The sequence below is a fragment of the Mucilaginibacter kameinonensis genome, assembly GCF_003675385.1.
In the GTDB taxonomy this organism is placed as follows: Bacteria; Bacteroidota; Bacteroidia; order Sphingobacteriales; family Sphingobacteriaceae; genus Mucilaginibacter; species Mucilaginibacter kameinonensis.
This window is the reverse complement of the sequence record NZ_RCWZ01000001.1, coordinates 288,358-344,434: the sequence shown is the minus strand read 5'-3', so window position 1 is coordinate 344,434 and position 56,077 is coordinate 288,358. Positions and strand designations below refer to the sequence as shown.

Here is a 56,077-nt window from a genome sequence, read left to right as displayed (position 1 = left end):
GTTATTCGCGAACACGCCATGAAAGGCGGCTTCCCGGTAACCAGTATTGCGGAGGTTAAAGCCGTTATCGACCCTACAACAAGTACCGTTACAGTTTAATATCACATAAAAAGAAAAGGCCTGTAATTGATTACAGGCCTTTTCTTTTTGCGTTTTGTATGGATCAATTTCCAACAGAACCTTGTGATCTGGTTTGAAACAGTGGATCGGGTTTAAAATATGTACCGCCATTAAAGCTGATCACATAATCAGAATTAAAATGGGTGCTTTTTTTATAATAATCGGTACTGATGATCTGTGCGCCGGATTTTTGTGCCGCTTCAAATGAACTCATGTCATTAGCACGGGCTTCCTGCGTATCAGAATCGGCACGGGTACGGATGATGTAGCCTTTCTTCACCAATTTTTGAATAGCTATCAGGTCTTTTTTAGCATCATTCATAATATGGATGGCTGCTTCCGGAGTTCCGGGCAACGCGTCGGCAAATAATACACGGCCTTTTAATGAAGGGTGACCGGCTATGTAAGTCGCTCTTTTTTCGCCTTTTTCGTCAAGGATAAAGATGAATTTGCCCTTGGCTGCTTTTAGTGTTGGCCAGTTATTGTGCAGTACCGCGGCTTCAAGGGTTTTGTATGAGCCGCGCACATCATCAGGAGTAATTAAATACTGTTTGCCAAGGTAGGTCAAAATTTCTTTGTCTAAATCGGCAAAGGTTTGAGCGGTAAATTTTTCAGGAACAGTAAATCCGGGTTTATCCGGCGCCTCGTCCTTGGCATTCATGGTAATGTAGATGGGGTTATGGTTTGGATGCTCATCGCTCCATTTTTTCAACTCCTGCAGGCAAAGCTTAAAAGTAGCGCAATTGCTGCGGAAGTCGATATCCTCAATATGAAAAACCTTAAAGCCTGGCTCCTTCATTACGCCTTGGGTATCAAATGCCGGTTGGCCCGGTACCCAGTCTAATCCTTTTGGATGAGCGTATTTGCCGCCTTTAGGATCGGCATAAACATCAATCTCCAAAGCGTTCAAACCTAAGTTAAGTTGATCGCTAAGACTGATGTGCTCATAATCTATCTTGCTCATGCCAACCGAATCGCGCTGCTGCAAAAAACGGAACAGCTTTGGGTTTATAGCCTGTTTGTAGCTATTGTGCGATCCTATCACCTGGAAGTGGTTCATTTTCTGATCGTCGGGGTTGTTCAATAACGCTGATGCTGAAAGAACAATGCCTGCGATTAATCCGCCTGTAAATTTCATTTTGATAGAAATATTATTGGTTTAACGAAATAAAGCGCAAAAGGATTCCCTTTTGCGCTTTATAAAAAATGTTAATGATTAATAACCCGGGTTTTGTTTCAGGTTAGGGTTAGTTTTTAATTCGGTTGAAGGAATTGGGTATAACCTGCGGGTTGGGTCGGTGTTCATTTTCAGATCATCGGTTTTGCCACCCATAACCGGCAGCGGATATTCTTTCTCGAATAAACCGTAACGGATCAGGTCATTACGACGCCATGCTTCCCATGAAAGCTCACGTGCACGCTCGTCCAATAAACCATCCAGGTCAATTGAGGTAGCAGCCTGTGCGTGGGCACGGGTACGCAGTTTGTTTACCAAAGTAAGCGGAGTTTGCGCATCACCGTTGATGGTAGTAGGAGCGGCACCACGTAAAATAGCTTCGGCTTTCATCAGGTAAATATCAGCCAAACGGAATACAGGTACGTCGTTACTGTTTAAACGGGTTGCCTGGATAATGTTAACATCCGGGTAGTATTTAATTGAACGTACACCTTCTGATTGTGCGTTAAGTACATCGTTACCTAAGTCCATTGGTTTTAAACCGGTAAGTATAAGATCGGGTTTAATGTTGATCTGTGTGTTAGCCGGAACGCCTGCGGTGCCGGTAGGATAGTAAACAGGCTGACTGGTAAAGCCGCCGTTGCCATCTGGGTAATATTGCGGACCTGCTAACCATGTTTTGGTACGGTCATCGCCAGGAATGTTAAAACGGTTATAGAATTCAGGCGTAGTACTCATAGCGATACTTAAACCTACGTTAAATCCGTAAGCCTGTGCCAGGTAATAAAAGAAACCAAAACGGGTGAACTGGTTACCCGGAATCTGCTGGTCATAAGGAACCGCGAAGATAGTTTCATTGATTTGCGGACCGTTTGTCGGCAAAAATATATCACGGAACTTAGCGTCAAGGAAATAGTTGGTGTTAGTCTGCACGCTATCGCACATGGCAACGGTTTCCTGGTAACGGTTAGTACCGATATAAACACCAGAGTTAAGGTACATTTTTGCAAGCAGGGCAAACACCATACCTTTAGTTGGGCGACCGTATTGACCTACGTTTGTTGCCGCGTTGCTGCTTTTAGCTGGCAATAAAGGTAAAACGGTTTTAAGCTCGCTTTCGATAAACTCGTACACTTTAGCACGTGGCTGATTGGCTGGTTGTGTAGTTACCGGGAAATCGGTAATGATTGGCACGTTGCCATACAAATCCATCATGAAATAAAGGTACAGGGCGCGCATGGCTTTAACTTCGGCAACAGACGAAGCTTTTTTAGCCGCTGATGATGACGACGCGTTAATAACGCTGATGATACGGTTACAGGTATTGATACCACCGAAACCCCATTGCCATACGCTGATAACGTTTGGATGGTCAAAGGTCCAGCTGTGGTAGTGTAACTGGCGGTACTGGCCACCATCGTCAAAGTTACCATCGCGGGCAGGTAGGATAGCCTCATCTGTAGACATATCCTGCATACGCCAGTAAGGTACGGCATAGCTTGACGAAAGGTTTGAGTAAATAGTACCCAGCAATGCGGTATAATCGGCATCGGTAACCGGGAAGTTTGATGTTACGTATTGTGACTCAACAGGTACATCTAATTTTGTACATGAATATGTGCCGATCATGGTAGCGAAAGCGGCACATGCTAAAAATATCTTTTTCATCTTTTGTCTTTCTGAGGTTTATTAGAATTGTGCAGTTATACCTAAGCTGAACGTGCGTGTTTTAGGATAGTAATCGCGGTTATCGATACCCGGGGTTAAGCCGCCGATGTTAACTTCGGGATCAACACCACGGTATTTGGTAATGATGAAAATGTTATTGCCCGAAGCATAAAAACGCAGGCTTTTGATAGCCTGGATATGCGGTTTAATGGTGTAACCTAAAGTAGCGTTATCCAAACGCAGGTATGAGCCGCTTTCAAGGAAACGATCAGAGATCAGGTAAGCGTTGATATCCTTAAATGATTCGCCTAAGGTAAACCTCGGGATATTCTGCAGTTTTGAATCGGCAGGGTTGTTCAATGAAGCAAGGGTTGCATTCAATACCTTGTTACCATAAACACCACGAACCAGGAAGTTTAAGTCGAAACCTTTGTAGAAGAAACTGTTGCTCCAGCCGTAGATCAGCTTAGGCTGCGCGTCGTATTTAATAAACTGATCAGTAGTAAGCGGCTGTGTAGCTGTTGTTGAGCCATCTGCTTTTTCATAGGTACTTACACCGTTACCGTTTTTGCCCAGGTAATGCCATAAGTCAAACGTACCGATAGCATAGCCTGGCTGAATGATCTGACTGTAGTTACCTGACTGGCCTTTACCACCTAACTGTGCCGTTTGGATAAAGTTAAGGCCGAACTGGCTGTTTGATAAGCTTTCAACTACGTTTTTGTTATGCGAAACGTTGAATGAAGTGCGCCATGTAAAGGCTTGTGATTTTACCGGTACAGCGTTTAAAACAACCTCGATACCGCTGTTTTTAATTTTACCTACGTTAGCAGTGTAAAAAGGATAGAAGTAAAGTGTGGTTGATACTGGGTAGGTATAGATCAGGTCAGATGTTTTCTTGATATAATAATCTACCGAACCGGTTAAACGGTTGTTGAACAAACCAAAATCCAAACCGATGTTGGTAGTAGCAGTACTTTCCCATTTCAGGTCAGGGTTATCGTTACGTACCGGGCCAATAGGGTTTACAATGTTACCATTGCTCAGGAATTTACCACCACCCGGAGGCACACCATAAATTAAACGTGCAGTAAAGGCATCAAAACCTAAGCTGTTACCAGATACACCGTAACCGGCCCTTAATTTCAGGTCGCTGATTACAGGAATTGATTTCATGAAATCTTCGTTGATGATTTTCCAGCCGGCAGAAGCTGCAGGGAAGTAACCGTGACGTTGGTTGATACCAAATGCTGATGAACCGTCTTCCCTTAATGAAGCTTGTAACAGGTATTTATCTGAAAACTCATACTGGGCACGAGCGTAGAACGATACGAACCTCAATGTTGAGATATAGGCAGGGTTAAATACTATCTGTGATAACTGGGTTGGGTTTGAAAGCGCCAGGTAGTTGTAAGTTAAGGCATCGTTTGAAAAGCCTTGTGTTTGTACGCCAAAACCGTCGTTATTACGATCCTGCTGGTAAGAGTAACCACCTAATAATTTCAGTGAGTGTTTACCAAATACGCGATCATAATTAAAGTAAGCCTCAACAACGTTGCTGGTGTTGGTGTAAGCGCTACGTACAGCTACACCACCGGCATTAACATAAATACCAGATTGGCTGGTAGAGTAGGTGTTAACGTTATTTTGCTCTTTTTGGGTTGATCCGGATACGGTGAACTTTAAGCCTTTCAAGATGTCGAGAGATGCAAAACCATTGATCAGGGTTTTGTTATTCTCCGTCCTGGTAAAGTTGTTATTGATCAATGACAACGGGTTTAAAGGTCCACTACCTGTACGGCTGTAGTTTTCTTTATAGGTGCCATCTGCGTTATACGGGCCAACCGTTGGCAGGTAAAATAAGATACCTGATAATACCTGGCTTTGGAAAATGTCGTTGTTTTTGGTAGCACTGTTAGTAAGGGTGATACCTAACTTTAAACGATCATTAAAAAAGCGCTGGTTGATATAGCCTTTGTAGATAGTACGCTCAAGGCTGGTATTGTTCAGGATACCATTGTTTTTCATGTAGTTTACGCTTGCGCCGTACTCTGAGTTAGTGCCCGCGCCACCATATGAAAGGTTATGGTTTTGAGAGTAACCGGTTCTTTCGGCCAGTTTTTGCCAGTTGGTATTTGAACCGTCATCATCGGCCGCGCTTAATTTAGGCACGCCATTGTCAGTTAAATATTTACGCAGTTCATCGCCTGTAAGCACGTCGATGTTTTTTGATACGTTTTCAACAGCAGCGTAAGCACTGTAAGTTAAACGGGTTTGGCCGGCTTTAGCCCTGCGGGTGGTAACAATGATTACACCGTTAGCCGCACGTGAACCGTAAATAGCAGTTGAAGAAGCGTCTTTCAGAACGTCGATGCTTTCGATATCGGCAGGAGCTAAAAGGTCAATAGAAGCGCCCGGTACACCGTCAATTACATAAAATGGCTGTTGAGCAGCACCTTCACGTAATGTTGATGGCCCCCTTAATATAGTAGCCGGTTGTTTGTTAGGGTCGCCGCTTTTGGTGATGTTCAAACCTGCAACCTTACCTTGTAATAACTCGGCAGGAGTGGTTAATACACCGGCGTTAAAATCTTCGGCTTTAACAGAAGTGATAGCGCCTGTTACGTCTTTACGGCTTGCGGTACCGTAACCAATAACCACAACATCTTTAAGTTGTTTAGTATCGGTTACCATGGTAACGTTAACAACTTTTTTGTCTCCAACGATAACTTCTTTTGGTAATGAACCTAAGAAAGTAAATTTGATCACGTCTTCAGGTCCGCTTACTGTAACCTGATAAATACCGTTAGCTGTGGTTGAAGTGGCTTTACCTGTACTTTTAACCGTTACCACTACCCCTGGTAACGGTAAGTTTGTTTCGTCGGTAACGGTACCTCTGATGGTACGTTGCTGCGCGAAAGCCATTGATGTGGCCATGAACATCAGCATAAAAAGACAAATCGTTTTACTCGACCTGTGGCATAGCCTTAAGATAGATCTGTAATGTTTTTCCATAGTTTTTAATTAATGATAAACCCCTTTTAATAGTTGCCCAAGTTGAGAATATGAGGGCGATAAATTGCTGCAAAGCAACGGTTGTTTTATTATCGGGAAATAAATACCGGGTTAACTTATCTATTAATTAAAATTGATGTTGATTTTTTAAAATGTGTTGTTTGGGGTTGATTTTCAGCTTTTTGCTATCCGTACGCAAATCAGCTCTGTTAACAAAGGGTTAACAGGTTTTAAACTTTAGCGTTTTGTAAAATGCCTGTTGTCAGGCAACCCGGAAAATTCAAAGTGAATTTCAGGCTTTTTTCAATCGATGGAATATGTGGTATACGGAAGGGAGTGAGATGGAAATTACCGGTAAGCCAGCGAGATCATGGTATAGTCTGCGTTGGTTTGGATAGTGAACATGAATTCGTCGTTTTGGAATATCTTGCTGCCTGGTTTAGTATAAATGATATCCCTGAATTCGTGATTTTCGAGATAATCCTGGAATGAATGGTCATGCAATACGGGGCACATGTACAGGAGTTGTTCCAGTCTGATAGCAATGGCTGTTTTTCGTTTTTTGTTTTCCCACCTGTCCTTTTCCTGATTAAATGTCCAGCCCGCATTGATCTTATTGAGCTCGGTAGTATAAACACCGGGCCCGTCTTTCATAAGCTGGATCATATCGGCCGGGTTTATTTCTCTTTCTGCAGTGCCTGATGATTTACGCCATGGGTGAAAAAACAGTAATGATACCAGTGCGGTAGCAATCAGCAAGCTGGCCCACAGGTAGTTGCGGTTGCTTTTACGTTCAAAGATTATTGGATATTCGTCGGGAAACAATTCGTTTTTGACTACAGACAGCGTGTATTTTGCTTCGGCCCGCGCAACACCCTCTCCAACCAGCAAGGCTTCAATTTCATGGTCCGCGTTGCCATCGGCAATCATCCATTTTATCTGATCAATAATTTGTTGTTTTTCCATAGGTGATGAGGTTAGGTTTGTTTTGGAAATTCAAGATACATTTTTTGTGAAAACAACGCAATAGGAAATAAAATTGCGAACGATATCGCTCCTATAATAGGAGGCACCTACGGAGCCAATATCCGATAGGTGTTTGCTATAAACATGATACTCCTACGGAGTTAAAAATTGTGATTAGTCACCCCGTAGGGGTACCCTGTAAAAAAAAATACAAACAGCGGATATTGGCTCCGTAGGCGCCCCCTCTCAAAATGGAAGATTCGGAAAAAAAGACAGCTTTCTTAAAGCACAGTTTATAACTATTATTGTGCACTTTAATCAACGCGTTAAAACGTTTGATAAAACCCAATGAAACGTATCCTCCCGGTAATTGTACTGTCTCAATTTTTTTGCACCTCATTATGGTTTGCAGGTAACGCGGTTATGGGCGATATCGCCAAACAATTACAGCTGGAACCATCTTATCTGGCGTATTTAACAAGCGCCGTTCAATTGGGCTTTATCACCGGAACCTTGGTTTTTGCTATCCTGAGCATTGCCGACAGGTTTTCGCCTGTGCGGGTATTTTTTACCTGTGCGCTTATTGCAGCGGCTGTTAACGCCCTGGCCTGCTTGCCGGGAACGGATGCCACGATCATTTTGGTGTTGAGATATACAACAGGCTTTTTCCTGGCCGGGATTTACCCTGTGGGAATGAAGATCGCCTCCGATCATTATCCGCAGGGATTAGGTAAAGCTTTGGGTTTTTTGGTGGGTGCTTTGGTATTAGGCACGTCGTTTCCGCATTTGCTTAAAAGCCTGATGGCAGCACTGCCCTGGCGTTACGTAATATTATCAACTTCAATATTGGCTGCCTTAGGCGGTTGTGCCATGGTATTGCTTGTGCCCGATGGCCCCGCAAGAAAACCGGGCGCTGCACTGAACCCGGCCACCTTTTTGAAAAATTTTGGCAACAGGCAATTCAGGTCTGCTGCTTTTGGATATTTCGGGCACATGTGGGAGCTTTATGCGTTTTGGGCTTTTGTGCCGGTTATGCTAAGCGCTTATAATAGCCGTTACTCAGATGCTAATTTAAACGTTCCGCTCTTATCCTTTCTTATTATTGGCGTTGGGGCGTTTGCCTGTGTGGGCAGCGGGATCATTTCAGGCTATATCGGCGTAAAGAAAGTAGCCACGATGGCATTGACAATTTCCGGTGTATGTTGTTTAGTATCGCCGCTGTTTTTGTTTGCCGGTTCAGCGTGGATATTGATTGTGTTTTTATTGGTTTGGAGCATGGCTGTTATTGCCGATTCTCCATTATTTTCAACCCTAATTGCACAAAATGCCGGTCAGCAATTAAAAGGTACCGCGCTCACTATTGTTAATTGCATTGGCTTTGCTATTACCATTGTAAGTATTCAACTTATCACCGCTTTACGGACGGTTGAAAACGCGCGATATATTTATATGCTGCTGGCTATAGGCCCGTTACTGGGTTTACTGGCATTGTTGAAACGTTCCCAATAGCTAACCGGCATTATTATGCCAATGTTATTAAATAATATTGATGTAGGGTATTTGTGAATAATTGGTAGCTTTATAGTGATTTATAAACCTTATGACATGAAAAAATCTTACACCTTATTAGTATTTATATTATTTATTGGCATTTCTATCTGTAAAGCGCAAGATTACCAACCAGGCTATGTAATAATGAATGATGGCACACGTGTGGGTGGTGTAATAGCCCTTAACGAAGCCGAGCCCTGGTATAATCAGCGCTATATCCGGGTTAAAGATTCAGTCGCTTTTGCTAAAGATCCAAATGTAAAGCCAAAGCGGATCAAGGCCGATGATATGAAGTTTTATGTGGTTGGTACCCGTTTGTTTGATAAAGTGCATTATGTTGACCTGCAAAACCTTCAACTTAAAAGTATGGGCACTAACGACCATATGATGGAACGGCTGGCTGTTGGCCGGATCACCGCACATCGTTTTTATGAATATCCCGCTGATGTTGCCGTTTATGTAGCCAGCGAAGAAGAGATAGAAAGAAGAGAGAAAGAGAAAAAGGATGCTTTGATCCGCGGGTATTTTATTTTGGCTCAGAAGGATAATGATAAACTGCGAAATGCTTTTGATTATGACCTTCAGAAATATTTTGAAGATACGCCGGAGGTGCTGGAGAAATACAAAAGTGGAAGCTACGGAAATCAGCCCGTTAAAAAAGGATTGGCTGCCCGTATGGTAGCAATGGCCAAAAAGACCGCTTTTAAACAGGAGGAAGCAGATGGTATAGTAGCCGCGTTTAATGACTACAATTCGAAAAACGCAACTAAATAGATTGCATTATAAAAAAGAAAGAAGCCCGGGTAAATTTACCCGGGCTTCTTTCTTTTATGCGTTATCGAATTATCTGAATTTAATATTAACGCTACCGCCGGATGCCTCGGCTTTAACCGGGATGCCGCCGCCGTTGTATTTGCCGTTAACCCGTTCTTTTTCCCATTGGCCGTTAAATTTGGCAACCGATGATGGAGATACACCTTCGCCCCTGAGGTCAAGATCATAGCCCTGGTTTTGAGGAAGCTCGATATCGACATTGCCCGCGCTTGATTGCAGTTTAAGGTATTTACCAACTTTAAGCATTTGCGCGTACAATCCGCCACCGCTTGTTTCAGCGCTAACACTGGCCGCCATACGTTTAAGATCAATGCTGCCGCCTGATGTGCTGGTGATCAATTCGCCGGTGATGTTATTGCCGTTAACGCCGCCACCGCTGGTTTCGGCATTGATGGTGCCTTTAAGGTTTTCTAAAGTGATGCCGCCGCCGCTGGTTTCAAGCCTGATTTTTCCGTTACAGTTTTTTGCCTCGATGCCGCCACCGCTGGTTTCTAATGAGATATCATCGCCCGAGTTGGAAACATGGATGCCGCCGCCCGAGGTATTACCGCGAATGATGCCATTGAGCCTGTCTATCTGCAAACCACCGCCGCTGGTGCTAAATTTCTCGTTGCCTTTCAAATTGTCCAGGCCAATACCGCCGCCACTGGTTTCCAGATCGGTTGAGCATTGCTGTGGCACATAAATGCGGAACGAGATGCTCAATGAGCTTCTCCAGTTAAAAAAGCTTTGGCGTTTGCTTTTGGCTATGGCCTTAACTTCATGCCCGGTTACCGAAATATCAAGGGTGTAATCTTTATCCAGGCGTTTTTTGATCTCTTCTTTTGAAAGTTCGTTGCCATTATTGCCTTTAATATAAACTTCAACACGCGGTGTCTGCCCGGCTTGTCCGCTAACTACAATGCCACCGGCCGATGTGCGTACTACTGCACTGTTAATGGCATCGTTGGCTAATGACCTGGTGAGGTATAATGAACGGCTATCGCCATCCTGCGCGGCCGCAACAGCGGTTTGGCCGGCAAGCAGAAGAAGTAAAATATAATTTTTCATAAAAGGGGTTTTAATAGTGATACAACTATGACCACGTATTACCCCTATACGTTACAGGTGTTTTAAGTTTTATTTAATTATATGCCAATTGCAAGTTTTTATATGGCCCTTTTCAACGACAAAGCGGTAATTGTAAACTCAACCCAGCAAGTCCCATAAATTACCAAAGGGGTCTTTAAAAACGGCAACTGTGCCATATGATTCAGCCTTGGGTTCACGTACAAACTCTATGTTTCTGTTCCGCATTGCATGGTAGTCGCGCCAGAAATCATCGGTTCTTAAAAAAAGAAATACGCGGCCGCCTGTTTGCCGGCCTACTCTCTGTTGTTGTTCTTCTCCTACAGCCTTTGCTAATAGCAAACTGCATTCTGATGAACCCTTCGGCCTTACTAAAACCCATCTTTTATTTTCATTGATCAGCGTATCTTCAATTAAGTCGAAATTCAATTTCTCCGTGTAAAATTGAATTGCTTCATCGTAGTTGCTGACAACTACCGTGATATGTGCTATAAATTGTTTCATGAATCAGATTATGGCCGCCATTTAAACGACATACTATCGATGGCGCGCATAGTGCATAAAATGCCGTTTAAGTGATCATGCTCGTGTTGCATTAGTTCGGACAGGGCATCGGTCATTACCCATTGTTGCTGCTGCCAGTTTTCGTCAAGATAGTTTACTGTGATGGTTTTATGCCGTTTAACTTTAACCAGCAGGTTTGGAAAACTCATACAATCGTCCCAAAGTTCAAAAAGTTCGTCGCTGGCGTCCTGTATTTCGGGGTTGATGAAAATAACTGGTTTGTCGATATTCATGTAAACAAGCCGCTTCATGATACCCAACTGCGGCGCTGCAATAGCCCGCCCGAAGTTGTATTTCTCTCTGATCTCCTGCATTACGTTATGCATATCGGCTATCCAGCCATTTAACAATGGGAGTTCGTTTTGCATTACCGGATCACAAACCTGGTAAAGGCGTTCATCGCCCAGCAGCAAAATATCATTCAGTTTTTTCATGCTATAGTAAAAGTAAATTTTTTATGGCCGGTAATGTTGCAACAACATATAATTGACTTAATTTTACTTAAACCAATTGTACCTGCTATTTCTGCAATGGCGAAACTAAAATAAGCGGAAGCCGTATAAACGAGAAAGTTAAGCGTTAACTTCCTTGTCCAAATTTGAGTTTTTGTAGTTATTTTATATATCATGCAGCCTAAAGAAATTTTAAAAGAACACGTAAGCAAAACCATTACTTTAACCGACGAACAGTTCGATTATTTCTTTTCGCATTTCACCTACAAAACCTTTAAAAAAGGCCAGACTATGATAGGTGAGGGTGATAAGGTAGACTGTGAGTATTTTGTACTTTCAGGCTATCTGAAATCGTTTTTTATTAACGATGATATGAAAATGTTTATCCTGCAGTTTGCCATGCCAACCTGGTGGGCTTCGGACTACAACGCCCTTTACAGTGGTGAGCGCGCTACAGTTAACGTAGACTGTATTACTGATGCCGAAGTGCTCTGCCTCACCAGCAAGGACCGTGAAAAACTTTGCAGGGAAATTCATGAAGGGGAGCACTTCTTTCGCTGGCGTACCAATAAAGGTTACGTGGCCACGCAAAAAAGGCTTTTATCGTTCATGAATAACGATGCCAAACACCGTTATGAAGAGTTGCTGGCACAATATCCAACATTGTATAATATAGTTCCAAAACAACTAATAGCCTCTTACTTAGGTGTTTCAAGGGAGACGCTGAGCCGTTTATACCATTCATGAAATGTGATGTAGATCACATAAATAAGGCGGCGTTTCAATTGTGATGTAGGTCACACAGTTTCCAGGCTATTTGCCCCCAACTTTGTATTGTCATTAAAGACAAAACAAAATGGAAACTCAAAAATTTGAAATCATCAGCGCAAAAAGTAACATCGACTGGGTTGGTCGGAAGGTTACAGGCGCACACAATGGTACCATCGCTATAAAAGAAGGCTCTTTAAATTTTGCCGATGGACAATTAGCCGACGGTAAATTCACTATCGACACCACTTCTATCAAGATACTTGACGTAACTGATCCGGCTACCAACGCCCAGTTTGCAGGTCACCTCGCTTCTGACGACTTCTTCAATTCTGACAATTACCCTGAAGCTCAGTTTGTAATTACAGCTATCAGCAAAGAAAGCAATGATACTTATCGTATCACCGGCAACCTGACTATAAAAGGAATTACTCATCCCGTAAGTTTTGATGCGCAGGTTACCACCACCGCTGATACTGTAAGCGCAACCGGTAAGGTTGTAGTTGATCGTACCAAATACGGCATGCGGTTCCGTTCCGGAAACTTTTTTAAAGACCTGGGCGATACCCTGATCTATAATGATTTTGATCTGAATGTAAACATAACCGCTAAAGCTGTTTAATCAACAGCTTTAGCTTAAAAACTAAAGCCATGCCATACGTAAAAATTGAACTGACCCGCGAAGGTGTTACCCGCGAGCAGAAACAGACCTTAATAAAAGGTGTAACCGATTTAATTACCAATACCCTGAACAAAGATCCGCACTTAACCCATGTGGTGATTAGCGAAGTTGAACTGGATGATTGGGGTTATGCCGGCGAACAGGTATCAGTATTAAGAGAAAAAGGCATTACTGCCGATAAAAAGTAAGACAATGAAAAAGCAAACCATAATAGTTACCGGTGCATCATCTGGTATAGGTAAAGAAATAGCCCGTTATTTTTTAGAAAAGGGCGATAATGTAGTTATTAACTCAACAACTGCCGATAAGCTGGAAGCAGTTTACCAGGAACTTGGCGCAGGTGATAACCTTGCCGCAGTTGCCGGAAACGTAAGCGATAAGGCAACAGGCGAAAAGCTGGCCCAAACAGCTATTGATAAATTTGGAAGTGTAGATGTTTTAGTGAACAACGCCGGTATCTTTGAAACCAGGCCATTCCTTGAGGTTGACGAAGCATACCTTGACCGTTTTTTAGATACCAATCTTAAAGGCACCTATTTTACCACCCAGGCCGTGATCCCGCAAATGATTAAACAGCACGATGGGGTAGTGATCAATATTGGCACGCCATTGGTTAACCACGCGCTTAGTGGGGTTCCTATTACAGCGCAAATGGCTTCAAAAGGAGCGGTACATGCGCTTACCATACAACTGGCTGGTGAGTTTGGTAAAGATAACATCAGGGTAAATACCATTGCTCCTGGTACTATCCGTACCCCAATGCACGGCGATAATGCCGATCAAACTGCAGGACTACACTTGCTGAACCGCGTTGGCGAAGTGGAAGACATAGCTCAAATGGCTTACTCGGTTGCTAAAAGCAATTTTATTACCGGCGCTATTATCAATGTTGATGGCGGCACAGCAGCTGGCCGTAATTTAAATTAAGTGTAAAAATTTATAGTAACCGCATTATGCCTTGCTTAATGGCTGGCATAATGCTTTAATTTATCATCAAAATGGAAACTAACAATCAAGCTAAAGCAGCTATTGAACAGGCGCTTGAAAATTATTACTTCAAAGGGATTTATGAAGGTAATTTGGATTTGTTAAACCAGGTAATGAATGCCGGTACCTTGCTTTTTGGCGATGTAAAAGGCGAGCCTTACGCTAAAACATTGGATGTTTACCTCGATGGCGTAAAAAATAGGGTGAGTCCTAAAGATTCGGGCAAACCATTTGAAGGGAAAATTATTTCTGTTAAGGCAGTAAATTCAATCGCGGTTGCCGAAGTACAGGTAAAAATGTACGATTTCAACTACCATGAGTTTCTATCGTTCCATAAACTTAACGGTAAATGGCTCATCGTAAATAAAATGATCAGCGATACTAATTAATCTCTTTGGTCTAAAGTTGTAAGTTCCAAGTAAAAAGGGAAAATCAGACTCATGACTTGCGACTTAGTACTATCGACTTAACAAAATAATATTAAAGCCATGTGGTATAACACAAAAGCAACAGAAATACTGGGTATTGATTACCCGATTATGCAGGGGCCTTTTGGCGGTAATTTATCCTCGGTCGAGTTGGTATCAACCGTATCAAACGCGGGAGGGTTAGGTGGCTACGGGGCTTATACTCTTAGCGGACCTGAAATTGTTGAGATAGACAAGCAGATCAGGGCGGCAACCAACAAGCCATACAATATCAATATATGGGTTTCGGAAACGGATGCGCCAAATGGCGAAGCTACCGATGAGCAGTTTGAACATGCGGCACAGCTGTTTAAACCTTATTTTGATGAAGCCGGAATCCCATTACCTAACAAACCGGCGCCTTTTAAACTACGGTTTGAAAACCAACTACAGGCTATCCTCGACCTGCGCCCCAAAGTATTCAGCTTTATGTTTGGCACACTACCTGCCGATGTGATGGAACAATGCCGCAGGCTGGGCATAGTTACAGTAGGCGCGGCTACTACCTTAGATGAAGCTATTGCATTGGAGGCAAGTGGTGTAGATATGATCATAGCTTCGGGCTTTGAAGCGGGTGGTCACAGGCCATCATTCCTTGCACAGGCAGAAGCGTCAACTACCGGTACTTTTGTGTTGCTTCAGTTGATAAAGGAAAAAGTTAAAACGCCTGTTATTGCCGCCGGAGGCATAGCCAACGGCAGGGGAGTAGCAGGAGCCCTGACACTGGGTGCTGATGCAGTGCAAATAGGTACAGCCTTTTTAGCCTGCGATGAATCGGGTGCGCTTCCTGTTCACCGTCAAATGCTTTTTTCTGACGCGGCAAAATATACTACACTGTCACGGGCGTTTACAGGCAGGCTTGGCCGCGGTATCACCAGCCGGGTAGCTAAAGATCTGATAGGTAAGGAAGCAGGTTTTTTACCTTTCCCATTGCAAACAACCTTTATGGCACCGCTACGCAAAGCAGCACTTGAACAGCAAAAGTTAGATATGGTTTTGTTTTGGGGCGGACAGATAGCTCCAATATTAAAACATACCAAAGCCGCAGAGCTGATGCAATCCATCATAACAGATACAACCAAAATTATGAACCCATGAAAAACGAAGTTAATGTAACCTACATTGGTGGTCCGACCGTTATTTTAGAAATTGGCGGGCTACGGCTCATGACCGACCCCACACTTGACCCGGCCGGCGAGCAATTCATGATCAATGATAAACCCGCATATCACAAAACAGAAGGCCCGGTGACTACTGATATTGGTAAGATAGATGTGGTTTTGCTAAGCCACGACCAGCACGGCGATAATTTAGATAATGCAGGCAGGGAGTTGCTGAAACAGGTATCTAAAACATTAACCACAAAAATTGGGGCAGAAAGATTAGGTGGTAATACCATTGGCCTGGCCCCATGGGAAAGTCTCTCTTTAAACGATGACGTAGTGATTACCGGAACGCCTGCAAGGCATGGCCCCGCAGGAAGTGAAAAGCTAACCGGAGATGTAACGGGTTTTATTGTAACTGTTGCCGGGCTCCAGATCTATTTTACAGGCGACACCGTTTTTTATGATGGCATAAAAGAAGTAGCGGAGAAATTTAAGCCTCGATATGTGTTCATTTTTGCGGGAGCGGCCAAACCGCGTGGGCCATTTAATGTAACCATGGGTACTAATGACGCTATTGACACCGCGTTTGCTTTTCCTGACGCCACCATTATACCGGTGCACTTTGAGGGCTGGTCGCATTATACCGAAACGGGAGAAATGCTGCAGCAATCATTCAACGCGCTTGGCATTGGCGGGCAGCTTAAAATTCTTGCGCCTGGCAAAAAAACAAGTTTATAAATAATTACCTGCGTGAGTTTATGGGCTGCTAAAAAATGCGGACTGAATGGCTCATGCCTAAAACGTTTCAACCATGAACTCAACAAAAGTATGGTATGTAACCGGGGCGTCCCAGGGATTGGGACGTACCTTGGTGAAAAAATTATTGGATAACGGCCACCGTGTAGCAGCCACATCACGCAATGCGCAAACCTTAAAACAAGCGGTTGGTTTAATAGATACAGACAGGTTTTTGCCATTGGCTGTTGATTTAAGCAACCCGGATTGTATTGAAGAGTCCATCCGTGAAACACTTAAAGCATTTGGGCAAATTGACGTACTGGTAAATAATGCCGGTTATGGCATGGCCGGTACGGTTGAAGAAATTGAAGGACAAAAGATCCGTGATATATTTAATGTAAACGTGCTGGCTGCTATTGATGTAACTAAAGCCGTGCTTCCTGTTATGCGGGGGCAAGGCTCCGGTTATGTTATCAATATTGGTTCGGTTGCCGGTTTTGTTGGCGCGCCGGGCTGGTCGGTTTACTCGGCTACCAAAGCAGCTATTGCCGCATTTTCGGAAGTGTTGGCGCTTGACGTTAAGGAGTTTGGGATTAAGGTAACTGTGGTTGAACCTTCGGGTTTCCGTACCGGGTTTCTGACTACAGGCTCATTGGCTTTTACAGAAAGTCATATAGAAGGATACCAGGCCGTTAAAAATGCCCAGCAACGTTACCTTGCCGCTGACGGGAAACAACCCGGTGACCCGGAAAAGGCATCAGAAATAATCATGAGTTTAATAGATATGGACGAACCTCCGCTGCATCTTTATCTTGGCGAGGATGCTTATAAACGTGCGTCTGAAAAGCTCGGAACAATGACCGCGGAATTGGAAAAATGGAAAGAGTTTACCATATCGGCCGATTTTAAGTCGTGATTTGGTTTAAACTTATGCCGGTTTAACCGGCTCAAGGCCATGCTTTTTCATAATGGTAAGTACCTTTTGCATATCCGGCGGGCCTCCGGCATTGATCACCTCTGCAATTTCACGAAAATAAGCCGGGCCGATAGATGCGGGAGAAAGGGTACAGAGCGCTCTTGCCGTAGTGTCATGAACATTATTAAAACCATGAATGGTGCCTCGCTTTATAAAACAATGGTCGCCGGGTTGTAGCTCCCGGGTTTCTGTACCAATTAATTGTGTAAGCGTGCCTTCCAGTATGTATAGGGTTTCATCTACTTCAACATGAAAATGGGGAGCCGGTACCTTTACTCCGGGCGGAACAACAAGCTCAAATTGTACAAGCGAGCCATCGGTATCATCGCCATCAAGTAAAAAATTGATTTCAAGGCTGCCAAAGCTGATGCGTTCTTTAAAATGAGGGAACATATGTGGTTGAGTTTACGGTTGGTTAACTAAAGCTATACAAATTGAGATGTAAATGCAAACCACAAACTCAATATTGGCAAGGTATTTAACCTGGAAGATATTGTTGAGGCTCACCGCCTGATGGATAGCAATACGGCTAATGGTAAGATTGTTGTATTGGCCTGAGCCTGCATCATTCATCCAAAGGATCATGCCACTTTGCGAAGCCGCTTACCGCGCTTTCCGCGTTTAGGTCTGAAATGATGCACCCTTGTATTGTTTCAATCTTTGGCTTTTCGGCGTAAACCGTCTTTATCCATTTATCGATGGTTTTATGGTTCTTGAAGCGTTCCGGATGACGGTAATAATATTCAATTGCCGTTAATCTTGATGTCGGATTGATGCTGTACATTAAAGTTACAATCTGATCGGGCGACAATCTTTTGATGATTTCGTTAAACATCGTCCGGTTTGAGGTAAGACTTATCGGCAGCCCCCCATAATGACCATACAAAGTACCGGATAAGGGCGACATATATTGCAGCATTTGAAGTGGAATGGCCTGGTTTTTATAAGCAGAATGTGCAATATCGCTTAGGGGAGCGAAAATGCGATCTTCACCGAATTTGTAATATAAACGGTCAGCAGAATCAACAGGCAGCGCTTTGCGAAGTAAGGAATCATATTTGTTTGCCAGCGTTTTTCTGTTGGGAAGTTGCGAGGAAAGGGCATAACTAACAACCTTGCCGTTATGTGTATAATATTCAAGGGTTACCGAAATATATCCAGCTGCCTTGCCCGTGTATATATACGTCCATCCGAAACCCAAAGTATCTTGCCGGGGACGACTATCTACCGGTGGGGCGAAGAAATCGACAATGGCCTGGGGATTACTTTTATCTAATGCGACAACCTGGTTAATTAATTTGATATCGTTATTAACCCAGTCGGTATGAAGTGTATCTTCCTCTATCCCTTCTACCCATTCTGTTTTGTAAGCAGCCATCCGCAAAAAATCAAACAGATAGGTGTATGGTTCAATTTTATGGGCATGTTTAACACTTGCAGGCAATTTAATTTGTACAGATGATTTAATGGCCGAGTCTATTACCATCAAATCCTCGGGGGTGAGGCTGCCGTTTTTTGCAATTACAAACTTCACATCGTCTACACGGCCGGCGGTATTAAACTGGAGCAGCAGTGTCATATCCGGGTTGCGGGCGAGCGCTATGGACCGCTGGCGCGAAATTGCTTTGATATATTTGCGTGCAAACTCCCCACGGTTAATAAAATCGCCATTGATATACGCCGCATCGTTTGTTAGTGTTTTGTTTTCTTCTCCCGAATGTAGAAACGCCTTGTTGGTGCTTATGCTGTAGGAGTTTTTAGATGCTGTGATATAAACGACTTTGCCTCTGACTATCAAAGAGTCTTTATCAAATGCCGATTGTGCAAAGCAGCGAGGGGTACCTGAAATAAATACTAAAAAGAAAAATAAGGTATAGGTAGCTTTAAGCGTCATTTTGTAGTCCCCGAAGTTATAAGTGCTTAAAATTAAAAAATAAGGCTGATAACTTACCGGGGATGGATGTTTAAACAATGTATTTATATATTAATACGCCCGCCTTATTCACTCCGTAAACTTTTCACCGGGTTTGCTTTTGCGGCCTTTATAGCCTGGAAGCTTATGGTAGCTAATGCAATAAATGTTGCAGCAAATCCGCCTGCGGCAAACAACCACCAGCTTATTTTGATGCGGTAAACATAATCCTGCAGCCATTGGTGCATGTAATACCAGGCTATAGGTGTGGCAATGGCAAAGGCAATAGCAATGAGTATGATAAACTCTTTTGAAAACAAATAAACGATACTGCCCGACGTAGCGCCTAATACTTTACGAATACCAACTTCTTTTATCCGCTGTACGGCCATAAACGATGCTAAGCCATACAAACCAAGGCAGCTCAAAAATATCGCTATAGCCGCGAAGATTTTATACAATTGGGCCAGTTGATTTTCCTGCTTGTAAAAGCCCGCGATTTTATCATCAAGGAATTTGTACTCATAAACAAAATCTGGAAATGTTTGCTCCCATACCTTCTTAATGGCTTCCAGTGTGGCCGACATGTTTGTAGTCGACAGCTTGATCCCGGCCTGGTTGTACATTACGTTGTCCGTAGTAATAAGCAGTGGTGCCAATTCCTGGCGGAAAGACCGGTCGTTAAAATCTTTCAGTACACCCACAACAGGGCATTTGATCAGGTCATCCCAGATGCTTATTTCTTTATTCAGGATATCTTCCGGTTTTTTTATCCCTAAGTTTTTCAACAATGATTCGTTGACTAAAAACTCCCTTGTCATGGTGGCGGGTTTCAGATTTCGTCCGGCTATCAGGTGTAATTTATAAGCAGGTACATAATCCTGATCGGCAAATTTGGTAATGGCTTTAAAGTCGGTTTCTTTTTGTGAACGATCATATTTAATGGCGCTCCAGGTATCGTTACCGTTTTCAATGGGTGTATTGGAACTGAAGGATACCGATCTTACTTCGTTTATGGACGTTAGCTGGTTCTTCAAGTATTCCATTTTGCTTAGGCGGAGACTATCAACCCGGAAAGGAACATTGATAATGGCATCTTTATCGAAGCCTAAGGGCTGGTCCATAAAGTAATTCATCTGCTTTACAATGATGAGCGTGCCGATAATGAGTGCCTGCGCTATAATGAACTGAAAAACGACCAATCCTCTTCTCAGCGAAATTCCATTTGCCGGGTCTGTTGAAAGCTTGCTTTTTAAAGCATTAACCGGGTTGAAACGCGATAAAACAATGGAAGGATAAAAACCAGCCAGCGCCGTTACGGTGGCTGTCACAATCAAAAGGAATACAACAATTGCCGGATTACTGAATATGTTGAACGACAGCGATAGTTCCAAAAGCGTGCCTACATAAGGCAATGCAAGTACGGTGATGATGATGGCAAACATTACAGCGCTTGCCACTATCAAAAATGTTTCGACGATGAACTGGAGTTGCAGTTGAGATTTATTACTTCCCAAAACTTTTCTGACACCAACCTCTTTTGCCCGGTTAACAGCCTGCGCGGTAGAGAGGTTAATAAAGTTTACACAGGCTATTAACAGGATGAAAGCCGCGATAAGCCACAACAGATTAAGCAGTTCATGACTAATAGTTTTGTTGCTGTAATTGCCTACCCGGGTATCATAATGTACCGCGTTTAATGCCTGTACGATATGGCTGTCTTTATTATCGGCAGATTTTACCTTTTGTGAAAACGCGCTTAGCTGCTGATTAAGATTGCCGGCAGAAAGATTTTGAGGTAATAAGATGTAGCAGCCAAAATCGGCTACAGTTCTGTTCCAATCGGTTGATTTTGCTAAATAGTCGCCTGTAAACCCTGTGCCGAAGCTAACCACGAGCTTTAATTGAAAATCAGAGTTGGCGGGGATGTTTGCCAGGATTCCTGAGACCTTTAACACATCCGTACCGTGCTCAAACATAAAGCCGCCCATTTCCAATTTAATGGTTTTACCCATTGCGGATTTCCAGTCGCCAAAATACTTTTCAGCAACCTCTTTGGTAAGCAATACGTTATCCGGATCTTTTAATGAAGCATACGAACCGGCAAGCAACGGAAAGTCGAAGATTTTAAAGAATGATGGATTGGTATAAAACAGTCCCCGTTGTTCCTTAAACATTTTTACCGTAGCCCCATTTTCGTCGGGGATGATCAACTGGTCGTTTTGACTTGCAAAAATTGGGGCTACCTGTTCTACTTGCGGGAAGGCGGTTTTTAATCCTAATGGAAAAGGGAAGGGGACGTCTTTGCCATAAGTAATATTGCCCGTTTCGGCATGATGGTATTCGGTTAAAACACGAAAAATGCGGTCTTTTTTGAGGTGGAAATTATCAAAGCTTGTTTGAAATTTTATAATGATAAAAATCACCATACAAACGGCAATACCCACAGCCAGACCGGTGATGTTAATGGCGGCATAGCTTTTATTCCGGGTTAAATTACGCCATGCGATTTTAAAATAATTCTTAAACATAAAGTTGCGGTTAAATTTGTCATGAACCCATTTAGTGGCGGATTCTTGATTTAAAATTACCGGCGCAACTTGTGCCCCACTTCCCAAATTATAAGATGGCAACTCTTTTTTAAGCCCGTTTTTATATTCCAGCGGGCTTTTACCTGTTATTTGCTTAAAAATGCGGTTAAAGGAACTTTGCGAATTAAACCCGGATTCATAGGCGATTCCCAACAAGGTGATATGATCATAAGCGGCATCCTGCATTTTACGGATGGCCGATTGTACCCGATATTCATTGATAAAATCATTGAAGCTTTTTTTAAGTACAGTATTGACGATCCGGGATAATTCATGAGTTGTTAAGCCAAGCTTTTCGGCAAGAGAACTCAGGCTAAGTTCCGGATCCTGGTAATACAGGTTTTCTTTAATCGCTCTTTTTAGCCAGATTCCTTTTTGCCTCAGTTCTTCCGGTAGTAATGGCTTTAAAACGGGTGCAGTAATTGGCAGGGCCGTAATCTCGGGTCTTAAAAAAGCCCTTGCGGCCATCCAGATGATCATCAGCATTAAAAGCAGGTAAAGTGGATAGTAAGCCTGAGCACCTAATTGCTGATTGTAATAAAAATAATCAACCGCTACAAAGGGGATCCACAGGAACCATAACACACCGAAACCCATCAGCAGATTATTTATCCACCGTAGTTCGTGCCGGTACCGGTCGCCTCCGTTAAATTTTTGCTGTTGATAGAAATTTTCGATTAACGTTCGGCACTGATATAAATAGAGAACCACAGAGATAAATGCCAATGCCTGCAATACTGGATTTAATCGTTGAAATATTACTGTATTATAAGTAGGAACACCTGTTTTTATACCTTCAATGGTTGCGAAAATATGGGCACTCACCTCAAGGAGCAATGGACTGAAATGTAGCAGATCCTTACGCCTGAATTTATATTCGGGGCGGGCTACTTTGAGTACATAAAAAAATAGGAGCGGGCCTATGGCCAATGAAAATTGCATCGGCAGCCGGCTCCAGGAAGGGGTATAGGCCGACAGTTGAATGTCAATTGCAAGTATCCGTGCTATCCACAAAACGGCGGCAGCCAATGCCGTAGCCAGAAAGCGATTTGCAGACCGGCTGGTTTTCCCGGCGAACCATAAAAGCAGGATAAAAGTGAGGCCGATAAATAGCATCCCAAAAAACGCGGCATCATAAAGGGAAATATGGAATGTATACGGTTTCAAACTGGTTAACTCAATAAATCATCACTCCAAATTAGTAAAATACTAATAGATAAAATGTTAACGAATTAATTAAAGTATGTAGTTTAAAACCGGCCGGGGTGGTATACGGTTGAAATAGCTTAAACAAAAAAGCCGCTCTGTAAAAGAAGAGCGGCTTAATATTTAGTTGGATTGGGATAAAGGGTCTGACTATGATTCTGAAAAATTAATCCCAAATACCGTTCTGTGAGGTAAATATCACCGGTGCGCCACCAGTTACCATAATGGTATGCTCATGCTGTGCAACAAAGCCGCCTTTATTACCTTTTAGTGTCCAGCCATCGGCTTGCGTATCGGCAATGGTTGATTTTGTTGAAATGAATGTCTCTATCGCCACTACCGAATTCTTTTTAAAACGCGTGGTATTATACCTGTCGCAAAAGTTGGCAATCTCGTGCGGTTCTTCATGCAGACTGCGGCCAACGCCATGACCAGTCAGGTTTTTTATTACTGTGTAGCCGGCCTTTTTAGCTTCGGTTTCAATCAATTTGCCAATTTCCGAGATCCGGACACCACCTTTAATATTGCTGATGGCTTTTTTTAAGATCTCTTTAGATGCCTCTACCAGTTTGCCATGGCCGTGAATATCCTCTCCGAGGATGAAAGAGCCGCCGTTATCGGCCCAGTAGCCATTTAGCTCCGCCGATACATCGATATTTACCAAATCGCCTTCTTTAAGAATTTGATCTGCCGAAGGTACACCATGCGCAACCTCGTCATTAACGCTTATGCAAGTATAGCCGGGAAACTCATATGTAAGCAAAGGGGCCGAATTTGCGCCCAGCTGTGTCAGCAATTCACCGCCATATTCGTCAAGTTCTTTGGTAGACATACCTGGTTTAGCATACTCCCGCATTTTCTTAAGCGTAATGGCAACAGCATCACTTGCCTGTTGCATGCCGTTTCTTTCGTCTTCGGTACTTATCGACATCTTTTAATTTTTATCTGCTGCAAAATTAACAATTAATATACATGGCTGCATTTACACAGTGTCAGTTTATAAACAGTGCATCAAAAAAACTGAGTAATTGCTCATGCGTTTTTCATTAGCTACGCGTGAAAAACCGTTCAATTTCGGGTACTGTTATACGATTTGTTTCACAACTATACGTTGTGTTCGTAAAGCGGTAGCTTTGTTTTATGAATGTATCCTTTTGTGTTAACAAGCTTGCACTCATAGGTTTGGGTGTGACTTTAAATTCCCTCGCTCAAAATTGTTTCCGGGCAAAATCGTTAAATATCTGGTTTTTGTGTGCCGACTTGAGCAATGCTGATAAATCAAACATCAGCCATTTATTAAAAGAAGCCAACTATTCCGGAAGCTGGCATTTTATTGATTTTGATCCGGTAAAACATTTCGGACAACTCCGGTCATTACATGGCGACTGGACACCTTATGGCAGATTGCTGCTCCCCGAAATTTTAACCACCGAGAAGACAGTATTATATCTTGATGCCGATTTGGTGGTTGATTTGGATGTCACCGATTTAGAAGATTTTGATATAGGAAATTCGGCTATCGCTGCCGTGGCAACAGGCACTGTTGAATACGCGATAGAGCATAAGTTCCTGATCAGGGAATTTAATTTATCACCAGAGTCATCTTATTTTAATTCTGGTGTATTGTTGATGAACCTTGATGTTTGGCGGCGTGATAATATAAAACAGGCTTGTTTGGATGTTGGAAATAAATTCCCCTCAGAACTGCTTGCGGTAGATCAGACAATTTTAAACGCCTTGTTCAGCAATAAATTTAAAGCTCTTCCCCGCAGGTTTAATTGTGCCTGGTATGCGAATTTCGAAAGACCTGATTTAGCCGAACGGATGATATTTCATTTCGTGGGTTCGCCCAAACCCTGGGATTTATTTGCTTTTGCCTTACACCAGGGCTATGCAGAATGGGAAAGGTATTTAACGAGATTTTGGGCTTCTAAATACAGAAGAACAACGTATGGCGACCTGGTAAGGGCATGGAATATCCGGCGCTCATACGGAAGATTGATTAAACATAAACTCAAAACCCCAACCTCAAAGTAAGAGGGTTGAGTGCTTCTTTTATCAGTCTATAAACGTCAAAAAGCCGCTCTGCATTTTCAGGGCGGCTTTTTTATCGTCTTTATGAGATTGTTGAATGCGTGATTTAATTTCTATCAATTAGCACGTGTGCTGTATGAAAGATCAAAATGAAGGCGTAGGTAACCATTGTCCAATTTTTTCTGATGACCGGCAGCATCAAATACAAGTGTGGTAAATTTTGCCTCCAGGTTGTAATGACCGCCATCTTCAAATGCAGATTTGGTAAAGCTTGTGATTTCGAATGTGGAGTTTTTTTGGAACCCGGGAGGAAGTTCAACCGTATTCAGTCCATCATAAGCATTGTAAGATAAATAGTCTTCATTGTTAGCTGTTACACCGATGGCAATTCCATTTTGTGAGTTTTCCCATTCAAAATCTTCTGCTAAAGGGTGCTTACCGGTAGTGAATAATTTAAGCATATCACTTAGCCCCGGCATCCAGGTAGTGCCCGCGTTGTTCCGGATATATTTTTTTAAAAAGAACACCTGGATATGCACGTCGCTGGTAGCTATTGAATTTTTTTGATAATACATTACAGAATCCGGAGCGCCAACAAGGGAATACACGTGTTTATTGGTATTGTCGGGATAAATAAGCTTCCGGTTTGCATCCTGGCCACCGGACGAAGATGAATTAATGTTTACACCACCGGCCGAATATGTTTTACCGTCAATGGTATAAGAAACAGAATCTCTAATGGCTGTTGCCGGAAGAGCGGGCTTGTTAGGAGTGGTTTCCTGATTGTTGTCTTTTTTACATGATACAATTGCCGAAAAAAGTAAAAAGGCATAGATAAGGTTAAGGTTTTTCATGAAATTAATTAAAACGCAAATAAAAGCATTTTAATTGACTCTGTTTGTTGTTGTTGAAACTAAAGGCTACAGTTATTAACTATAAGGGGGAATTTATTTACTGATTGTTTTTTATCTTGTAATATTAAATAGGGGGGAGTTATTTGTTGATAAACGATGTCGGCAGAGAAAGAGAACGTCAACATCTTGTCGCGATTTCCCCCTTAACTTGTCGTTTTTACACAGGACAAAATCCTGAAATGCCATAGATATTTGTATTGTCAATCAAATCGAAACAATTAAAAAACGTCTTATGAAAAGAGTACTTAAAGGATCTAATATCCTTCGGTCTGCATCAATAATTGCTGTGCTTCTTTTTACCACTGTACTTCGGTCAAAAGGGCAACAAAGCAAACCTGCTGAAAGCGGCTACGCACCGGTTAATGGCATTAAAGTTTATTATGAAGTTTATGGTGCAGGTAAGCCTATAGTTTTATTGCATGGTGCTTTTATGACCATTGCCGATAACTGGGGCCAGTTAATTCCCGAGCTTTCTAAAACCAGGAAAGTAATTGCCATTGAAATGCAGGGGCACGGGCATACGCAATTTTCAGAGCGAAAATTATCACATGCTGCTATGGCAAGCGATGTGGAAGGTGTAATGGATCATTTGAAAATTGACAGTGCCGATGTGGTTGGTTATAGCATGGGCGGTTCTATCGCCTATAAGTTTGCTATCCAAAGCCCTAAACGCTTAAAAAAATTAGTGATCATTTCGTCTACCTATAAAAGCAATGGCTGGCTACCTGAAGTAACCGCCGCTTTTAAATCATGGAAGCCGGAATTTTTTACAAACACCCCGATGAAAGCCGCTTATGACGCTGTAGCGCCCGATAAAACCAAATGGACAAAGTTCATTGAACAGATGATCGCTTTCGCCGCGGAACCATTTGATTTTGGTGATGACAATATTGCTAAAATTACAGCCCCTGTTTTGATCATCGCCGGCGACAATGACGGGCTTGATAAAGTTGAGCTGGCAAAAACATATAAATTATTGGGCGGCGGTGTTATTGCCGATATGGGCCCGATGCCAAAATCGCATTTGGCTATTGTTCCGGCGCAAGGGCACGTGAGCCTGATGATGCAAACGAGCACCATACTGGGATATTTGAATGGCTTTTTGAAGTAAACACAATTGTATAGGAAATTATCTTGAAGATAGCTTTGCCTATGGCCGGTGTTAACGCCGGCCATTTTGCTTGTTGATGGTTTTGACTAATTGTCTATCGGAGATTTATTATTTCGTAAACTTGTGGCATGGAAAGTAGCCTGCAAGCAATACTACCCATAGCTTAACCGTCAAAAGATATCACACCAATGGAACAAAAAGACTTATCACAACTAACAAACGAAGAATTATTACAAGAGGCAAAAAAAATTAAATCGGGCAATATTTTAGATGCAGCAATCATCGGTTTTTTAATTGGGGTTGCCGTTTACAGTACTGTTAGAAATGGTTTTGGTTTCCTGACTTTTCTTCCGCTTATCTATTTACCAATAGCAGCTAAGAATAAGCTGAGAAATAAGGAAGTAGAAAGACTGGTAAAAGAAAAAGGTTTAAAATAGTGCTTATGATACCCTCATAAAGCACAGGCGTACATGCCTTTCAATGCGCCGTTAGGCGCTACCTGTTTGTAGAAAAAATTAAGATTGCTTTTGCCTCGTAGAGGCTACCCTTTTAACAATGTTCATTTCGACTAAATCAAACGCAGATTTGGATAAATCCAGCAATTGATATCGCCCCATCTTTGTATCAACAAAAAGATACAAAATGAAAGTATTTGTTACAGGAGCCACAGGCTTTATCGGAACTGCCATTGTGCAGGAGTTAATCGGTGCCGGTCACCAGGTATTGGGATTGGCACGTTCGGATGCATCAGCCCAAAAGCTGATTGCGGTTGGTGCCGAAGTTCACCGGGGCGATCTGGAAGATTTGGAAAGTCTGCGTAGCGGTGCTGCCGCTGCTGATGGCGTAATCCACGCCGGGTTTGTACACGATTTTACGCGTTTACAGGAAATTTGCCAAATAGATAAAACTGCCATTGAAACCATTGGCGATGTACTGGCCGGCTCTAACCGTCCGTTCATTGTTGCTTCGGGTACTGCGCTGGTGAGCCCCGGAAAAATAGCCACCGAAGATATTATTCCGCCGGTTAGTCCGGGTTGGCCGCGTGCTTCCGAACAAACAGCCGATGCCGTAGCTGCAAAGGGTGTTCGTGCCGCAGCCGTTCGCCTGTCGCCATCCGTACATGGGAATGAAGATAAACACGGTTTTATTCCCATACTGGTGAATATCGCCCGCGAAAAAGGCGTTTCGGCATATATCGGAGAGGGTGCTAACCGTTGGAACGCAGTACACCGCCTGGACGCGGTTAAGCTTTTCCGCCTGGCGTTAGAAAGTGCTGCGCCCGCAGCCCGTTATCATGCCTCGGCCGAAGAAGCGATCACGGTTAAAACAATAGCCGAAGCCATAGGCAGGGAGTTGAATTTTCCGGTAGTTTCCATCGCTCCGGAAGCAGCAACCGAACATTTTGGTTGGTTTGCACATATGGCGGCCATTGATTGCCCGGCATCAAGCGAATGGACCCAGCAAACTTTGAACTGGAAGCCAACCCACAGTACTTTGCTGGAGGATATTACAAACGGTGTTTACACCAAATAACAAGCCATGAAAATTATTGTGACCGGTTCGTTAGGTAATATCAGCTTACCGCTAACGCAGATTTTAGTTGCCGGAGGGCATAACGTAACGGTAGTAAGCAGCAGCCCGGCTAAACAGGAAGCTATTGAAAAGTTAGGAGGAACAGCCGCCATCGGTTCCATGTCGGATGACGGCTTCCTTGCCGAAACATTTAAAGGAGCGGATGCGGTTTATGCCATGATCCCGCTGAGCTTCGTTGAGCCTGACCTTGGTGCATATATGCACCGGATTGCTCAAAGTTATGCTGCAGCCCTTCAGTCGACAGGTGTAAAGCGGGTTGTATTATTAAGCGGATGGGCGGCCGACTTGATTAAAGACGAAAATGTTGAGCACTTGTTTGACGGACTAAACGCATCTGTGACCATCATGCGGCCTGCTGCTTTCTACACTAATTTTTACCAGTCTATCGACCTTATTCGGGGCAAAGGTTTTATCGGCAAATTCCTTACCCTGCGCTATTCGGGCCTTTGGGCATTGCTAAGCGGTAAAACAGGCCTGTTAATGGGCAACTATGGCGGGGATGATCGTATTGTTTTCGTGTCGCCAAAAGATATTGCCGATGCCGTTGCAGAAGAGCTGCTCTTGTTGCCGAAGGAAAAAACGGTTAGATACGTAGGCAGCGAGGAGATGACCTGTAACGAAGCGGCCCGGATTATCGGCATCGCGGTAGGGAAGTCCTGGCTAAAATGGGTGCGGCTTTCAGACAAAGAAATGTTGCAGGGATTGAAGATGGCTAAAGTGCCCGAGAAATTGGCGGAAACGCTTATTGAAATGGGGGCAGCAATGCACAGCGGCAAAACGCTCGAAAATTTTCATAAAGCCAAACCGAAGATGGGTAAGGTAAAACTCGCAGACTTCGCGAAGGAATTTGCGGTGGTTTATCAGCAGAAATAACGATCTTTAAGAAGATATGAATAATCAACCTTTATATCGGTTCCATTCAATCACGGAATATCACCGGGCTGCGGGCCTGCCTGCGCCCGCTCATCCGCAGATTAGTCTTGTGCGCATGGAGAACCTGACCCGCCCACTGGCAGAAGGTTCCTTTAGCCTGATCTATGATTTTTATTCCATCTCGATGAAAAGGGTGAAGAATGTAAAATTTAAATATGGGCAGCAGGCCAGTGATTTTGATGAAGGTGTGCTGTTCTTCATGTCGCCCGGCCAGGTGTTTGGTGTAGAAATAGAAAAAGGACGTGAAATGCACCACCCTGAAGGGTGGATGCTACTCATTCACCCGGATTTTTTATGGAATACACCGCTTGCTAAAAACATCAAGCAATACGAGTTTTTTGGTTATTCGGTTTATGAGGCGCTTTACCTTTCCGATAAAGAGGAAGCGATGCTCAATACCATTACGCAAAATATCGAGCAGGAATATAATGCCAATATCGACCGCTTTAGCCAGAGTGTGATCATTGCCCAGCTTGAATTGCTGCTGACCTATTCAGAGCGGTTTTACCAGCGGCAGTTCATCACCCGCAAAATTGCTAACCATGAAATTTTAACCAAGCTTGAAAATCTGCTTGCCGGTTACTTTGACAGCGGTGAGCTTGCCAGGAAAGGATTGCCAAGCGTTACTTACATTGCTGAAAGCCTGAATATATCACCCGGATACCTGAGTGGACTGCTTAAATCTTTAACCGGGCAAAATACTCAGCAACACCTGCACAATAAACTGATTGATCTGGCCAAGGAGAAACTTTCAACAACAAACCTCAGCGTGAGCGAAATTGCCTACGAACTGGGCTTTGAGCACCTGCAATCCTTCAGTAAGCTGTTTAAAACTAAAACAAACCTGTCGCCATTGGAGTTTCGGCACTCGTTTAACTGATTTGTATATCTCGGCCACAACCCGGGGCATTTCGATCATGGAGGGGTATTGTTATTTTATGATTCAAATGGTTTAGCCGGTGTTACATACAAAATATCTCCAGTACTTTGATTCCTCATCTTCCCAAAGCCCTACCGCTTCTTTTTTGCGAATTGGCCAGTTTCTTAAGTTTCGCTCATTTTCAAGAACCATTAAAGCTCCCTTGTAACCCACTCTCAAAAAAATAATTGTAAATAAATTTGCGCAACTCAAAAGTTGCATATATATTCGTATGTGCAACTTTTGAGTTGCGCTTTTTGACATGAAACAGGATATATTTCAGGCCATAGCCGACCCAACACGAAGAGCTATTTTAACTTTAATTGCTATTCAGGCTTTAACGCCTAATGCAATGGCCGAAAAATTTGACATGAGCCGGCAAGCGGTATCGAAACATATTAAGGTATTGTACGAATGCGAATTGATCAGGCCAGAACATGCTGGCAGAGAAATTTATTATCATTTTAATGCAAAGAAGATGCAGGAGTTTGATAATTGGTTAGCGCAATTGAAGCAAAGCTGGGAAACTCAATTTAATCAACTGGATAAAGTATTATCAACAATTAAAAAACAAAAAAATGAACAACGATTTGCTATTTGATTTTACTGTTGACAAAGCGGCGCAAACTGTTTATATAACCCGGGAATTTGATGCGGAGCTCCCTTTGGTATGGGATGCTTTTACAAAAGCCGAAATACTTGACCAATGGGCGGCACCCGCGCCCATGCGCAGTAAAACCAAGCACATGGATTTTACAGTTGGAGGCCGGAGGTTTTACGCAATGATAAGCCCCGACGGACAAGAGCGCTGGCTGCTTCAAAAATATACTTCCATCACGCCCAAAACCAATTTTAAACTATATAACTCTTTTGCCGATAAAGACGAAAATCCCGAATTGCCGGGTTCTGAATGGGATTACAACTTCAGCGAGCAAAATGGAATAACAAAAGTGAATATTTCCATTTATAATGAGTCGCTTGAACGAATGGAAAGGTTGACGGATGGTTTCAGCAAAGGATTTACTTTGATGTTAGCAAACCTGGACGAGCTACTTATAACCTTATCGCAAAAATCATAAGAGAAAATAGCCGATTAGGTCAATAACCTAATAGATAATAAAAGAACATAACAATTTAAAAACCAAAATTATGAGAGCAATTAATCCCTGGATCAACTTCAATGGTAATGCCCAGGAAGCATTCAATTTTTACAAATCAGTTTTTGGCGGAGAGTTCACCAAGATCATCCGTTTCAAGGATTTAGCAAGCGCTGAGTTTCAGGTGGCGGAAAGTGAAGAAAACAAGATAATGTACATCGGACTACCTATCGGCAAACACAATGTGTTGATAGCCAATGATGTTCCTGAATTTGTAGGACGGGTAAGCGAAAATGAAAACCGGTCTAAAATATATGCAAGTGCCGAAAGCCGTGAAGAAGCCGACAAAATATTTAACGGATTATCAGCAGGGGGAGAGGTTGAAGGCCCGATCGGCGACAGTCCCTGGGGTACATATGCCGGTATGTTCAGAGATAAATATGGGATTGAATGGATTGTAGAATTTGATCCAAGTTTATAAGGGGTAAAATTTCAAAATTGTCCCACGTAAAAAGCCGCCTAACGAAAGTTGAGCGGCTTTTTAAGCATTCAGGATTTAGACTTCTGCTCTAAAAATTCATGCTTACTATGGTTTACTGGTTTGCGGTAATAGGAATAGGATATAAGATGAATTATTGATTATTTAGCTTTACAAATATTTATATGGACGCTAATAGTAATCAAATAATAAGATCGGACCAGGTAACACACGCTTTTGTTATTTACGAGATTAAAAGGTGTCTTTTTAAACCTAATGATCACTTTAAATGGGCAAGGTTTTATGAAAGCAATTCGGAATTTGTACAACTCAGCCCCGAAATGCAATTAGATCTGGAAGAAGATGAATTGATCATTTGTTCAACCATTATCGATACAGACAACTACAGTTTATTAACAACCCAACGCATTGTTACCAAAGAAAATGGCATTGAAGATATTGGTGATATGACAGGTGCAACGCATCATGATTATGGCATAAAAGTTAAACTTGAAAAGTTTAATTATGTTGTTGGAACCGTTTTGCTACAAAATGGGAATGAATTCAGGCATTTTATAGCAGCAGGAAAAGCTGCTGCGGTAATGATATACGGAATCAAGACCTTGGTTTGGTCTCAGGAACTTACCGACAAGCAAATGTTAAACCTGATGAGGATTTGGGATAAAAAGAGGGAAGCTTTAAACAAGGCCTTGTATGAGCAACGTAAAAACACAAAAGCCGATTAACAGCTGCGTGATGTTTGTATGACGGCAGTTTACATTTATAAAAATGTATCAGAATAAGTGCCAAATAATGTAACTTAATCGGGTTAAGTTTTTCCGAAAGAAATTATTTTATGAGTTATATCACCTACAACCTAATTGCTAAAATTGAAAATAATCGTGACGCCTTAATAGAGGCTCTTACCAAGAATTTAAGATATCAATACGTACATGAGTTTTTTACTCCATTTCACGGCGTTGTTTGCCAAACGAATGATAATCTGAGAGAAGTTCCATTTACCCGGTTTACCGAAGAGAATTTCAACAACGAGGCGGATAAGATTTATAAAGTAGAGAATCAATTAAGAGATTACAGCATCGAGCTTTCGAAAAGTTTTGCCGATACAGAAATCGCATTTATAAATGTTGACTGTTTTGGCGGTAAATGTTCGTCAAATGGGTTTGTTGTTAAAAACGGGCAGAAAATATACGTGAATGATGGTCATCACTCTGCGCACATGGATATTTTAAAAAAAATATCGGCAGATTATTCAGGCTGGCATTTCCACCCCTTTACCAGGAATTTTTACTCCCGCAAGGCCGGGGTCAAGGGCGGCATAATGGGTGATATTGTCAACTTCACGTTGCCCGCAATTTGGATGTCTTTTGATATAGAGTTTGGCAAAAATCCAGCTTATCGGATCGTAATCGCAAAAAATGAACTATTGGTAGAAAAGGAGAATTTTTTTGAATTCTACTTTATGAAAATTGATGATAATTGGCTGAAGATTTTGGGAACCATATTTGATGATTCTGCGGAAAATTTGGCTGATATGGAAAACACGATGTCAGAAAATTTATCGGGTCTTGAATATCAGGTGCAATTTGATTTGTTTGATGGCTCATTTCAAAAAAAGACTGGAACATTACCTGCTGAACTTGGCTTTGAAGTTGCTCAACGGAGTTACAGGTATAAGGCCTTCAACGAAAGGCCCTTTCAGTTTCACCCTCCTGAAAATAATTCACGGCAAACGGGTTCAAAACAAGGTGAAAATACAGGGAGTTTTTCTAATGAAAAGAAGGGTTTTTTCAGCAGGTTGTTTCGGAGGAAATAGTCTGTTGGAAAACGAAAAAGCCGCTTTACTTCGATAGAAAGGCGGCTTTTTTTATTTAAAAGAGAAGGCCAAAATGACCATTAATTTTTGTTGCCGTCTGTAGTTGTGATTACATCATTTTCTAATCCGGATTGAAATATCACAATAGCTACGGGAGGCGGGGAAGTCGAAACATAAATTCGCTACATTTGCCAATAAACGTCACCGCGTTTATGAACCCTCAGGAAATCATTATTAATTATGCGAGAAAGCTTGTCCCCTTGACAGATGAGGAGGGAGAGCAATTTGCGGCTGCATTTAAAGAGCAACGTGTAAAAAAAAGACAATTTATTATTCAGCCGGATTTTACCGCTAAAAGTCGCTACTTTGTTCTTAATGGTTCATTAAGAGCGTATGTAATTGGTGAAGAAGGCCAGGATCACACCATACAATTGGCAGTTGAAGAGTGGTGGATATCTGATTATAATAGCTATATATTCCAGCAGCCTGCCAGGATGTTTGTTATCGCCATGGAAGATAGTTTGCTCTTTCAATTAACTCACGAACAGGAAAGCCGGCTTAAGGACGAAAATCATAAATTCGAGACCTTTTTCCGTATGCTTGCCGAGCGCTCGGTCGCGTTTATGCAGCGTCGTATCATTAGCAGCTTAACTCAATCGGCTGAAGAACGATATGAATTGTTTGTTGAAAAATATCCTGCAATGGCCTATCGCTTTCCTCAATACGTTATCGCTTCCTATCTGGGCATGACTACCGAGTTTCTTTCTAAGATCCGTAATCAGCGTGTAAAGCCAAAAAGTTGAAGTAGTTCAACTTCTTTTCCTAATCTACTTCATTCCTGAAGAGGCGGCGTTGAAGCAACTTTGCATAGTCAACAAAACAAATAAAAATGACTATGAAAAAGTTAGCAAACAAAATAGCCTTGATTACAGGCGGAAGCAGCGGTATCGGTTTAGGTATTGCCAAATCATTTATAGAAGAAGGCGCCAAAGTAATTATCACAGGAAGAAATCAATCTGCTCTGGATAGCGCGGTAAAAGAATTAGGCAGTGAAGCTATCGGTCTCCAGGGCGACGTTTCCAACCTCAGCGATCTAAGCCGTATTTATCAGCAGGTGGTACAACAATATAACAAATTGGATGTATTGGTAGCCAATGCGGGCATTTATGTACTCAATTCATTGGCCGATTTTACCGAAGAACAATTTGATAAAGTAAGCGATGTGAATTTTAAAGGCGCATTTTTTACTGTACAAAAAGCTATTCCGGTTTTGAGAGAAGGTGCTTCGGTGATCATGATTTCTTCTACCGTTAACGAAAAAGGTGTGCCAAACCACGCGGCATACTCGGCAACAAAAGCAGCGGTACGCTCTTTGGCAAGAAGCTTTTCTGCAGATCTTTTACCATCAAAAATCCGCGTGAATACATTGAGCCCCGGCCCAATTGATACCCCTGTGTTCAGTACTGTTGCAAGTTCAGCTGATGAAGCCCGCCAAATGGCAGAGAATATGGGCAACTTTACTCCCGTAAAGCGTCTGGGCAAGCCTTCAGAAATAGCTGCAGCTGCTGTTTACCTTGCTTCTGACGATTCTGCTTACCTGCTCGGTACCGAGATTTTAGTGGATGGGGGTTTGCGTGATTTGTAAATAGCGCAGAATGCTTAAAGCCGGGGTATACTTACCGCGTTGCCAAGCCAATCCTGCAGAGAAGCCGGTTTCTGATGAAGAAGCTGGCTTCTCTGCAATATTCCGGGGCTAAGGATAGCCGGGCAAGTTTCAAATCGCACCAAATAACATCAGGCTACCACTACATCAGTTATAAGCTGCGAGTAAAAATTGGGCCTTGTCGAAAGCGTAGACGGTGTGCCGCTATCTTTAATGACACCATCTTCAAGTATATATATTCTATCGGCTATTTTTGCGGTTTGTACACGATGTGTGATCAGGAAAATAGCCATGGTATGTTTTACACTTTGTATGATATCTAATATAGCTTTCTCGGTGTTGCGGTCCATGGCTGATGTTGCTTCGTCTAAAAGCAAAATTTGAGGTTTACGGTAAAGCGCCCTGGCCAAAGCAACCAATTGCTTTTGTCCTCCCGACAGCGCCACACCTTCTTCGCCAACCAGAGTAAAATACCCTTGCGGAAAACCGGCAAAAAAGCGACTAAAACCCATTGTATCGCAAAAGCTAATTACCGAACCTAATTCTTCTTCTCCTTGGCCCAATCCGATATTGCTTATCAGAGTTCCGTTAAATAGCTTGATATCCTGCTGCACGGTGGCAATAACATCCCGCCACTGTTGAGTGTTTATGTTTTTCAGCAGTTGATCGTTTACCTTAATATCGCCGGCATCTGGCGTAAAAAACTTTTGCAATATCGATATGATCGTACTTTTCCCCGAGCCGCTTTCGCCAAGTAAGGCAATCATCTCACCTTTTTGTAGCTGTAATGAAATGTCTTTCAAAATCAGTTTACGGCCGGGAAATCTAAAGGCTACATTTTCAAGTGCCAGATGAGTAAACTCTAAAGGCGAAAGAGAATCTTCTGTTTCAGGATATTCTGGTTGTATCGATGTAAAATCATACATCCTGTCAAACGCGATATTTGCTTCCTGGAATTGGATATTTATTTGCGATAAACGGGCTACCGCCGGGATCAGGCTGTTAACCAACGATATAATGGCTATCATTTCTCCGGTTTTAAGTTGTTTATTCAATACAAAAAACGAGGCTACGCTTATCAATATAACATTTAATACCAGGCTCAAAAAATCAGTTGTTATGCTAAAGTTGTTACCTATCTTCCCCAGTTCAAGCGTTTCATTTTGCAATGCCCCGTAAATATTGCGGATCTTGTCAGTAAAAAACAGCTCTTTATTATGACTTTTAATGACCGCGATACCTTGAATAGTATCAATGTAATTACTTTCGTTAAGCGCGTTTGACGCCATTACCACCCGTTGCTTGTTCTTAACCGGCTTTGTATAGCTTAATACTGTAAATACCAGCACCGGGATAAAGCAAAAAACAATGAGCGATATTACTGGCGAGTAGTTGATCAGAAAAAAACAGGTTACCAAAAAAACGATGATGTCAATAAATACCGAACCTGTTATGTAGGCGATGTTGCGCTGTATGCGGGCAGTATCGTTCATGCGGGCAATCATGTCGCCGGTTTTGCGGCGGTCGAAAAAGGATTTGGGCAAACGTACCAGCGCGTGAAAAAAATCGCCTACTATTCTGTTGTTAAAATCTTTGCTTTGCAACAACAAAAAGTACTGTCGCATATAACTTAAACAGGCTCTTATTGATAGTACCAGGAATAACAATACCAGTCCCCAAACAAGTTTATGCCTATCGGCCGAGGGTAATATATTATCAATCAGTTTTTGCGAAAATATGGCCATAGCCAGGCCAAGTACGGTGATCAATACCCCCAATATCATGGTAACCACCAGGATATTTATATCATCCTTAAGCAGTTTCCAAAACCATTGCCATTTAATTTGATTTTGTTGTTTTTCGGATACGAAATTCTCATTTGGCTTAAGCTGTAATAATGTTTTGCTTTTCCATATTTCGGTGAGGCGTTCGGGAGCTATACTTATAATACCGCGGGCAGGGTCGCCCACTATAAATTGTTCCTGCCCGTTTTTTGTTTCGGAACCGTAAAGCACTATATAATGCTGCATGTTATCAATGATTACATGCAATATGCAAGGCCCATCTAACGATTTAATATTATCCAGCCCGGCTTCAAAAGCCTGGGCCGTGAAGCCAATTTTGCCCGCACACTGATACAAGCCAAGTAAAGTAGTACCGGTTAAATTTGTACCGCTAAGCTCACGCAGTTTTTCGAGCGGATAATTACCACCATAATAACGCGTTACCATAAGCAGGCAGGCCACGCCGCAGTCGGTATGGTCGTGCTGTAACACAAAACTTTTTTTTAGAGCAGTAAGTTTCATCAATTTGGATTTATTGATTTTTCAGGCTATCAGATCAGGGCTTTAATAGCCTCAATTTTTACTTCGCCATAAAACTCTTTAACAAGCTGGTGCTGGGCATTGTAAACAAACACCGAGGGGATACTGCAATTGCCAAACCAGTGCGTAAACTTTAGCTCTTTGTCCCGCAAAAAGGTTACTTGTTTATACTGGTCAAGCTGGTTGGCTTTTGCGTATTGCTTTATATCATTGACAGTATTGAATGATACCATTAAGATCTGCGTTCCGTTAAGCATATGCATATTGGCGTTAAGCTGTTGGCCCTCCCGCTGGCAATACTCGCAATCGTTATTAAAATAAATAATAACCACCGGCGCTCCGGACTTAACAACTTCGTTGCCCTTTTTAACATCGTTTAGGTCAAAGAAAGAGAAATCGGGTAAATGCTGTTTATTCTGGTTGGCAATGTCTGTTTGTTTTTTTACGCGGACAATATGATAGATCATATAGCCAAGCCCGCCCCCAAGTATAAGTACCAGGGAAAATGCCAGTATTTTTTTCATTTATATTTTAGGATTGATGTTAATTGTTAAAAACATTACCAGTACTATCCATATAAATAACCCGGGCAGGTAAGTGCTTACTGCAAGCCTGAGGCCTTTTTCGTAGTTTTTGTTCTCGAATTTGTAAATCCAGAAACCAAGTACAAAAATGTATAGCACTTCAAAAACGTTGATAGACTGCAGCGGGTAATACCAAAGCGCGCTTACTGATTTTGGATCGAAGAAGTTGACTACAGACAGTGGCGAAAAGTGTTGTATATCTTCAAGTGTATATTGTTTGTGCAAAAACGCAAACCAAACCACTTTTAAAATAACGGGGATAACAAAAATAACATCAGATAAGATGCTGATCTTAAATGCATCCGAAAACTTGAGCTTGGCGTCAAAAAATATCGACCCGCAAAGCAGGCAGCAGCTGATAAGCAAAAATTTAAAAAAGTACAGCAGCGGGATTGCACAGTAACTAAGCCATTGCCATTTTTTTTGAAAGGCCAGCATCTTATCGATACTATCGTAACTTAATTGGTTGGATAGGGAGGTGTAATAAAGCTGATCATTTATTAAAAACAAGTGCTGCAGGTACATAAATGCTATGATATACAAACAGTAGATACCAAACATTTTAACAGTGCTGTAATTTTTTATTTCATTAATCATAACCTTAAAGTGAAATGTGAAAAGTTGGTTTATAGGTTAGCAGTTGGTTTTATGCCAAAAATGGATTGTTTTAGTATTTGACGATGAACATCAAACGTTGATTTTATATAGAGGGAAATTATTACCGAAGCGGCGAGTAAAACACCAAGATAGATGTACAGGTAAACGTCTGCATCGTAAATAAAGCCAAGGCCAATGGCCGGGGCTATCATCAAAAATGAATAGAACTGAGATGTTTTACCTCTGAACCTGGAAAAGTTTATCGACAGATCAACAAGGAAATACTTTCGGAATGAACTTAGAAAGCCCAGTGGCAGGCAATATGCCGTAAACACAATATAGATAATAATGATTTTAGGATCAAGAATACCATAATAGGCCCAGGCCGCCAGCGCAATTGCAAAATCTATCGCCAACACGGGCATTACCAGGTTAAGATAGGTTTTAACCTGCGTTTTGGGTGAGGGATTTATAATGATGTTGTTGAGCTGTAAATCGATGAAGTATCCCCAGATGTTATTAAAAACATAGGTAAAAACAATAATTGGCGGTTCAAGCAATAACACAAAAGGCACCTTGTGAAGGATCTGGCTAAAGGTATAACGTTCTGTTCCAGATAGGAATAAAATCAGAAAGCCAATTTTACTGGCAAACGCTATGATCAGCGCGGTGCGGCACCTTTGGTTGCGCCACAATAATTTTAACGATAAATACTTGCTTAATTTGCCTGTTTCTTCATTCAAATTTGAATAGCCACCCGTTTGTTCAAATTCAAAATCGCTTTTATAAAATATAAAGTAGTTGGCCAGCAACCATAATACATTAACACTTAAAATGCCATAAATTCCCGAAATGCTTAAAGGCAGGAGTGGCTGGTACTTTATAAAAACAATAGCAGCGGCCAGGGCCAAAACAGATAGCGTTAAATACAGGTACTTGCGCCAGCTAACAGCATTTATGATATTTTCGGATAGGAGAAAACCTGTTAGCCAGTAATAATACATGGTATTGGTATCTGCCGGTTGCAAATGTTTGGCCGAAAGGCTAAGCACGATTATAAACGCGAACAATATCCAGTTAGATGCTTTTATAAAGCTTATAGCTAAAAAGTCTATCAACGCTATTTTGAAATTGCTAACAGGGTAGTGTGGACTTATAATTGGCTTTTTTAGGGCAAACGACGGGAAGAATTTTAGCGATACCGGTAAAACAACAAGCATTATTTTAATGCCTGTGAGCACGTTTTGTGCCGATGAAATTAAATTTTTATCGGTGTAATGATCATATAAGAAGGCTACCCCGATAGCATAAATCATTAAGATAGCCGAAAAGAAAAACACACTTGAAATTCCTTTCCAGTTACTAACGCTGTAAAAGCTCTTTAATCTTTTTGTCAATAAAAATACAAGGATGTCCACTATATTATTGATTCAAGCAGGGATGAGTGATTGTTTTTAGGCTGTAAATATTTTAGCAATTCCTGGTCTAAGGTGCGGGTGCCATCGTTTTTGAAATTGCTCATCGAATTATTATATACTAATGACGCGTTATTGATAATACCAATATGGGTAGCGATTTTATCTACATATAATAAATCATGCGACGAGACAAATAATAACCTGCTGTCGTTTTTATAGGCAATTAAAAAATCGCATAACTTATTGGCAGCAACAGGGTCAAGATTGGCAAAGGGTTCATCAAGCAGCAATAAGTTAGGTTTATGAATAACGGCGGCGCAAAATGTAAGCTTTTTTTTCATCCCGGCCGAGTAACCTGCGCATGGGCCTGATAAGTCTTCGTCGTTATCAAAAAAGAAACTTAAAAGATTGCCCGTCTGTTTTTTAACCTCGGTTTTATTTAAGCCGTATAACAAGCCAACCCATTGCAAATAATCCTGTGCATTTAAATCGCCCACCAACTGATCGTATTGGCTTAGTAAACCCGTTTGTTTTTTTAGTTCAACTTCATTTTTGATATAATTGAGGTTGTTAAAAGAAACACTTCCTGATGTGGGATTAATAAGATTGGCAATAATGTTAATCAATGTACTTTTACCGGCCCCGTTTCGGCCCAGCAAGCAATACACCCAACCCAGATCGCAAGAAAGGCTTATTTTGTTAAGCGCATTATTATTACTGTAGCTTTTAGATAATTCACTTATAGTCAACGCCATTGTTTACTTTCCACTTTTTAAAATTGTAAATGCCTAACAGTGTCCAGGCAATTGCCACTACGGCAAACGCGATAGCTTTGAATGTTATAGCATTATGTTTGCTAAAAGAATTATAGGATAAAAGGAAAAAGGTAATAGCTAAAATAAATTTTAGATATATAAATGTGAATTTGTTTGTCATAAGTATAATAATAAAAGAATGGCGGCACTAAATGCCGCCATTCAAAAAGCATTAGTCTGAGATGAATGCGGTAGCACAGCTTGCATAAGCAATAGCAACGCCAATGCCTGTTTCGGCTGTAAGTAAGCCTACACCACAAGCAACACCGGCAGCAAAGCTACCCCACGGGAAACCACCTTCAATGGTCTCCATTTCTTCGGTTGATAAGTTTTTCATGATTTTAAATGATTTAGTGTTAGGTTTTTATTCGTTCATCGCGGCACCGCAAAGAGCGGCTGTAGTTGGCAATAAATATTCCTGGCCGGCCAAAACGGCTACTAAGCCTAATCCACATCCGAAAGCGGCAAGACTGATACCACCTTCAATTTTTTCCATTTCTTCGATGTTAATCGTTTTCATTTGTAATTGATTTTTGTTTTAATAGGTTCAAGTAACTGGATATTCATGCATGGAAATACCCTTATTTAATAATTATTACCCGCGAAGTAATATTTACTAAGGTATTTAATAGGATATCATAAAAGCAAATTTTTTTAAAGAAAAATTAACGGAAAATTAATTATTAAATTTTTTGTTAAAAAAATAACTCCTTAGTAAATCATCATGAAGTTTTTATGAATTTTTAAGTAATTATTATGCGCATGGTGATATGTAAGTAATATTTTATGCGTGGCTGCTTATAAAAAAGGCGATTGTTATGGAAAGTTTTTTAAGCTCTGGATGTCTTAAACTTGAGTAACAAACTGAATTGGGGAGATTTGTGCAATTGATAACGGCTCAGGTCTCATAGTATTTACTTGTGGCAATAACCCAGCAAACCAAAAGTGGCAGCGGTACAAAGCTTCATAGGTAGCAGAGGTAGGGCTTAATATGAGATAGATTTCGGCTTAAATTTAGTTTTCGTAATGGATTAGGGTCTGTGATGGTTGGATTGCAGTCTCTCATTAATATAGTGTTATGCGGTTAAACCATCCGGGAGATATTATGTTATCGGGAGCAGCTCAATAGAAATGTCCTGATCATGAGCCTTCAAATTACCTCCTATCGTATAGTATATTACGCCAGAAGGAGTGCCGATGACATAGTAGGCACTGACGGCGCTACCCCCAGGATGGTTATAATAAAATTCAATCTCGATTTTTCCTCCATCGGTTTCGTAGGTTATAGTCCCTTTCGGGCCGGGGCCGTGGGGCCCCTGGGAGGCACAGGTCCAACTTCCCGATTCCTCAATTGTCAATGGAGGATCAATAACAAATTTTCCATGAATGGGCTTTGACCATTCTGGCTTCAATCTTAACACCTTACCTGTATTATTGCGTACCGTTATTTTAACCCGTTTCATGTTTTAAGTAGTTAGTTTGGATTTGATGTGGTTAATGGCCCACTACACTAAACTATTCTGCTTGTCATCACTTTTTATTTTCTTTTATAATAAGGCATAAACTCTTGTATATAACAAGATTTATCCGTTTTAAATATTCCTTTCTCGAATGCCCTTTTATGTAATTCCGATAGTTTCTTAAATCTTTTCATTCGAAGTTTATCTATCCGCTTTAGAGTTATAAAATCATAAGTACTGCTTAGCATCATCACAACCTCTACTTCATTACATTTATCCGCAAGCTTTATAGTTGTGGGCTCTATTCCAACAGTACTAAATATTATTTTTTCCACGGAAATAGGAATATCTATATGGAAAAAACCATTTAAATCTGTTTTACCAACCTTAACTGTGTCATTAATCAAGATTGATACGTATGGCAAAGTTTCCAAATCATCATCAATTAGCCGTCCTTTAATTGTTTTATTCTGAGAATAAAGACTTGATGTTGAAAAACTCAGGAAAATAAAAATGGTTAGTAATTTCTCCAAATTGTTGTCATTATTGGATGACTAAATATTAGTGAGCATGACCCAATTAGCCGAAACTCTCAATTTCCACTAAAAATATCGGAAGTTTTTAACTTCCGCAAAGCACAGACAACAAAAAAAGCCGCTCTACTTTCGTAAAGCGGCTTCGTAGCCCGTAGGGGAATCGAACCCCTGTTTGAAGAATGAAAATCTCCTGTCCTAACCCCTAGACGAACGGGCCATTTTTATTTTATTTCCCATGGCTGGGATGGTGTAAATGCTTAATCTATCTACACGAACGATTAAGGTATTAAAAAACCCCAGATCTTTCGACTTGAGGTTTGTGTCTTGGTAGCCCGTAGGGGAATCGAACCCCTGTTTGAAGAATGAAAATCTCCTGTCCTAACCCCTAGACGAACGGGCCATTTTTATTTTATTTCCCATGGCTGGGATGGTGTAAATGCTTAATCTATCTACACGAACGATTAAGGTATTAAAAAACCCCAGATCTTTCGACTTGAGGTTTGTGTCTTGGTAGCCCGTAGGGGAATCGAACCCCTGTTTGAAGAATGAAAATCTCCTGTCCTAACCCCTAGACGAACGGGCCATTTTTATTTTATTTCCCTTGATTTGGGATTGCAAAGATAGAGTTTAAGTGATAAAATTAAAATAAATAGTAAAAAAAAGTTTAATATTTCATGAAAGTGTCTGTTTATCAGTTTGATAAAATAAAATTTAGGGATAAGGCTTGCAATCTTTGTTGGGTTAAGGCTATCTTTATTCCATAAATCAATCATCTTTTTATGAAAGCTATCTGGAATAACCAGGTCATTGCCGAAAGCAATGACACTATTGTTGTTGAAAATAATCATTACTTCCCTAAAGAAAGCGTTAAGGCCGAGTATCTTAAAGAAACCGACATACATACCACCTGCCCATGGAAAGGCAAGGCATCATATTATACCCTTGAAGTTGATGGTAAGGAAAACCAGGATGCCGCATGGTATTATCCCGAGCCCAAGGATGCCGCTAAAAACATTACCAACTATGTGGCGTTTTGGAAAGGTGTAAAAATTACCGAATAAGAAAATTATGAAAACTTACGATGCCATCGTTATAGGCGCTGGTCAGGCTGGCGCCCCTTTAGCCAAAAGACTGGCTAAGGCCGGGAAAAAGACTGTTATAATTGAGAAGCGATTTTATGGCGGTACCTGCGTTAATGATGGCTGTACGCCCACTAAAACTATGGTTGCTTCGGCAAAGGCGGCTTATATGGCTGGTAAAAGTCATGAACTGGGTGTGCCTGTAAAAAAGTTTTCGGTTGATCTGGCTGCCATAAAAAAGCGCAAGGATGAAATTGTATTGCGCTCGCGTAATGGCGGTCTTAAAGCGGCCGAAAAAACCCAAAACCTTGATGTGGTATTTGGTGAGGCAGTTTTCACCGGCGAGAAAACCGTAGAAGTAAAACTTAACAGCGGCAAGGTGCAAGCGTTTACTGCCGATCTTGTTTTTTTGAATCCCGGCGCTTTGCCTTTAATCCCCGAGATTGAAGGTTTGAACGAGATTCAATATCTTAATTCAACCACTATACTTGATCTGGAAGAGGTGCCGGAACACCTGCTGGTACTTGGTGGAAACTATATCGGCTTAGAATTTGGGCAGATGTTCCGCCGCTTTGGCAGTAAGGTTACCATCCTGGAAAAGTCTGAGCGGATAGTATCACACGAGGATCTGGATATTTCTGAAGAGATGCAGAAGATCCTTGAGTTGGAGTCTATCTCTATCCACTGCCATACGCAGGCCATTAAGTTTAAACAAAAAGCCGGTGGTAAAATAATAGTAACCATCTCGCGAAAAGGCGAGGAACACAAGATCAAATGCACACACGTATTGGTAGCTATAGGCCGCAAACCGCAAACGGAGGCTTTAAATTTGCCCGCCGCCGGGATCGAGACTGATGAGCATGGCAATATTAAAGTGAACGATACGCTGGAAACTACCGCTACTGGTGTTTATGCGCTTGGTGATGCCAAGGGCGGTCCTGCATTTACACATATTTCCTATAACGATTACACTATTGTTTACCGTAACCTTTTTGAAGGTACCGATTATACCATAAAAGATCGCCCGGTGCCTTACTGTATGTTTACCGATCCGCAGTTGGGCCGTATTGGGATCGATGAAACGGAGGCTAAAAAACAGGGCATCAAATATAAAGTTGCCAAATTGCCAATGGCCCATGTTGCCCGCGCCATTGAAACCGGCGATACTCGAGGCTTTATGAAAGCTATTGTCGATCCGGATACAAAGAAAATATTAGGTGCAACCGTACTTGGCCCTGAAGGCGGCGAGATCATGACCGTGCTGCAAATGGCCATGGAGGGTGGTATTACTTATGACAGGATCCGTTATTGTGTTTTTGCCCATCCGCTATATTCCGAATCGCTGAACAACCTGTTCATGACCCTTGGCGACTAAAACCAACGCGCATGATAAAAGTTGACAATGTAAGTAAACATTTTGGCGGGGTTAAAGCGGTTGATGGCGTATCGTTTGATGTGGCAGATCAGGAAAACCTGATCCTGTTAGGTACAAGCGGCTGCGGCAAAACCACCACGCTGAAAATGATCAACCGGCTTATTGAGCCAACGAGCGGTGCCATTTACATCGATGGTAAAAATATCATGGAGCAGCCACCCGAGGCCCTGCGCCGTGGAATTGGCTATGTGCTGCAAAATAATGGCTTGTTCCCTCATCATACGGTTGCTCAGAACATTGCAGTTGTACCCAACCTGTTAAAATGGGATAAGCAGAAAACAGAAAAGCGCACAGCCGAACTGATGGAGAAGCTTCATCTTGATGCATCATATTTAGATGTTTATCCAAATGAACTAAGCGGTGGTCAGCAGCAGCGTATCGGCCTGGCAAGGGCATTGGTATCCGATCCGCCTGTGTTGCTGATGGATGAGCCTTTTGGGGCGCTGGATAATGTTACCCGCTCAAAAATTCATGCCGAATTTAAAGCCCTTGATGAGTTGAAGCGTAAAACCATCATCATGGTAACGCATGACGTACAGGAGGCTTTTGAACTGGGCGATAGGATTTGCCTGATGGATAAGGGTAAAATTATCCAGTCGGGAACGCCTGCACAATTGCTTTTTAACCCGGTTAATGATTTTGTAAAAGATTTCCTGAAGCATCAGCGCCTGCAATTGGAGTTTAAAGCCATTAAACTGACCGACCTATGGGAGCTGCTGCCTGAACTGAATAAAGAAGCAAAAGCATCATCATTTAATGCAGGTAGTAACCTTTGGGAAACACTTGAAAGCTTTAAGTTTAATAACGGCGAAACTGTTAACATCAGCAAGGATCAAAATGAATCAAAAACTGTAAGTTTTGAGCAGCTAATGTCGGCTTTTTATCACTATAAAAACCACCAGGCCCATGAATGAGCAGCAGCAAACGTTATGGCAGTTTATGCAGCAGCAGTCGGGCAAGCTACAGGAGCAAACCCTGCAGCATATCGGGCTTACCTTTATTTCGCTTTGCATAGCCGTATTGGTTGGTTTGCCTCTGGGTATCTTCATTGTTCGGAAAAAACAACTTTCGGGATTAGTATTAGGTATTGCCGGGGTATTGCAAACTATTCCCAGCATAGCACTGCTTGGTTTTATGATCCCGTTACTGGGCATCGGCCCCAAACCTGCTATCGTCGCCTTACTGCTATACGCTTTATTGCCGATAATCCGTAATACATACACGGGTATTTTAGGAGTTGATACTGCGGTTAAGGAAGCGGCAGTTGCTATGGGCATGAGCAAATGGCAGATCTTGTTTAAGGTAGAATTGCCCTTGGCTATGCCCGTAATATTTGCAGGTATCCGCACCGCTACGGTCATTAATGTGGGGGTTGCTACGCTGGCCTCGCTTATTGCTGCTGGTGGCTTGGGCGAGTTCATTTTCGGCGGTATTTCGCTTAATAATACCAATATGATATTGGCAGGTGCCATTCCTTCGGCGTTGCTTGCCATTATATTTGATTTGTTGTTGTCGATGGTGCAGAAGATCAGCTTTAAAAAACTGAAACGTGTTGTATATGTGTTTCCGGTATTACTGATATTGTTGTGTCTGTTTTATATAGTCCCCGCCAAATCAGAAGGAAAGCTTACCGCGGGTTTTACGCCCGAGTTTATGGGGCGGCAGGATGGTGATCTGGGCCTCAGGAGTAAGTACGGTTTAAAGATCCATACCATAGTCATCAGCGATGCGGTGATGTACAAAGCCGCGTTTGAAAAACACCTGGACGTGATTAGTGGTTACTCAACCGATGGCAGGTTAAAAGCTTATGATTTAGTTGTGCTGGACGATGATAAGCATATTTTTCCGCCATATTACGCAGCGCCCATAGTGCGTGATGATATCCTGAAAAAATTTCCTGACCTTGAGCCGACATTGAACCTGCTCGCAGGCAAAATAAATGATTCAGTTATGACGGTTTTAAACTACCGCACCGACTATCTTCACCAAAGCCCGGAAAGGGTTGCAAAAGATTTTTTGGTTGCCAACAAATTGTGGCGGGCCGAGCGGGGTGGGAGCGATGGCGTAGTGCGCATAGGCTCAAAGATATTTGGTGAGCAATACATCCTGGCCAACATATACAGCATGCTGATAAAGGGATATACCGATCATGATGTATCAACAAAAACAGGCCTCGGTGGCACTAAAATATGTTTTGACGCGCTAACCAATAACCAGATAGATTTTTATCCTGAATATACCGGGACTGGTTTGCTGGCTATTTTGCAGGCATCGCCAAAAACAGTTAACGAGGTAACGGTAAACAGGGATAGCACATACAACTATGTACAACGCCAGTTTGAAAGTAAGTACCAAATTAAATGGCTTAAACCAATAGGTTTTAATAATGCTTATGCTTTAATGATGAGGCAGCAGCAGGCCAAGCAATTGGGTATTAAAACAATTTCAAACTTAAAGCAGTTTTTGGATAAGAAATAACTTAGATGGATTTAATTACCCGGTATAAAGAAGTACGCCAGCGTACAGAAAAAATTTGCTCCTACTTGCAAACGGAAGATTATGTAGTACAACCCGTGGTTGATGTTAGTCCGCCTAAATGGCATATTGGTCATGTCACCTGGTTTTTCGAGACTTTTATTCTTAAGCCCTACTTTATGGGCTACCAGGAGTATAATCCCGATTATAATTATGTTTTCAACAGCTACTATGAAACTGTTGGTACACGGGTGATCCGTACCGATCGTGGTAACCTGAGCCGCCCTACAGTTGTTGAAATTTACAGCTATCGCAAATATGTTGACGAGGCCATGGATGGCTTTTTGTGTGGTGATGTGAGCAATGATGTGAAAGAGCTGCTTATTCTTGGTTTTAACCATGAAGAGCAGCACCAGGAACTTTTAATGACCGATATTAAATTTATCTTGGGGCATAACCCTTTATTCCCGGCTTATAATAAAAGTTATGCTACGCCTCATGTTGATGAGGGGGAAAGTGACGCTTTTATTAGCATGGATGAAGGTATTTACGAAATTGGTTTTACCGGTGTAGGCTTTTGCTTTGATAATGAATTAAATCGGCATAAAGTATATCTTAACCAGTACGAAATAAGCCCGAAGCTGGTAACCAATGCCGAGTATCTGGAGTTTATTAACAGCGGCGGCTATCATGATTTCTGTCACTGGCACGCCGAAGGTTGGGATTGGGTTAAAACCAATAAAGTTGAAGCGCCATTGTACTGGCATTTGATTGATAACAAATGGTATAGCTATACCTATCGTGGTTTAGAGCCTTTGCATTTAAAAGGCGCTGTTACACACATCAGTTATTTTGAAGCCTACGCTTACGCCTCATGGAAAGGTTTAAGATTGCCTACGGAATTTGAGTGGGAAGCAGCATCCGGAAAATTTAACTGGGGACGCCGTTGGGAATGGACAGAGAGCTCGTACCTGCCTTACCCGGGTTTTGCCAAGGCACCGGGTGCAATAGGCGAATATAATGGTAAATTTATGGTTAACCAGAAAGTGCTGCGCGGCGCGTCGGAAGTTACGCCTCCGGGTCATAGCCGTGCAACTTATCGCAATTTTTTTCAGACAAATTTACGCTGGCAGTTTACTGGCATAAGACTTGCGAGGTAAATTGTCACAAAACCACCACCACCTATGGATCAAGTTTTTACACCAACAACCGTCAATTGTACCATAAGCGAAGAAAACAGGCAGTTTTATGCTGATGTTATAGCGGGGTTACAAGCGGAGCCAAAGCACCTTAACTCAAAGTATTTTTATGATGCTAACGGCGATAAGCTGTTCCAGGAGTTGATGAACTGCCCGGAGTATTATCCAACCAATTGCGAACTGGAAATATTTTCGGAAAAAACAGCCGAGATCTGCGATGCGCTGATTGCTGATGGCGATGCTTTTGACCTGATAGAACTTGGCGCCGGTGACGCCACTAAATCAACTTACCTGCTTAAGTATCTGCTGGATAAAAAGGCTGATTTTACTTATCTGCCCATCGATATATCGGAGAATGTAATATCCTATCTCAACATAACCCTGCCTGTAACCTTGCCTGGCTTAAAAATTACCGGACTTAACGGCGAATATTTTGAAATGCTGAAAAGGGCTGCTGCTATCTCGCCAAGGCGTAAGGTGGTTTTGTTTTTAGGCTCAAATATCGGCAATATGCCGCTTGACGGAGCTATTGAGTTTTGTCGCGAGTTAAGAAACAACCTGTCGGAAGGAGATATGGTGCTGATTGGGATGGACCTGAAAAAAGATCCGCGCGTGGTTCTTGCTGCCTACAATGATAAAGATGGCATTACCCGCGAGTTTAACTTGAACCTGCTCCGTCGTATCAACCGTGAGCTGCATGGCAATTTTGATGTGAGCAAGTTTGAACATTATCCAACGTATGATCCCGCAACCGGAGCCTGCAAAAGTTACCTCATCAGTTTACAGGATCAGCAGGTTGCTATCGGCCACGAAAAAATAGATTTCAAAAAGGATGAGTATATCTACATGGAGATTTCCCAGAAGTTTACCATCATGCAAACCGATCAGATAGCCATTAACACAGGCTTCCAGCCGGTAGGCCAGTTTTTTGACACTAAAAAATGGTTTATCGACGCGGTGTGGGTGGCGGGGTGATCTAACCATGATTTGCCTGATTTTAGGATTAAAGGATGCCCTTGTTATCAAGTCATCCTTTAATCAAGCTAATCAAGGTTCTGTTTACAACACTTTTGGGTTCAATTCTGAATCTATCAAGCCACCAATGGGCTTACTCATGAGCCATTTATGGTGATCATTTTTTTGCCATTCGTTTTTGTAGGGGGTAACGCGGGCGCCATCGGCTACGTAAATAATGGTCATCACTTCGCGCATTTTATCCGAGTTGTTACCGGGGGCGTTGTGGATAGTAAATCCACGGTGCCATGTCGCGTCGCCGGCTTTCATGGTTTTGGCGCGGGTTATTTCAAATCCCTTCTCTTTAACATATTCATCAAATGCCGATTTAGATTCGTCAGAAATTTCGGTGTTAAATACAGCGCCGTTGACGTATGAACCCGATGCAAAGGTTAGCATGCCCATGTTTACATCAATATCAACCAGGGGCATCCAAAGGGTTACGGTGTTGTTGGTGTCAATTGGCCAGTAGTATTGATCCTGGTGCCACGGGGTTGGTCCGCCGCCGGGTTCTTTAAATAGTGCCTGGTCATGATAAATGCGTACATTTTCAACACCCATCAGGTCGGCGGCAATTTTGCCGAGGCGTTTGGCCATTACAAAGGTTTTAACATCTTCATCAACCTGCCATAAATTCATGATCTGTAAAAAAGCTTTACCATAGGTGTCGCGCTCTTCCAGTTTACGTTTTTCGGTATTGTACCTGTCGGCCGCCCCAACAATGACTGGGCGATAAGCTGCAATCTCGTCTTTTGTAAGCACTTCGTGCACAAGGGTATGGCCTTTTTCGCGAAATTCATTAATATTGTGGTTAGATATTTTTATGAAATTTTCGAGCGACGGAAGGTGAGCGATCTGTGTATTCATAGCTTTTAGGTTTATATTTCAAAGTAAACTCATCTTTTGTTGAAAAAAAATGAAATGAATGGTACATTTATGGGTGATTTTATCCGTAATTTGATTTGAAATAATATTTACGTTAATATATGCAATGATAAAAGCCTCGTACGAAATTCTTCAACCTACCAATACACAGTCGTTTCTGATAAGGAAATTTGATAAGCTGGCATTTGACGCGCCTTATCATTTTCATGAAGAATATGAACTGACGTGTATTATTAGCGGCTCCGGCAAACGCTACGTTGGCAGCCATATGGAGGATTTTGCCTCGGGCGATCTGGTTTTGCTCGGCCCCAATTTGCCGCATTGCTGGAAACTTGAACACAATGAAGCTGTGCTGCGTGACGCGAGCGCTGTGGTGATCCAGTTCAACGATGCTTTTTTGGGTGAGGAGTTTTTTAACAAGTTTGAGCTGCAGCTTATCAAAAAGCTTTTTCAACAAAGCGGATGCGGCGTGTCATTCTATGGCGAAACCGGTGTGGAGGTAAAAAAACTATTACTTAACCTGGTTAATGAAAAAAGCAATTTCAGGATGCTGATAGGTTTGCTGGAGATCCTGCACCGGATGGCCTCGTCGGATGAATATGTGCTGCTCGATCAGCATCGTATTATTGGCGAACGTACCAATACCGAGCGCGAGCGGATCAACCCCGTGTTTGCTTACCTGGTTGAAAATTTCAGAAAGCACGTATCGTTAGATAAAGCTGCCAGTATCGCCAACATGACGCCTAATGCATTTTGCAAGTACTTTAAAAAAGTTACCCGCAAAACATTTATGGAAACCATAATTGAGTACCGGCTTAATTATGCTATCCAGCAGCTGGTGCAAACCGATAAGCCTATTTCAGAGATTTCGTTTGAGAGCGGCTTTGGTGATGTATCGCACTTTTACAAAATGTTTAAAGCAAAAATGAACCTGAGCCCGCTTAATTACCGCAAAAGGTTTATGCGTAATTTGGCGGGGGATAAGAAGTTATCGGCGTAGTTGTTAAGTGCAAAATCTTGAGTCGGAAGCCCAAAGTCTGACTTTTCCTTAAGCCTCCGGACTAAAATCTAAGTTACATTGATAATGCCGCGTTTAATGGCATATATAACAAGCCCTACTAAATTCTTGGAACCGGTTTTTTCAAATAACCTTGCACGGTAACCTTCAACAGTGCGTACGCTCAGAAAAATTTTATCCGCTATTTCCTGGTTGGAGCATTCCTGACAAACCAGCTTAAGCACTTCAATTTCGCGTTCGTTAAGATCAGTTTTGTTGTTGGGGATGTTATCGGCCTGGTCATTACCTACCAGTTGTTTGATGAGTGTTATAGAAAGGTGCTCGTTAAAATAAAAGCCTTTGTTGTGAACGGTTGATACGGCCTCGATGATCTCTTCCGGTTCGGCGTTTTTGAGCAGATAGCCCGATGCCCCGGCCTTCATCATATCCACAATATATTTGTCTTCGTTAAACATGGACAGTGCCAGGATCTTGATCTCCTTAAAATGCTGGTGAACATAGGCGGCTGTTTGAATGCCATCCATCTCGGGCATTTTAATGTCCATCAATATAACGTCGGGGGTTTTATCGGTTAATAAGCCTATCAGCTCTTTGCCGTTTGAAGCTTCGAGTAACAGTTCAAAATCCCCGCAATCTTCAAGGGTAGCTTTTAAACCATTTCTGAAAATTTTATGGTCGTCTACTATACCTAATTTAATTGGGCCCATTGGTTGCTTTCAAAATTCAAATAATCAATAAATATAGGCTATTGATTTTAACTATGCTACTTTTAATTTAATGATTGTGATTGCTCCGCTAAGCGGTTTGCTGTATGTATTTATTTCACCGTTAATGAGTTGCACGCGGCTCTGTAAATTTTTAAGCCCAAAGCCCTGTTTAACATCATCCATATTAAAGCCCTTGCCATTATCCTTAAATTCCATAACCAGGTAACCGGCATCAAGGGCCATATTGAGGTTTATAGCAGTGGCTTCCGAATGTTTGATGGCATTGCCAAAAAGCTCCTGCGCTATGCGATAAAATGCAAGTTCAATATCGTTAGGGAAGCGCTTATCGGCAAAGTTTTTAGTGAACTTAACTTTGATATGGGTATTATGCTCAACTTTGGTACACAATGCTTCAACCGCAACTAATAACCCATAATCGGTAAGTATCGGGGGCAATACATTTTGGATGATGTTCCTAATCTCCTGGATACATTCGTCGGCAAGTTTGCGGGTGTCTAAAAGCAGGGGTTGGGTAACTTCGTTTACACAATTTTTATCCAGCCGGTGCAGGTTAAGTTTTATAGCCGAAAGCACCTGGCCAACACTGTCATGCAGATCTTCGGCCAGGCGCCGGCGTTCACTTTCCTGGGTTTCAAAAACGGCATTCATCAATTCGGTTTGGCGGGCATCATTAAGCTCTCGTAACTCTGCCTGGTTTTTGAGCATCCTCCGCTGGTAAATAATTACGAAGAAGAATAAAAAAATAATTAGTACAACAACTACAAGGGTCCCAATAATTAGTACTGGAATTAGTCCGTTTTGGGATATTTGTAAGATAGGGGTGTTGTACATGATTATAATAACGCCGATACGTTTAGACGGTTTTTTGTGGTTTGCAGAATAAACCTATCGAATATAACACGTTAGCGATGATATTGGAAATACTATTTATAATATAATAATTATGTTGGTCTTCAAGTGGTATTTGAGTGAATATCATAAAAAGGAATATATTGACCGCCGAGTAAAACAATACGCCGGCGTTTATCCAAAAAAGACTCTGCTTTTCAATGTTTACAAATGTTAGTGGGTTTAGGAGCTGGTAAAAATAGATCAACGAAAGTAAGATAAGCAAAATACTTAATGCAGTATTAGACTCTGAAGGATACTCGGCAAAGTTTCGATTATAAACCATCATAACAATAAATGTTATGATGGAAAATATTATGGTGATTCTCTTTAGAACAAGTGTTGAAAAAAGGATGCAGTATATTATCGTAAAAAAAAATAATGTTACTATAACATTGATGTGAATAACTGGCATGTTGTTTTTTGATCCGGTTTGTGTTAATATCCACATTAACGGATCGAAAACCGATGAGATAACAAAGAATAAAAAAACAATCTTTAATATATGATCTAATAATTTATAATTATACCAACCGGCAAATACAGGAAAAAAACCTGATGCCCCGGAAATCAATACAAATATTACGTCAATTGGCATATCCAACTAAGCTTACATTATTCGTCGCCTGTTAATTTATTTTTGGGGCAACCAGTTGAACCAGGGCAAGGATAAGATTGATCGCCGATAAAGTTACTTTGATCTCCACCAGAGGTAGTTAGTGAATAAGTTTTGAATGTGACGTTGTCTTGTTTTGGAGGGAGATTAATATTATCACTGGGGAGAAGGTCATTGCCAAGTTCATTAACCGCACTAATGATGAGATGTTTTTCTCCATCTATATTTCCGAGTACTTTTAATATGAAGTTGCTTAAGGAAACACATAGTTTTTGCCAGCCTGTTAAGCTTGTATCATTGGCATAATATATCCGGATACCTTTGCTTCCTTCTAAGTTCAATAAATTATTGAGAATCTCTCTGCCAAAGAAATGTGATATGGTATCATTTGGGTGGCGTTGACGATAATTCTTGGTCCAGTTTGCGGCTTTGTTAAGCTCAATTGGCGCACCTTCCTGCCCCGTAATCGGTGATAGAGGTCTTCTTTCTTGTGTTTCCATAAAAAATAATAGCGTGTAGAGAGTTTTTTACATAAAACTAATACTAATAAGCTACTCTTTCAATGATATCCCCCGGCTATGTAATGTATTTGATGATTTTTGATTTGAGTTAATGTATTGATAATTAGTGTTTTAATTTTATTAATCCGTTTTATTACGGTTTTATTATACGTATTTCTACGTATCAGAAACTGTAATCTTACGTGGCTTATAACGGCAGTTTTTTGTGGGTTTTATATATGAATAAGATGTTTTAAGCTGATCGAAATTTTATATTAGAATATAAATATTATTTATTAACTTGCTTTAAGTAATATTTATATTAAGTGCGGTCTTGTACGGTGCCGGGAGCTATAATCTCGCGGCGGAACCGAGGCCATGCAGTCCTTTACTTAACCAGTAGCAAATCAAAATTTATGGGGTGCGCTTTTCCTTAATAGGGAAGGCGCTTTTTTCTTTGATTGTTATTTCTCTTACGCGTAGTTCTACGCCAGGTTCAATGTTGGTGATACGTCTTTAAATCGCGTACAAGCACAGGTTGTATTAGCGTGGTAGCAACGTTGATTGCCTTTAAGTTTTGCCCAAACTTTGGTTCAGCAAATAAGCCGTAGCACGGCTGCTTGTGGTGGAGTATGCTGAAAATCCAGTTTAAAGAGTAAGCCGGTACAAATTCTAACCAAAAACGTATGAACTACATTATTAAAGGAAACCTGCGCGGGCTATTATGTTCTGATTGTGAACTGCCTGTTGCCGGCACATCGGTAAAAGTTTACCGACCATCCGATCAGCAAAATGAAACCCGGCTTGCTGTGGCCGATCCAAAACAAACCTTTCACCAGGTAAATGACGAAGAGTTAACAGCTAAGGAACGCCTGTTTATCACTCAAGCCGACGTACAGGAGAACGGCGACTTTACCATTGAAATAGATGGCGCTAAAGCAGGCTATGAAGGTGGAAGCATTGATGTGGACTGGTATTGTGGCAATGTACCTTTCAAAATTCCACTGCCAAAAAAAGGGCCATTGTTACAGTTTCATATTACTACGTTGCAGCCCCTGTATAAAACTACCCAGGAAAAT

General features: G+C 41.8%; 60 protein-coding genes and 3 tRNA genes (2 of these 63 running past the window's edge). 32 read left to right on the top strand and 31 right to left on the bottom strand.

Going from position 1 to position 56,077, the window contains the following annotated elements; genetic code table 11:
- A protein-coding gene (locus EAH55_RS01475; protein ID WP_112568454.1) for a DUF4242 domain-containing protein crosses the window boundary here: on the top strand, positions 1 to 99 show its end. 183 nt of this gene lie to the left of the window's left edge; the window shows 99 of its 282 coding nt (coding positions 184–282); the start codon falls outside the window, past its left edge; it ends in the stop codon at positions 97 to 99.
- Between the two features lie 64 nt (positions 100 to 163).
- Here EAH55_RS01475 and EAH55_RS01470 read toward each other — a convergent pair whose 3' ends face one another.
- The 4 genes from EAH55_RS01470 to EAH55_RS01455 all read right to left on the bottom strand — a co-directional run bounded on the left by EAH55_RS01470 (position 164) and on the right by EAH55_RS01455 (position 6,946).
- A complete protein-coding gene (locus tag EAH55_RS01470; RefSeq protein WP_121808196.1) occupies positions 164 to 1,258 on the bottom strand; it encodes a phosphatidylinositol-specific phospholipase C1-like protein in 1,095 nt (364 codons plus the stop codon).
- Between the two features lie 78 nt (positions 1,259 to 1,336).
- Positions 1,337 to 2,965, bottom strand: a complete 1,629-nt coding sequence (locus tag EAH55_RS01465; protein WP_121808195.1) for a RagB/SusD family nutrient uptake outer membrane protein — start codon at positions 2,963 to 2,965, stop codon at positions 1,337 to 1,339.
- Positions 2,966 to 2,986: 21 nt separating this feature from the next.
- Complete coding sequence (locus EAH55_RS01460) at positions 2,987 to 5,980, bottom strand: SusC/RagA family TonB-linked outer membrane protein (protein WP_121808194.1); 2,994 nt, start codon at positions 5,978 to 5,980, stop codon at positions 2,987 to 2,989.
- 348 nt (positions 5,981 to 6,328) lie between these two features.
- Positions 6,329 to 6,946: a hypothetical protein gene (locus EAH55_RS01455; protein WP_121808193.1), complete on the bottom strand. Its 618-nt coding sequence runs from the start codon at positions 6,944 to 6,946 to the stop codon at positions 6,329 to 6,331.
- A 348-nt stretch (positions 6,947 to 7,294) separates the two neighbouring features.
- Here EAH55_RS01455 and EAH55_RS01450 point away from each other — a divergent pair, with 348 nt between their 5' ends.
- Both EAH55_RS01450 and EAH55_RS01445 read left to right on the top strand, forming a co-directional pair.
- A complete protein-coding gene (locus EAH55_RS01450) occupies positions 7,295 to 8,455 on the top strand; it encodes an MFS transporter (RefSeq protein ID WP_121808192.1) in 1,161 nt (386 codons plus the stop codon).
- A 96-nt stretch (positions 8,456 to 8,551) separates the two neighbouring features.
- On the top strand, positions 8,552 to 9,271 hold the full coding sequence (locus EAH55_RS01445) for a hypothetical protein (protein ID WP_121808191.1): 720 nt from the start codon (positions 8,552 to 8,554) through the stop codon (positions 9,269 to 9,271).
- 69 nt (positions 9,272 to 9,340) lie between these two features.
- Here the strand turns inward: EAH55_RS01445 and EAH55_RS01440 are convergent, their stop codons facing one another.
- The 3 genes from EAH55_RS01440 to EAH55_RS01430 form a co-directional block, all read right to left on the bottom strand.
- Positions 9,341 to 10,381, bottom strand: coding sequence for a DUF4097 family beta strand repeat-containing protein (locus EAH55_RS01440; protein WP_121808190.1), 1,041 nt, complete (start codon positions 10,379 to 10,381; stop codon positions 9,341 to 9,343).
- A gap of 138 nt (positions 10,382 to 10,519) precedes the next feature.
- The gene (locus EAH55_RS01435) at positions 10,520 to 10,903 is read right to left on the bottom strand and encodes a VOC family protein (RefSeq protein WP_121808189.1); all 384 of its coding nucleotides are present in this window, start codon (positions 10,901 to 10,903) and stop codon (positions 10,520 to 10,522) included.
- A gap of 8 nt (positions 10,904 to 10,911) precedes the next feature.
- On the bottom strand, positions 10,912 to 11,397 hold the full coding sequence (locus EAH55_RS01430; RefSeq protein WP_121808188.1) for a peptide deformylase: 486 nt from the start codon (positions 11,395 to 11,397) through the stop codon (positions 10,912 to 10,914).
- Between the two features lie 192 nt (positions 11,398 to 11,589).
- Here EAH55_RS01430 and EAH55_RS01420 point away from each other — a divergent pair, with 192 nt between their 5' ends.
- From EAH55_RS01420 to EAH55_RS01385, 8 genes are all read left to right on the top strand, one after another.
- A complete protein-coding gene (locus tag EAH55_RS01420) occupies positions 11,590 to 12,162 on the top strand; it encodes a Crp/Fnr family transcriptional regulator (RefSeq protein WP_121808186.1) in 573 nt (190 codons plus the stop codon).
- Positions 12,163 to 12,271: 109 nt separating this feature from the next.
- On the top strand, positions 12,272 to 12,805 hold the full coding sequence (locus tag EAH55_RS01415; protein ID WP_121808185.1) for a YceI family protein: 534 nt from the start codon (positions 12,272 to 12,274) through the stop codon (positions 12,803 to 12,805).
- 29 nt (positions 12,806 to 12,834) lie between these two features.
- Positions 12,835 to 13,053 (top strand): tautomerase family protein, encoded by a 219-nt coding sequence (locus EAH55_RS01410; RefSeq protein ID WP_121808184.1) that lies wholly within the window; start codon positions 12,835 to 12,837, stop codon positions 13,051 to 13,053.
- A 4-nt stretch (positions 13,054 to 13,057) separates the two neighbouring features.
- Positions 13,058 to 13,792: an SDR family NAD(P)-dependent oxidoreductase gene (locus EAH55_RS01405; protein ID WP_121808183.1), complete on the top strand. Its 735-nt coding sequence runs from the start codon at positions 13,058 to 13,060 to the stop codon at positions 13,790 to 13,792.
- Between the two features lie 71 nt (positions 13,793 to 13,863).
- On the top strand, positions 13,864 to 14,241 hold the full coding sequence (locus EAH55_RS01400; RefSeq protein WP_112568486.1) for a nuclear transport factor 2 family protein: 378 nt from the start codon (positions 13,864 to 13,866) through the stop codon (positions 14,239 to 14,241).
- A 99-nt stretch (positions 14,242 to 14,340) separates the two neighbouring features.
- Positions 14,341 to 15,417, top strand: coding sequence for an NAD(P)H-dependent flavin oxidoreductase (locus EAH55_RS01395; protein ID WP_121808182.1), 1,077 nt, complete (start codon positions 14,341 to 14,343; stop codon positions 15,415 to 15,417).
- Positions 15,414 to 16,163: an MBL fold metallo-hydrolase gene (locus EAH55_RS01390; protein ID WP_121808181.1), complete on the top strand. Its 750-nt coding sequence runs from the start codon at positions 15,414 to 15,416 to the stop codon at positions 16,161 to 16,163. Before EAH55_RS01395 ends, EAH55_RS01390 begins: the two co-directional genes overlap by 4 nt.
- Positions 16,164 to 16,236: 73 nt before the next feature.
- Positions 16,237 to 17,079 (top strand): SDR family NAD(P)-dependent oxidoreductase, encoded by an 843-nt coding sequence (locus tag EAH55_RS01385; RefSeq protein WP_121808180.1) that lies wholly within the window; start codon positions 16,237 to 16,239, stop codon positions 17,077 to 17,079.
- A 12-nt stretch (positions 17,080 to 17,091) separates the two neighbouring features.
- On the opposite strand, the gene EAH55_RS01380 is transcribed toward EAH55_RS01385, so the two are convergent.
- The 5 genes from EAH55_RS01380 to map all read right to left on the bottom strand — a co-directional run bounded on the left by EAH55_RS01380 (position 17,092) and on the right by map (position 23,779).
- Positions 17,092 to 17,532, bottom strand: coding sequence for a cupin domain-containing protein (locus tag EAH55_RS01380; protein ID WP_121808179.1), 441 nt, complete (start codon positions 17,530 to 17,532; stop codon positions 17,092 to 17,094).
- A gap of 12 nt (positions 17,533 to 17,544) precedes the next feature.
- A complete protein-coding gene (locus EAH55_RS31580) occupies positions 17,545 to 17,724 on the bottom strand; it encodes a hypothetical protein (RefSeq protein ID WP_244228072.1) in 180 nt (59 codons plus the stop codon).
- Positions 17,705 to 19,033: a hypothetical protein gene (locus EAH55_RS01370; RefSeq protein WP_121808178.1), complete on the bottom strand. Its 1,329-nt coding sequence runs from the start codon at positions 19,031 to 19,033 to the stop codon at positions 17,705 to 17,707. Before EAH55_RS01370 ends, EAH55_RS31580 begins: the two co-directional genes overlap by 20 nt.
- A 104-nt stretch (positions 19,034 to 19,137) precedes the next feature.
- Entirely contained in the window at positions 19,138 to 22,809 is a 3,672-nt protein-coding gene (locus EAH55_RS01365; RefSeq protein WP_121808177.1) for an ABC transporter permease, read from the bottom strand.
- A 205-nt stretch (positions 22,810 to 23,014) separates the two neighbouring features.
- Positions 23,015 to 23,779 carry a type I methionyl aminopeptidase gene (gene map / locus EAH55_RS01360; RefSeq protein ID WP_121808176.1) on the bottom strand — a complete coding sequence of 255 codons (765 nt, stop codon included), beginning with the start codon at positions 23,777 to 23,779 and terminating at the stop codon, positions 23,015 to 23,017.
- Positions 23,780 to 23,988: 209 nt separating this feature from the next.
- Here map and EAH55_RS01355 point away from each other — a divergent pair, with 209 nt between their 5' ends.
- Positions 23,989 to 24,885 carry a glycosyltransferase family 8 protein gene (locus tag EAH55_RS01355; protein ID WP_121808175.1) on the top strand — a complete coding sequence of 299 codons (897 nt, stop codon included), beginning with the start codon at positions 23,989 to 23,991 and terminating at the stop codon, positions 24,883 to 24,885.
- A 113-nt stretch (positions 24,886 to 24,998) separates the two neighbouring features.
- On the opposite strand, the gene EAH55_RS01350 is transcribed toward EAH55_RS01355, so the two are convergent.
- A complete protein-coding gene (locus EAH55_RS01350) occupies positions 24,999 to 25,736 on the bottom strand; it encodes a hypothetical protein (protein ID WP_121808174.1) in 738 nt (245 codons plus the stop codon).
- Between the two features lie 292 nt (positions 25,737 to 26,028).
- Here EAH55_RS01350 and EAH55_RS01345 point away from each other — a divergent pair, with 292 nt between their 5' ends.
- From EAH55_RS01345 to EAH55_RS01325, 5 genes are all read left to right on the top strand, one after another.
- Positions 26,029 to 26,907, top strand: coding sequence for an alpha/beta fold hydrolase (locus EAH55_RS01345; RefSeq protein WP_121808173.1), 879 nt, complete (start codon positions 26,029 to 26,031; stop codon positions 26,905 to 26,907).
- A 188-nt stretch (positions 26,908 to 27,095) separates the two neighbouring features.
- Positions 27,096 to 27,344 carry an FUSC family protein gene (locus EAH55_RS01340; protein ID WP_121808172.1) on the top strand — a complete coding sequence of 83 codons (249 nt, stop codon included), beginning with the start codon at positions 27,096 to 27,098 and terminating at the stop codon, positions 27,342 to 27,344.
- Positions 27,345 to 27,549: 205 nt separating this feature from the next.
- Positions 27,550 to 28,440 carry an SDR family oxidoreductase gene (locus tag EAH55_RS01335; RefSeq protein ID WP_121808171.1) on the top strand — a complete coding sequence of 297 codons (891 nt, stop codon included), beginning with the start codon at positions 27,550 to 27,552 and terminating at the stop codon, positions 28,438 to 28,440.
- A 6-nt stretch (positions 28,441 to 28,446) separates the two neighbouring features.
- Positions 28,447 to 29,373, top strand: coding sequence for an NAD(P)H-binding protein (locus EAH55_RS01330; RefSeq protein WP_121808170.1), 927 nt, complete (start codon positions 28,447 to 28,449; stop codon positions 29,371 to 29,373).
- Between the two features lie 16 nt (positions 29,374 to 29,389).
- Positions 29,390 to 30,313, top strand: a complete 924-nt coding sequence (locus EAH55_RS01325; protein ID WP_114939434.1) for a helix-turn-helix domain-containing protein — start codon at positions 29,390 to 29,392, stop codon at positions 30,311 to 30,313.
- Positions 30,314 to 30,385: 72 nt separating this feature from the next.
- Here the strand turns inward: EAH55_RS01325 and EAH55_RS30785 are convergent, their stop codons facing one another.
- A complete protein-coding gene (locus EAH55_RS30785) occupies positions 30,386 to 30,616 on the bottom strand; it encodes a hypothetical protein (RefSeq protein WP_162996713.1) in 231 nt (76 codons plus the stop codon).
- On the opposite strand from EAH55_RS30785, the gene EAH55_RS01320 reads away from it, so the two are divergent.
- From EAH55_RS01320 to EAH55_RS01290, 7 genes are all read left to right on the top strand, one after another.
- Positions 30,615 to 30,953 carry an ArsR/SmtB family transcription factor gene (locus EAH55_RS01320; protein ID WP_121808169.1) on the top strand — a complete coding sequence of 113 codons (339 nt, stop codon included), beginning with the start codon at positions 30,615 to 30,617 and terminating at the stop codon, positions 30,951 to 30,953. The two genes, EAH55_RS30785 and EAH55_RS01320, sit on opposite strands and share 2 nt — an antisense overlap.
- Positions 30,931 to 31,431: an SRPBCC family protein gene (locus EAH55_RS01315; protein ID WP_121808168.1), complete on the top strand. Its 501-nt coding sequence runs from the start codon at positions 30,931 to 30,933 to the stop codon at positions 31,429 to 31,431. Before EAH55_RS01320 ends, EAH55_RS01315 begins: the two co-directional genes overlap by 23 nt.
- 70 nt (positions 31,432 to 31,501) lie before the next feature.
- A complete protein-coding gene (locus EAH55_RS01310) occupies positions 31,502 to 31,930 on the top strand; it encodes a VOC family protein (protein WP_121808167.1) in 429 nt (142 codons plus the stop codon).
- 182 nt (positions 31,931 to 32,112) lie between these two features.
- A complete protein-coding gene (locus EAH55_RS01305; protein WP_114939431.1) occupies positions 32,113 to 32,673 on the top strand; it encodes a hypothetical protein in 561 nt (186 codons plus the stop codon).
- A gap of 110 nt (positions 32,674 to 32,783) precedes the next feature.
- Positions 32,784 to 33,764: a hypothetical protein gene (locus EAH55_RS01300; protein WP_121808166.1), complete on the top strand. Its 981-nt coding sequence runs from the start codon at positions 32,784 to 32,786 to the stop codon at positions 33,762 to 33,764.
- A 212-nt stretch (positions 33,765 to 33,976) separates the two neighbouring features.
- The gene (locus tag EAH55_RS01295; protein WP_121808165.1) at positions 33,977 to 34,567 is read left to right on the top strand and encodes a Crp/Fnr family transcriptional regulator; all 591 of its coding nucleotides are present in this window, start codon (positions 33,977 to 33,979) and stop codon (positions 34,565 to 34,567) included.
- A gap of 92 nt (positions 34,568 to 34,659) precedes the next feature.
- Entirely contained in the window at positions 34,660 to 35,409 is a 750-nt protein-coding gene (locus EAH55_RS01290) for a glucose 1-dehydrogenase (RefSeq protein WP_121808164.1), read from the top strand.
- A 149-nt stretch (positions 35,410 to 35,558) separates the two neighbouring features.
- Here the strand turns inward: EAH55_RS01290 and EAH55_RS01285 are convergent, their stop codons facing one another.
- From EAH55_RS01285 to EAH55_RS01230, 13 genes are all read right to left on the bottom strand, one after another.
- The gene (locus EAH55_RS01285) at positions 35,559 to 37,733 is read right to left on the bottom strand and encodes a peptidase domain-containing ABC transporter (RefSeq protein WP_121808163.1); all 2,175 of its coding nucleotides are present in this window, start codon (positions 37,731 to 37,733) and stop codon (positions 35,559 to 35,561) included.
- A 29-nt stretch (positions 37,734 to 37,762) separates the two neighbouring features.
- Entirely contained in the window at positions 37,763 to 38,275 is a 513-nt protein-coding gene (locus tag EAH55_RS01280) for a peroxiredoxin family protein (RefSeq protein WP_121808162.1), read from the bottom strand.
- Positions 38,276 to 38,932, bottom strand: coding sequence for a hypothetical protein (locus EAH55_RS01275; protein ID WP_121808161.1), 657 nt, complete (start codon positions 38,930 to 38,932; stop codon positions 38,276 to 38,278).
- Between the two features lie 29 nt (positions 38,933 to 38,961).
- Complete coding sequence (locus tag EAH55_RS01270) at positions 38,962 to 40,329, bottom strand: hypothetical protein (RefSeq protein WP_162996712.1); 1,368 nt, start codon at positions 40,327 to 40,329, stop codon at positions 38,962 to 38,964.
- A gap of 20 nt (positions 40,330 to 40,349) precedes the next feature.
- Positions 40,350 to 41,105, bottom strand: coding sequence for an ABC transporter ATP-binding protein (locus EAH55_RS01265; RefSeq protein WP_121808159.1), 756 nt, complete (start codon positions 41,103 to 41,105; stop codon positions 40,350 to 40,352).
- On the bottom strand, positions 41,086 to 41,286 hold the full coding sequence (locus EAH55_RS01260; RefSeq protein ID WP_121808158.1) for a hypothetical protein: 201 nt from the start codon (positions 41,284 to 41,286) through the stop codon (positions 41,086 to 41,088). The genes EAH55_RS01265 and EAH55_RS01260 overlap by 20 nt, the downstream gene beginning before the upstream one ends.
- 51 nt (positions 41,287 to 41,337) lie before the next feature.
- Entirely contained in the window at positions 41,338 to 41,502 is a 165-nt protein-coding gene (locus EAH55_RS30780) for a hypothetical protein (RefSeq protein ID WP_154402425.1), read from the bottom strand.
- Positions 41,503 to 41,529: 27 nt separating this feature from the next.
- Positions 41,530 to 41,685: a bacteriocin gene (locus tag EAH55_RS01255; RefSeq protein ID WP_114939421.1), complete on the bottom strand. Its 156-nt coding sequence runs from the start codon at positions 41,683 to 41,685 to the stop codon at positions 41,530 to 41,532.
- 583 nt (positions 41,686 to 42,268) lie between these two features.
- The gene (locus tag EAH55_RS01250) at positions 42,269 to 42,628 is read right to left on the bottom strand and encodes a hypothetical protein (RefSeq protein ID WP_121808157.1); all 360 of its coding nucleotides are present in this window, start codon (positions 42,626 to 42,628) and stop codon (positions 42,269 to 42,271) included.
- 74 nt (positions 42,629 to 42,702) lie between these two features.
- Positions 42,703 to 43,158 (bottom strand): carboxypeptidase-like regulatory domain-containing protein, encoded by a 456-nt coding sequence (locus EAH55_RS01245; protein ID WP_121808156.1) that lies wholly within the window; start codon positions 43,156 to 43,158, stop codon positions 42,703 to 42,705.
- Between the two features lie 148 nt (positions 43,159 to 43,306).
- Positions 43,307 to 43,378 (bottom strand) — tRNA-Glu (locus EAH55_RS01240).
- A 108-nt stretch (positions 43,379 to 43,486) separates the two neighbouring features.
- A tRNA-Glu gene (locus EAH55_RS01235) sits at positions 43,487 to 43,561 on the bottom strand.
- 108 nt (positions 43,562 to 43,669) lie between these two features.
- Positions 43,670 to 43,744: transfer RNA gene (locus tag EAH55_RS01230), tRNA-Glu, on the bottom strand.
- A gap of 196 nt (positions 43,745 to 43,940) precedes the next feature.
- Between EAH55_RS01230 and EAH55_RS01225 the strand changes: the two genes are divergently transcribed.
- From EAH55_RS01225 to EAH55_RS01200, 6 genes are read left to right on the top strand one after another with little or no spacing between them, the layout of a single operon-like run.
- The gene (locus EAH55_RS01225) at positions 43,941 to 44,222 is read left to right on the top strand and encodes a DUF427 domain-containing protein (protein ID WP_121808155.1); all 282 of its coding nucleotides are present in this window, start codon (positions 43,941 to 43,943) and stop codon (positions 44,220 to 44,222) included.
- 7 nt (positions 44,223 to 44,229) lie between these two features.
- Positions 44,230 to 45,615, top strand: a complete 1,386-nt coding sequence (locus EAH55_RS01220) for a mercuric reductase (protein ID WP_121808154.1) — start codon at positions 44,230 to 44,232, stop codon at positions 45,613 to 45,615.
- Positions 45,616 to 45,626: 11 nt separating this feature from the next.
- Positions 45,627 to 46,589 (top strand): ABC transporter ATP-binding protein, encoded by a 963-nt coding sequence (locus EAH55_RS01215; protein ID WP_121808153.1) that lies wholly within the window; start codon positions 45,627 to 45,629, stop codon positions 46,587 to 46,589.
- Positions 46,582 to 48,153, top strand: a complete 1,572-nt coding sequence (locus EAH55_RS01210) for an ABC transporter permease/substrate-binding protein (RefSeq protein WP_121808152.1) — start codon at positions 46,582 to 46,584, stop codon at positions 48,151 to 48,153. Before EAH55_RS01215 ends, EAH55_RS01210 begins: the two co-directional genes overlap by 8 nt.
- A 5-nt stretch (positions 48,154 to 48,158) precedes the next feature.
- On the top strand, positions 48,159 to 49,310 hold the full coding sequence (gene egtB / locus EAH55_RS01205; RefSeq protein WP_121808151.1) for an ergothioneine biosynthesis protein EgtB: 1,152 nt from the start codon (positions 48,159 to 48,161) through the stop codon (positions 49,308 to 49,310).
- 24 nt (positions 49,311 to 49,334) lie between these two features.
- A complete protein-coding gene (locus EAH55_RS01200) occupies positions 49,335 to 50,324 on the top strand; it encodes an L-histidine N(alpha)-methyltransferase (RefSeq protein ID WP_121808150.1) in 990 nt (329 codons plus the stop codon).
- An 84-nt stretch (positions 50,325 to 50,408) separates the two neighbouring features.
- On the opposite strand, the gene EAH55_RS01195 is transcribed toward EAH55_RS01200, so the two are convergent.
- Positions 50,409 to 51,230 (bottom strand): phytanoyl-CoA dioxygenase family protein, encoded by an 822-nt coding sequence (locus EAH55_RS01195; RefSeq protein WP_121808149.1) that lies wholly within the window; start codon positions 51,228 to 51,230, stop codon positions 50,409 to 50,411.
- Positions 51,231 to 51,354: 124 nt separating this feature from the next.
- Between EAH55_RS01195 and EAH55_RS01190 the strand changes: the two genes are divergently transcribed.
- Positions 51,355 to 52,248, top strand: coding sequence for an AraC family transcriptional regulator (locus EAH55_RS01190; RefSeq protein ID WP_114939411.1), 894 nt, complete (start codon positions 51,355 to 51,357; stop codon positions 52,246 to 52,248).
- Between the two features lie 68 nt (positions 52,249 to 52,316).
- Here EAH55_RS01190 and EAH55_RS01185 read toward each other — a convergent pair whose 3' ends face one another.
- The 3 genes from EAH55_RS01185 to EAH55_RS01170 form a co-directional block, all read right to left on the bottom strand.
- Positions 52,317 to 52,973 carry a response regulator transcription factor gene (locus EAH55_RS01185; RefSeq protein ID WP_112574946.1) on the bottom strand — a complete coding sequence of 219 codons (657 nt, stop codon included), beginning with the start codon at positions 52,971 to 52,973 and terminating at the stop codon, positions 52,317 to 52,319.
- 51 nt (positions 52,974 to 53,024) lie between these two features.
- Positions 53,025 to 53,699 carry a sensor histidine kinase gene (locus EAH55_RS01180; protein WP_162996711.1) on the bottom strand — a complete coding sequence of 225 codons (675 nt, stop codon included), beginning with the start codon at positions 53,697 to 53,699 and terminating at the stop codon, positions 53,025 to 53,027.
- Positions 53,700 to 54,497: 798 nt separating this feature from the next.
- The gene (locus EAH55_RS01170; RefSeq protein WP_112574943.1) at positions 54,498 to 54,998 is read right to left on the bottom strand and encodes a hypothetical protein; all 501 of its coding nucleotides are present in this window, start codon (positions 54,996 to 54,998) and stop codon (positions 54,498 to 54,500) included.
- Between the two features lie 686 nt (positions 54,999 to 55,684).
- Here EAH55_RS01170 and EAH55_RS01165 point away from each other — a divergent pair.
- On the top strand, positions 55,685 to 56,077 hold the beginning of the coding sequence (locus EAH55_RS01165) for a transthyretin-like family protein (RefSeq protein ID WP_121808148.1). It continues 1,446 nt past the right edge of the window; the window shows 393 of its 1,839 coding nt (coding positions 1–393); its start codon is at positions 55,685 to 55,687; its stop codon lies beyond the right edge, outside the window.

What these genes read in the sequence shown, in the direction of transcription:
- EAH55_RS01470 (WP_121808196.1), bottom strand. Translation starts at nt 1,258, where the DNA reads ATGAAATTTACAGGCGGATTAATCGCAGGCATTGTTCTTTCAGCATCA.
- EAH55_RS01465 (WP_121808195.1), bottom strand. Translation starts at nt 2,965, where the DNA reads ATGAAAAAGATATTTTTAGCATGTGCCGCTTTCGCTACCATGATCGGC.
- EAH55_RS01460 (WP_121808194.1), bottom strand. Translation starts at nt 5,980, where the DNA reads ATGGAAAAACATTACAGATCTATCTTAAGGCTATGCCACAGGTCGAGT.
- EAH55_RS01455 (WP_121808193.1), bottom strand. Translation starts at nt 6,946, where the DNA reads ATGGAAAAACAACAAATTATTGATCAGATAAAATGGATGATTGCCGAT.
- EAH55_RS01450 (WP_121808192.1), top strand. Translation starts at nt 7,295, where the DNA reads ATGAAACGTATCCTCCCGGTAATTGTACTGTCTCAATTTTTTTGCACC.
- EAH55_RS01445 (WP_121808191.1), top strand. Translation starts at nt 8,552, where the DNA reads ATGAAAAAATCTTACACCTTATTAGTATTTATATTATTTATTGGCATT.
- EAH55_RS01440 (WP_121808190.1), bottom strand. Translation starts at nt 10,381, where the DNA reads ATGAAAAATTATATTTTACTTCTTCTGCTTGCCGGCCAAACCGCTGTT.
- EAH55_RS01435 (WP_121808189.1), bottom strand. Translation starts at nt 10,903, where the DNA reads ATGAAACAATTTATAGCACATATCACGGTAGTTGTCAGCAACTACGAT.
- EAH55_RS01430 (WP_121808188.1), bottom strand. Translation starts at nt 11,397, where the DNA reads ATGAAAAAACTGAATGATATTTTGCTGCTGGGCGATGAACGCCTTTAC.
- EAH55_RS01420 (WP_121808186.1), top strand. Translation starts at nt 11,590, where the DNA reads ATGCAGCCTAAAGAAATTTTAAAAGAACACGTAAGCAAAACCATTACT.
- EAH55_RS01415 (WP_121808185.1), top strand. Translation starts at nt 12,272, where the DNA reads ATGGAAACTCAAAAATTTGAAATCATCAGCGCAAAAAGTAACATCGAC.
- EAH55_RS01410 (WP_121808184.1), top strand. Translation starts at nt 12,835, where the DNA reads ATGCCATACGTAAAAATTGAACTGACCCGCGAAGGTGTTACCCGCGAG.
- EAH55_RS01405 (WP_121808183.1), top strand. Translation starts at nt 13,058, where the DNA reads ATGAAAAAGCAAACCATAATAGTTACCGGTGCATCATCTGGTATAGGT.
- EAH55_RS01400 (WP_112568486.1), top strand. Translation starts at nt 13,864, where the DNA reads ATGGAAACTAACAATCAAGCTAAAGCAGCTATTGAACAGGCGCTTGAA.
- EAH55_RS01395 (WP_121808182.1), top strand. Translation starts at nt 14,341, where the DNA reads ATGTGGTATAACACAAAAGCAACAGAAATACTGGGTATTGATTACCCG.
- EAH55_RS01390 (WP_121808181.1), top strand. Translation starts at nt 15,414, where the DNA reads ATGAAAAACGAAGTTAATGTAACCTACATTGGTGGTCCGACCGTTATT.
- EAH55_RS01385 (WP_121808180.1), top strand. Translation starts at nt 16,237, where the DNA reads ATGAACTCAACAAAAGTATGGTATGTAACCGGGGCGTCCCAGGGATTG.
- EAH55_RS01380 (WP_121808179.1), bottom strand. Translation starts at nt 17,532, where the DNA reads ATGTTCCCTCATTTTAAAGAACGCATCAGCTTTGGCAGCCTTGAAATC.
- EAH55_RS31580 (WP_244228072.1), bottom strand. Translation starts at nt 17,724, where the DNA reads ATGATCCTTTGGATGAATGATGCAGGCTCAGGCCAATACAACAATCTT.
- EAH55_RS01370 (WP_121808178.1), bottom strand. Translation starts at nt 19,033, where the DNA reads ATGACGCTTAAAGCTACCTATACCTTATTTTTCTTTTTAGTATTTATT.
- map (WP_121808176.1), bottom strand. Translation starts at nt 23,779, where the DNA reads ATGTCGATAAGTACCGAAGACGAAAGAAACGGCATGCAACAGGCAAGT.
- EAH55_RS01355 (WP_121808175.1), top strand. Translation starts at nt 23,989, where the DNA reads ATGAATGTATCCTTTTGTGTTAACAAGCTTGCACTCATAGGTTTGGGT.
- EAH55_RS01350 (WP_121808174.1), bottom strand. Translation starts at nt 25,736, where the DNA reads ATGAAAAACCTTAACCTTATCTATGCCTTTTTACTTTTTTCGGCAATT.
- EAH55_RS01345 (WP_121808173.1), top strand. Translation starts at nt 26,029, where the DNA reads ATGAAAAGAGTACTTAAAGGATCTAATATCCTTCGGTCTGCATCAATA.
- EAH55_RS01340 (WP_121808172.1), top strand. Translation starts at nt 27,096, where the DNA reads ATGGAACAAAAAGACTTATCACAACTAACAAACGAAGAATTATTACAA.
- EAH55_RS01335 (WP_121808171.1), top strand. Translation starts at nt 27,550, where the DNA reads ATGAAAGTATTTGTTACAGGAGCCACAGGCTTTATCGGAACTGCCATT.
- EAH55_RS01330 (WP_121808170.1), top strand. Translation starts at nt 28,447, where the DNA reads ATGAAAATTATTGTGACCGGTTCGTTAGGTAATATCAGCTTACCGCTA.
- EAH55_RS01325 (WP_114939434.1), top strand. Translation starts at nt 29,390, where the DNA reads ATGAATAATCAACCTTTATATCGGTTCCATTCAATCACGGAATATCAC.
- EAH55_RS01320 (WP_121808169.1), top strand. Translation starts at nt 30,615, where the DNA reads ATGAAACAGGATATATTTCAGGCCATAGCCGACCCAACACGAAGAGCT.
- EAH55_RS30785 (WP_162996713.1), bottom strand. Translation starts at nt 30,616, where the DNA reads ATGTCAAAAAGCGCAACTCAAAAGTTGCACATACGAATATATATGCAA.
- EAH55_RS01315 (WP_121808168.1), top strand. Translation starts at nt 30,931, where the DNA reads ATGAACAACGATTTGCTATTTGATTTTACTGTTGACAAAGCGGCGCAA.
- EAH55_RS01310 (WP_121808167.1), top strand. Translation starts at nt 31,502, where the DNA reads ATGAGAGCAATTAATCCCTGGATCAACTTCAATGGTAATGCCCAGGAA.
- EAH55_RS01305 (WP_114939431.1), top strand. Translation starts at nt 32,113, where the DNA reads ATGGACGCTAATAGTAATCAAATAATAAGATCGGACCAGGTAACACAC.
- EAH55_RS01300 (WP_121808166.1), top strand. Translation starts at nt 32,784, where the DNA reads ATGAGTTATATCACCTACAACCTAATTGCTAAAATTGAAAATAATCGT.
- EAH55_RS01295 (WP_121808165.1), top strand. Translation starts at nt 33,977, where the DNA reads ATGAACCCTCAGGAAATCATTATTAATTATGCGAGAAAGCTTGTCCCC.
- EAH55_RS01290 (WP_121808164.1), top strand. Translation starts at nt 34,660, where the DNA reads ATGAAAAAGTTAGCAAACAAAATAGCCTTGATTACAGGCGGAAGCAGC.
- EAH55_RS01285 (WP_121808163.1), bottom strand. Translation starts at nt 37,733, where the DNA reads ATGAAACTTACTGCTCTAAAAAAAAGTTTTGTGTTACAGCACGACCAT.
- EAH55_RS01280 (WP_121808162.1), bottom strand. Translation starts at nt 38,275, where the DNA reads ATGAAAAAAATACTGGCATTTTCCCTGGTACTTATACTTGGGGGCGGG.
- EAH55_RS01275 (WP_121808161.1), bottom strand. Translation starts at nt 38,932, where the DNA reads ATGATTAATGAAATAAAAAATTACAGCACTGTTAAAATGTTTGGTATC.
- EAH55_RS01265 (WP_121808159.1), bottom strand. Translation starts at nt 41,105, where the DNA reads ATGGCGTTGACTATAAGTGAATTATCTAAAAGCTACAGTAATAATAAT.
- EAH55_RS01260 (WP_121808158.1), bottom strand. Translation starts at nt 41,286, where the DNA reads ATGACAAACAAATTCACATTTATATATCTAAAATTTATTTTAGCTATT.
- EAH55_RS30780 (WP_154402425.1), bottom strand. Translation starts at nt 41,502, where the DNA reads ATGAAAAACTTATCAACCGAAGAAATGGAGACCATTGAAGGTGGTTTC.
- EAH55_RS01255 (WP_114939421.1), bottom strand. Translation starts at nt 41,685, where the DNA reads ATGAAAACGATTAACATCGAAGAAATGGAAAAAATTGAAGGTGGTATC.
- EAH55_RS01250 (WP_121808157.1), bottom strand. Translation starts at nt 42,628, where the DNA reads ATGAAACGGGTTAAAATAACGGTACGCAATAATACAGGTAAGGTGTTA.
- EAH55_RS01225 (WP_121808155.1), top strand. Translation starts at nt 43,941, where the DNA reads ATGAAAGCTATCTGGAATAACCAGGTCATTGCCGAAAGCAATGACACT.
- EAH55_RS01220 (WP_121808154.1), top strand. Translation starts at nt 44,230, where the DNA reads ATGAAAACTTACGATGCCATCGTTATAGGCGCTGGTCAGGCTGGCGCC.
- EAH55_RS01215 (WP_121808153.1), top strand. Translation starts at nt 45,627, where the DNA reads ATGATAAAAGTTGACAATGTAAGTAAACATTTTGGCGGGGTTAAAGCG.
- EAH55_RS01210 (WP_121808152.1), top strand. Translation starts at nt 46,582, where the DNA reads ATGAATGAGCAGCAGCAAACGTTATGGCAGTTTATGCAGCAGCAGTCG.
- egtB (WP_121808151.1), top strand. Translation starts at nt 48,159, where the DNA reads ATGGATTTAATTACCCGGTATAAAGAAGTACGCCAGCGTACAGAAAAA.
- EAH55_RS01200 (WP_121808150.1), top strand. Translation starts at nt 49,335, where the DNA reads ATGGATCAAGTTTTTACACCAACAACCGTCAATTGTACCATAAGCGAA.
- EAH55_RS01195 (WP_121808149.1), bottom strand. Translation starts at nt 51,230, where the DNA reads ATGAATACACAGATCGCTCACCTTCCGTCGCTCGAAAATTTCATAAAA.
- EAH55_RS01190 (WP_114939411.1), top strand. Translation starts at nt 51,355, where the DNA reads ATGATAAAAGCCTCGTACGAAATTCTTCAACCTACCAATACACAGTCG.
- EAH55_RS01185 (WP_112574946.1), bottom strand. Translation starts at nt 52,973, where the DNA reads ATGGGCCCAATTAAATTAGGTATAGTAGACGACCATAAAATTTTCAGA.
- EAH55_RS01180 (WP_162996711.1), bottom strand. Translation starts at nt 53,699, where the DNA reads ATGCTCAAAAACCAGGCAGAGTTACGAGAGCTTAATGATGCCCGCCAA.
- EAH55_RS01170 (WP_112574943.1), bottom strand. Translation starts at nt 54,998, where the DNA reads ATGGAAACACAAGAAAGAAGACCTCTATCACCGATTACGGGGCAGGAA.